Below are 54,788 nucleotides of genomic sequence, written 5' to 3' on the forward strand. Positions count from 1 at the left end.
CGTGGAACGGTGCGAGGTTGGACTGGTCGAGGTTCTGATCCGTCGCGGCGTCGCCGACGAGCCACGGGCCGAAGACGGCGACGAGGAACACGAACACCAGGATCGCCGCCGCGACCGTGGCCATCCGGTCACGCAGGAGCAGTCGCCACAACGGTGCCTTGCTCCGGGAGGGCTTCGGTGCCGGAACGGACTCCTCGACGCGGCCCGCGACGGCAGGCGTCTCGTCGGGGGCCGGGTAGAGGTCGCCGGCTCCGTCCAGGCGGGGTGCGTTGTCTATGGACATCTCGGCGGCCTCCTAGACCTTGGACTTCTCACGGACACGCGCGTCGAGAAGTGCGTAGCCCGCGTCGATCAGGATGTTGAGGACGAAGATGCTGACCGCGGTCAGCAGCACCGCCGCCTGCAGGACGGCGAAATCGCGCTGCAGGATCGCGTCGATCATCAGCTTGCCGATGCCGGGCCATCCGAAGATCGCCTCGACGACGACGGCGCCGTTGACCAGTCCGACGGTGAGGTCGCCGGCCACCGTCAGCGCCGGAGCCGCAGCGTTGCGGAGCGCGTGATGGGTGACGACGCGCAGGTCGCCTGCGCCCTTGCTCCGAGCAAGACGTACGTATGGTGCGGACAGCGCCGACACCATCGCGCCGCGGACCACCTGGGTGAGCACGCCGAGCGGGCGGATGAGCAGCGTGGCGATCGGCAGGATCCACGACAGCGCGCTTCCGGTCCCCGACGTGGGCAGCACCCCCAGCACCACCGCGAAGATCCACACGCCGGTGATGGCGAACCAGAAGTCGGGGATGCTGGCCGCGGTCATCGACAGCAGGCTCGAGATCCGGTCGGCGAGCGAATTCGGCCGGTACGCCGCCCAGCAACCGATCACGATGGCGCCGATGATCGCGAGCAACATCGTGAAGAACGCCAGCTGCAGCGTGGCCGGGAACGCCCGCAACGCCATGGTCGCGGCGGACTCACCGGTGCGCAGCGATTCGCCGAAGTCGAGGTGGACGACCCCGGACAGGTAGTCGACCATCTGGCTCAGCACCGGCTTGTCGAGGCCGTTCTCGGCCGCGAACTCGGCGCGCTGATCCGGTGTCGCGGAGACCGGGAGGTAGAGGTTGGTCGGGTCGCCGGTGAGGCGGGCGAGCAGGAACACACCGAAGAGGACGACGAGGAGGGGTACGAGGCTGGTGTAGACGCGTCGGCGCAGGAAGGCGAACATGACTCACCGCCTTCGGATCGGGTTCGGTTGGGACATCTCAGTTCCTCCGGGGGGCTGGGAAGAGGGGTTAGCCGTTCGCGGATGTGTCCGCGTGGGTCATCTCGCTCAGGCGCATCTCGTCGCCGGTCGCGGAGTTGGGTGCGTACTGCACCGTCGGGGACTTGGCGAGCACCGCGTTCATGTGAGCGATGTACGCGAACTGCCGGATCTCCTTCGGTTCGTTGGCCAGTACCGAGGCAAACGCGTCCTGGCGTTCGTCGCCGACGAGTTGCTCGGCCGCGTCGATCTGCGCGTCGTATCCGGGCGAGCCGAAGTAGCTCTGGTATCCGTCGCTGCGCATGTACTGGTCGACGGTGAACTGCGCGTCACCCGCCTGGTTGCCGTGCTGGATCATCAGCAGAATCGGTCCGGTGCCCTGCGGGAACGGCCGGATCTGGTACTGCATCTGCCCGGCCGTGTCCATCATCTCGATCTTCACGTTCAGGCCGGCCTTGCTCAGCGAGTTCTGGATGACCTCGATGGTCTCGTTGATCTTGGGGAACTGGCCCGTGCGCCCGATCAGGCGGATCTGGTTGTCGACGGGAACGCCGTCGGCCTTGGCCTCCGCCACCAGTTGCGCGGCTCGATCGGAGTCGTAGGGGGTCGGCTGAAGGTCGGGGTCGAACCCGACGATGCTGCTGCCGACGAGTTGCCCGGCCGGCTCGCCGAGACCCTGGAACAGTGCCTTGACGATCCCCGCCCGGTTGACGGAGAGGTCGATGGCCTCGCGGACGCGGTAATCGTCGAGCGGCGGTTCGGTGGCCATCATGCGCAGCGCCGTCGTCTCGTTGTTGGGGTAGGCGACACCGAGGTCGCCAGCGCCGTCCTCCGGACCGAGGTACGTGGCGAGTTCGGCCTCGTCGTTGGTGACCATCGCGGCCCGGACGCTGCCCTCGGTCCGCCACTGGTAGATCGCCCGCGTGTACTCGGGCGCCGGGCCCCAGTACGTGTCGTTGCGGACCAGCGCGAGCCGCTGGCCGTGATCCCAATAGTCGATCTCGTAGGGGCCGGTGCCGATGGGATCGCGCACCTTGTCCTGGGCGTCGGTGGTGGAGGGCACCATCTCCACGAACGAGATCCGCAGCGGAAGGATCGGGTCGGCGACGGGAGTCTGCACCGTCACGGTCGACGCGTCGATGGCGTTCACCTCGAGTTCGTCGTCGCCGAAGACGTACCCGTCGACGTCGCAGCCGATGGTGGAGTTGACGGTGCGGTCGATCGAGAAGGCGGCGTCCTCGGCGTCGAAGACGCTGCCGTCGCTGAACGTGACGCCCGGACGGATCCGGAACGTCCAGACCGTGTCCGACGTCTGCTCCCACGAGTCGGCGAGCTTCGGTTCGAGATCGCCGGTATCGGCGTTGCGTTCCACCAGCGGCTCGGTGATGTTGGAGCGGACGACGACTCCGGTAGAGGTCAGTGACGCGTCGCAGGGTTCGAGTGTGGGCGGCTCCTGCGGGAGCACGATCCGCAACGTGTCGGGGCTGGCGGCGTCGCTGTGGCTCGAATTGGCCACCGAGCAACCTGTGACCAGAGCCGGCACCGTCAGTGCGGCGGTGGCCACGACGACGGCGCGGTAACGGGTTCCCTGCTGCAGCGAACGTGCAGGGCTCATGGTGTCCTCCGTAGGGATGTGTCGCGTACTCGACGCGAGTGAAGAGGGCCCGCCTGTGACGGTAGACACACGCTATGAGCGGCCCGGAGGAGCGTCAACAGGGGGAAACGGCCCGAAACGGCTCGTGAGGGCCGTCACAAGCACAATTGATGGAGACTGCGATCACTCCGGCAGGCCCCTGACCGGCACATACAGAGAGTTTCGGCGTCTGCGCACGTCAACGCGCCGCCAACCAATGCCGTTTGAGTATCGATCCATGTTATTTACGTGTTGGACAGGTATTCCGGGCGCCGCTTAACGTACGGGTAACCGGTGACGCGGAGAGTCGCGTCACCACTCGCCAGGAGGCACGATGGTGACCGCAGAGACGTCCGTGAAAGAAGCTGCTGTACAGACTGTTTCGGGAGGACGTGTCCTGAAGGTCGGGCCGCTGAAGCCGTCCCTCACCGCGACGCTCACCGAGAAGTACGACGCACTCGACCTCCCGCTGGGTGACGACCGCACCAGCTTCCTCGCCGAACACGGCGAGTCCGTCACCGCGGTCGTGACGTCCGGTCGCACCGGAGTCGACGCCGCGCTGATGACGGAACTGCCGAACCTCGGCGCCATCGTGCACTTCGGAGTCGGTTACGACACAACCGATGTCGCGCTCGCCGAGGAACTCGGAATCGGCGTGAGCAACACCCCCGACGTCCTCACCGACTGCGTCGCCGACACGGCAGTCGGATTGCTGATCGACACGCTCCGCGGCTTCTCGGCCGCCGACCGCTTCGTGCGTGACGGCCGCTGGCCCGCCGAGGGCAACTTCCCCCTCACCCGGCAGGTGAGCGGCACGCGGGTCGGCATCGTCGGGCTGGGACGCATCGGCTCCGCCATCGCCACCCGCCTCACCGGCTTCGGCTGCACGATCTCCTACCACAATCGTCGCGAGGTTCCCGGCTCCCCGTTCGCGTACGTCGGCTCGGCCGCCGCACTCGCCGCCGGGGTCGATGTGCTGATCGTCGCCGCAGCGGGCGGCAAGGGCACCGAAAAGCTCGTGGACCGAAAGGTTCTCGAAGCCCTCGGGCCCGACGGCTACCTGATCAACGTGGCGCGCGGAAGCGTCGTCGACGAGGACGCGCTCGTCGAACTGCTCACCGAACGCCAGCTCGCCGGTGCCGGACTGGACGTCTTCGCCCGCGAACCGCACGTGCCCGAAGCGCTGCTCGCCCTCGACACCGTCGTCCTCCTCCCCCACGTCGCGAGCGGCACGACCGAGACCCGGGCCGCGATGGAGGCTCTCACCCTGCAGAACCTCGATGAATACCTCGCCCAGGGCACCCTGACCACCCCCGTACTCGAGCCGAGGTCACGATGAGCGTCATTCTCAGCTACGTTCCGACAGTCGAAGGTCGTGGCGCCCTGGCCTTCGGATTCGCCGAAGCCCGCATGCGCGCAACCGATCTCGTGGTAATCGCGGACGGCGCCAGCGCCTCGGCTCCCGGCTTCGGGGCCGAACTGCACTCCGCGAGGGAGGAAGCGGACGCCGCCGGCGTCGACTATCGCATCGCACGGAACGAACCCGACCGCTCCCACGCCGACAACCTCATCGACGCGTCCTACGACTCCGCCGCCGAACTCCTCGTCCTCGGCATGCGACGACGCTCCCCCGTCGGCAAACTCCTCATGGGTTCCGTCGCCCAGCGTGTGCTCCTCGAGGCGCAGTGCCCGGTCGTCGGGGTCAAGCCTCCCGTCGCAGCAGAGGTCTGAGCCGCCCGGACGGCCTCGGATCCCCGGCCCATCCATAACCCTCACGGCGCCGAATACCTGCCGTGGGACAGCCATGATCGATGGGCCTCAACGCGCCGACGGCGCGGAACTGGGCGGTCGACTCCTGACCTTGGTCGGCGACCGCGACTTCCGGGCGCTCGCACCCGAGATCTCCCAGATCGCGTGCGACCACGGCAGCGACCGGTCGGCGTTCACCGCGGTCGTGTCGTGGATCGTCACCACCATCGCCGACCTCATCGCGGACCCGGCCTCGAGCGTCAACGATGCCGTCGACAGCTCATCAGCGTCGTCCCCGTCGTGCACGACGCAACCGCGCTGAACGAGGAGTTGCCCGCGCCCGCCGAGTGGCTGTTCACCGCCGTCGTGAGACACCTGCAGAGCAGGCACCGGGCGGGATCCGATCCCCCGCCGCCCGTGCCTGCCGACACCGCACTCACGCGCATGCAAGCCCTCGTCGAAGCCTTGCTCTGGCTCGACGCCCTGCTCGAATGCGACCACAGCCTGTAGGCGAACGCACTCCCCGGCCCGGGGGATCGGCGCCCTCACAGTGACGGCCGTCTCGAGTCGGAATAGCCCGGCCCGTGTGCCCGTTCCCCCAGTGGATCCCGATACTGCGCGGCGGCACCGAGAACGGCGCTGCCGAACACGACCTACGGAAAGACCGATAACTGTGAATCTCTTCTCCCCCTTGACACTCGGCGAACTCGAACTGCCCAACCGGGTTGTGATGGCACCCCTGACCCGCGTCCGCTCCGGGCGTGACGGCGTGCCCGGACCGCTGGTGGTCGAGCACTACCGACAGCGGGCCTCTCTCGGTCTGATCGTCAGTGAAGGCACCTACCCCAGCCACGCCGGCCAGGGCTTCCCCGGCCAGCCCGGGCTGGTGACACCCGAGCAGGTTGCGGGTTGGAAGAACGTCGCCGACGCCGTGCACGCGGCCGGTGGACGGATCGTCGCGCAGGTCATGCACGCCGGCCGTGTCACCCACGAGGGAACCACCGGCGGTCACGAGGTCGTCGCTCCGAGCGCCGTCGCGATCGACGGCGAGACCCGCACCTACGAGGGGAAGGAGCCGTACCCGGTGCCCCGCGCGCTGGGTACCGAGGAACTCTCCGCCGTCATCGAGGAGTTCGTCCAGGCATCGCGGAAGGCGGTGGCAGCCGGGATGGACGGCGTCGAAATCCACGCCGCGAACGGCTACCTGCTGCACGAATTCCTCTCCCCGGCATCCAACCTGCGTGAGGACGCGTACGGCGGCTCACCCGCGAACCGGGCACGCTTCGTCGTCGAGGTGTTCGAGGCCGTGGCAGACGCCATCGGCGCCGGCCGGGTGGGTATCCGCATCTCGCCCGAACACAACATCCAGGACGCCCTGGAACTGGACGCCGACGACGTTCAAGCCACCTACGGCGCTCTGGTCGACGCCATTGCTCCGCTGAAGCCCGCCTACCTGAGCATTCTGCACAAGGACCCGTCCGGGCCCTTGGCGCAGGACCTGCGGACGCGCTTCGGCGGCCCAGTGCTGATCAACAGCGGTTTCGGGGCGGTCACCACCCGCGACGAAGCGCTGGCAATCCTCGACGACGGCCACGGCGATGCCGTCGTCGTCGGGCGTCCCGCGATCGCCAATCCGGATCTCGTGCGGCGCTGGCAGGAAGACCTGCCGCTCAACACCCCGGACCCCCAGACCTTCTACTCGGAGGGCGCGAAGGGCTACACCGACTACCCGGTGTTGCAGCACTGAGCTGTCCCCAGGTCGACACGCTGTGGCCCATGACGCCAGGTCATGGGCCACAGTGCTATCCGACGGACGCCCCCGTGTCGCGTATCCGGGTCCGGCACCGTACGGTTAGTCGTAGTTGAGTACACAGCTACCGAGTTCACGGGCCGCCCCGGCGCGTCCGTGTTCCAATCGGGCGTACCAACTGTGCACGCTGTGCCAGGACGCCCACCTCGAAGGTGGCCGACGGTGAGAGCACCATTCCGCACGACGCTCTCGCAGTCGAAGCTCCCGACGAACAGCTTTACTTCTATCTTCTCGTGACCTGTCGGAGGAACTGCATTTTCGGACCACTGAACTCCGGGCCTGCTCTGCCGCGGCGACGCTCACAGAAGTTGAAAGGTGATCGTTCATGCCACTCACCGTGGAGCACACCACTCGTTACGCCGATGCCCTGATGACGCTGGCACTGGCCGCGCACCGCCCGGCCACCGTCGTCAACACCGGCACCGGATATGCCGTCCGGGTCGATTTCGAGCGCGGTATTCACCTGCTCGCCACCAACGCACCGGGGGATCTCAGTTCCGATCCGGACGCGCAGAACCCCTGGGTCGTGAGTTTCTTTCAGAAGCAGCCCGCCGCCGAGGACACCCGGCTCGTGACGGTGACCGGGGAATGGCTCGTCGACGCATTCGACCAGGCCCTCGCGATGATGCCGATTTCGGGGATCGCCGACGACCCGGATGCGCAGCCCACCGAACTGCGCCTCGTCGGCACGGATGTCCACGACCTCGCTAGGTAACACCGCCTGACGGGGCTGCATCCGCTCGTCACCGCCCGGCAGCAGACCGTCTACCCCCACCGGGTAGGCGGTCTGCGAGTCTCCCCAGCCGCTCGACCGCGGGCAGCGCCTGCGCGATCTTCTCCGCGTCACGGGCGATGATCTCGGCGCTCCGGTCGATGCCCTTCGCGCTGACGGCGAGCCCCTCTGCGGTCTCCGCGATCTGCTTGGCCGCGTCGAGCAGTTCGGACAGGTCGTCGAGCGCGGGCCCCAGACGGTCGATCAGCACCCCGATCTGTCGTATTCGGAGCATCACCGTCGTGACGGCGTGTTCCCACTCGCGGATCTCGCTCGAGACGTTCTGCAGGATCTTGATGGGAGGCTCCTTGTCGGTGCTCGGCGGCCGGGCCTGGCGACGCGCATCCAACCTATCTGTTACTCCCAGTTTCCCGTACTCGGCCTAGCCGCTCAGATCGTGGCCGGTGGCCGCGCGCGCGTAGGAGTGGAGGCTGGCGATCACCTCGGCGCGGCTGCGACGTCCGGCCAGCACCTCCATCTGGTAACCGTCCTCCATGGCCACGAAATTCGCTGCGAGCAGGCGCGGCGGGTCGGTGAGCGTGAAGTGCCCCTGAGTCTCACCGATGACGAGAATGCCGTAGTAGACGGCGATTTGGCGTTCGGTCAGCGAACTGTCCAGGGCCGCCACCTTGGCGTCGCGCAGCGATCTCGGCCAGCACTCGAACAGCAGTCGGACCAGTTCGTCGTCCGGCCCGCTCGCGACGCCGTGGTCGATGCAGGCCCGGAGGCGGTCGCGCGCGTCGGGGAACTGGTCGGCGACGCGCTCGCGCTCCTGACTGAACCGCTCGATGGCCCGCTGATACGTCTCGTAGATCAACGCATCCAGGTCGCCGTAGTAGAGCACCGCCGCAGGGGTGACTCCGGCCTGCTCCGCGATGTCACGCAGACGCAGCCCCTCCAGTCCACGCGCGAGCACCGCCCGCTGGACGGCCTCACCGAGTTCGGCCCGGCGGGCCCCCTGATCCTTCTTCCGCGCCACTGCCCTCGCTCCGCCCTTCTGGTTTCTATATGAAGATTTAGACAATACCTGACCAGCTATTGACAGGTAAATCACACTATTCTTAAATTTCTATTTAAAGAATCCAACTCGATCCCAGGAGTCACCGTGTCGACCAATCCCACCGACGCCGAGACGAGTCTCGACCCACCACCAGCACCCACCGGGAAGGGACTGCGGGGCGGCTCCGTGGGTCTGCTCGCCGCAGTCGCGCTCGGCCTGTCCTCGGTCGCGCCGGCCAACAGCATCGCGGTCACGCTCGGTTTCGTGACGATGGTCGTCGGCAACCTCGCCCCCGCCGCCCTGCTCCTCGGTTTCGTGCCGATCCTTTTGACGGCGTTCGCCTTTCGCGAGCTGAACCGGGAGATGCCGGACTGCGGCACCACGTTCGTCTGGACCACCCGCGCGTTCGGTCCACACACGGGATGGCTCTCCGGCGGCTGGGTGGTGCAGATCGCGACCCTCATCGCGATGACGGCACTGGCCCGAGTCGGAGCCGGGTACCTTCTGACCCTGCTCGGCCTGGATTCGCTGGCGTCCGACAACGTCGCGGTAATCGTCACCGCGGTCCTGATCGTCGCCGCGGTCACCACCATCGCCTACCGCGGGCTGCAACTCGCGGCCTCCGTGCAATACGTACTGCTGGGGCTGCAACTGATCGCACTGTTCGGGTTCGGAGCGGCCGCGTTCGCCCGCACCGGCGCCTCCGCACCGAGCCTGTCCTGGCTCAATCCGTTCGCGTTCGGCGGCATCGGTCCCTTCGCGGAGGCGGTGTTGCTGTGCCTGTTCATCTACTGGGGCTGGGACGCGCTGATCACCGTCAACGAGGAAACCCGTGACAGCGACCGCATCCCGGGTCAGGCCGCCGTGATCTCCACCCTCGTCCTGCTGGGCACGTACCTCTTCACCGGATTCGCCGCGATCAGCTTCGCCGGCATCGGCACCGACGGGCTGGGCCTGGGCAATCTCGACAACGCGGGAGACGTACTCGCCACGCTCGGGCCGCCGGTTCTCGGCGCGAGCCTGTCGAAGGTGGTCGAACTCGCCATCTGCGTGTCGGCGATCTCGGCGCTGCTCACCTGTGTCATCGGCAGCTCACGCGCCACCCTCTCCATGGGCGCCCACGGCGCACTGCCCCGCACCTTCACCCGAATCCACCCCACCTACCGCACCCCCGCGTTCGGCACCGTTTTCTTCGGGGCGACCGCCGCGGTCCTGCTCACCGCCCTCACGCTCGTCTCCGGCAACTTCCTCGGTGACGCGATCCTCTCGATCGGCCTGCTCATCGCGTTCTACTACGGCGTCACCGGTCTCGCCTGCGTCTGGTACTTCCGCCACCGCCTGACCCGCTCCCCGCGCGACCTGTTCCTCCGGGGCATCCTGCCCGCACTGGGCGGGACGATCATGCTCGCCGCCTTCGCGCGCAGCGCCCACGACATGCTCGAACCGGACTACGGGGCCACCTCGTTCCACGGCATCGGCGGGGTGTTCCTGCTCGGTGTCGGTTCGATCGCTGTCGGCGCCGTGGCGATGCTGCTCGTCCGCACCCGGTTCCGCCGCTTCTTCCGAGACGGCCGCACCGCCGTCACCGAACTGACCGTCACAGAGGACTGAACCCATGCGCACACTGACCATCGCCGCCATCCAGACCGCCCCGATCCCGTTCGATGTGGAGGCCACCTGGCAGCGGTTCGCCGACCAGGTCCGCGCCGTGCGCGACACCTTCCCGCACGTCGAACTCGTCGTGGTCCCCGAACTCGTGCTGGCCGCGGAGGCACCCCTCCTGCAGGCCCGCGCCGACTGGATGGACCGGGTGGCACAGCCACTCGCCGGCCCCCACATCGACCGGATCTGCGCACTCGCCGAGGAGACCGGCTTGTGGCTGGTGCCGGGAAGCCTCTACGAGCGCGGCGACGACGACAAGATCTACAACACCGCCATCGCCGTGTCGCCCCTCGGCGAGGTCGTGGCCCGCTACCGCAAGGTCTTCCCCTGGCAGCCGTACGAGCAGACCGCGCCCGGCAGCGAGTTCGTCGTCTTCGACATTCCCGGCACCGGCCGGATCGGTCTGGCCATCTGCTACGACGGCTCTTTCCCGGAGACCGCACGCCAACTGGCCTGGCTCGGCGCGGAAGTGATCATCCAACCCACCCTCACCACCACCCGCGACCGCGAGATGGAACTCGTCTGCTCCCGCGCCAACGCGTGGACCAACCAGGTGTACGTCGTCAACGTCAACGGCGCCGACCCGGTCGCAGTCGGTGCCAGCGTCGTCGTCGACCCCGAGGGCATCATCCGCCAGCAGGCAGGGTCGGGCGAAGAAGTGCTCGTCGACACCCTCGACCTCCACTCCGTGACCCGGGTCCGCACCTACGGCACGTTCGGCCTCAACCGCCCCTGGGATCAGATCGCCCGGTACGGCGACGGGATCCGACTCCCGATGTACGGCGGCGGGGGCATCCACACACCGCCGTGGCACGACGACGACGTGCCGGTCCCCGCGTCCACACCCAACTGATCCGCCCTCCCGGGAGGGCGGGGTGCGAGAGCCCGCCCTTTCCGGGACAGGTCCTGGATAATTGCGAGGGTGAGGCCTCACGCTGCTTCGTCCGTCGACACGGTCCTTCAGGACTACCAGCCACGCATCCTGCGCCGCTACCTGTGGATCACGACTGCGCTGCACCTCGCGGGATTCGTCCTTCCTCCCATGGTCGGGTTGCCGATCCGGCCGGAGACCGTCGCCGCTCGCACGGCGGGCATCCTCCTGGGAGTGTTCGCACTCGTCGTGCTGTACCGGGGCGGACGCAGGCCGAGCCGACGGGCCTACCAGGTCAGCACGGCAGCGGCACTGCTCGCCACTCCGATCGTGATGTCCGGTCTCGTCCTCGCCGTCGCCCAACTGCTCTGTGCAATCGCGGCGATGTTCCTGGCGATGTACTTCGTCGTGTTCTACCCGAAACGGCAGTCGCGGCTCCTCGTCGGATGCCTCACCGGGTTGATGGTGGTCGGAGTCGTCGTCGCCCCCACTGCCTTCACGCTGGTGCCGGTCGAGGTGGACACGGTGACCGTGAAGGCCGCCGTTCTCGTCGTGGCCGTCACCTGCGTGGTCGGCGCCGCCGAGATGTTCGGATCCCTCACCCGGACGCTGATCGAATCGGCCAGCACCGACGGACTCACTGCCCTGCTCAACCGCGCCGGTTTCGAGCTCGCGTTCCGGCACGCCCTCGAAAGCGCGGGCACCGGAGAGGTCTCCGTGACGTTGGTCCTCATCGACGTCGACCAGTTCAAGTCCACCAACGATCACTACGGCCACGCCGCGGGCGACGCTGTTCTCGTCGACCTCGCGAACAACCTCGCCGAGCACATGCCCCGCGGCGCCCTTCTCGCCCGGGTCGGCGGCGACGAGTTCGTCACCTGCGTGGTCGGCGAGCACCACGCCGAGCTGCCCGGCGTGATGGCGCAACTCGCCCGCGAAAGCCCTACCCCGTTCAGCTTCGGCGCCGCGTCGTGCACCGGAGAGGCCGACCCACTCACCGCGCTCTATCGAACCGCCGACCGCGAGCTGTACACGGCGAAGCAGCGGCAGCACCCACCCGAACCGCCCGGCGACGAACCCACACTGCGGACGGGGTGAAACGCCCGGGCAGACGCCGCACTCCGAGTCATTCGGCGATTCGCGCGGTCACCGGACGACGGTCCGCCGGCTTCACGTGGGTGACCATCCACACCGCGGCGACGACGAGCGCGCAGCCGGCGAACTGCCCGATGCTGGGCCGCTCGTGCACGATCACGACGGAGAACAGCATCGCCAGGACCGGCTGGAGCAGCAGCAATGTGGCGCCCACCTCGGCGGCGAGCCGCGGCAGGGCGAATCCGATGAGGACCCAGCCGAGTACCTGGCTGCTCAGCGACAGTGCCGCCAGCCATCCCAGCGCGGGCCATCCCGGCGTGAGGTCCACCGTTCCCCACAGTGATCCCACTGCGGTTCCGACGACGCCGGCGGCGATCGTCGACACGAAGACCTGCGACGACGCCCGGTGTGCGGATCCGGCACGGCCGATGACGAAGATGTAGATCCCGTAGGCCACGCCCGCCGCCAGCGACAGCAGAGTTCCGAGGAACAGCTGGTCACCCTCGCCGCTGCCGCCGAGGATTCCACCGGCGAGAGCCACACCGGCGAACAGGAAGGGAACGGCCACGACGAACCGGACCGGCACCCGTGCACGGAAGAAGACCCACGCGAGCAGTGGCACGACGACGACTTGCACGTTGACGACGACGGTGGAGATGCCGGCGCCGATCAGGTGGATCGATCGCGCCCACAACGCGAAGTCGACGCCGAGCATCATCCCGCCGAGTACCTGGGCCGCGATCACCCTGCGCGGGATCCCGCCGTACCGCCGAAATTCTTGCAGCGCAAGAAGTCCGAGGATGGGCAGCGCCAGCACACACCGGAAGAACGTCGACGTGGCCGGCTCCACCCCGGACAATTTGATGAGACTGCCGGTCAGCGACGTCGCCACCGCACCCGCCAGCACCAGCAGTCGCGGATCCACGGACGCGACGCTGAACGAGGGGCTGACGAGGGCACGGGGACGCAAACGGAGGGCGGTAGTCACACCGAAAATTCTCCGAGGCTCCAACCATTACAACAAGTGAATAGTCGTGTCATGAAAGAAGTAGAGTTACTACCATGTTGAGTGTCGATCGCCTCCGCGCGTTGTGCGCTGTCGCCGAACACGGATCGATCGGCGCCGCAGCCCGCGCCCTGCACGTGACGCCGTCCGGGGTGTCGCAGCAACTCGGCAAGTTCGAACGGGAGGTCGGCGTCGAACTTCTGGTACCCGCGGGCCGCGGCGTTCAGCTCACCGATGCGGGCCGGCTCCTGGCCCGTCGCGGACAGGAAGTGATATCGCTTCTGGCGCAGGCCGAATCCGAGGTCGTCTCCCTGGACCGCGATGTGGTGGGAGACCTGCGAATCGGGTCCTTCTCCTCCGCAGGCAGGGTGGTCGTGCCGACTGCCGTGGCGACGCTGCGCAGGCGCCACCCGCAGCTCAGGGTCAGCTTTTTCGCCGGCGAGACCGAGGACCTCATACCCGCGATCGTGCGCCGGGAACTCGACCTCGCCGTCGTCGACAGCTGGGTCACGATGCCGCTGCACCTGCCCGAGGACGCAGTGCACACCCTGGTGCACCGGGATTCGGCCGACGTCGCACTGTCCCGGGACCATCCGCTGGCGTCGCGCGACCACGTCGATCTCGACGAGATCGCGGACATGCCGTGGACGACGTGGAAGAAGGGCGCGGTGTACCACACCTGGCTGGTGCAGACGTTGCGTAACCGCGGCGTCGAACCGGATATCAGGTACGAGGTGCCCGAATTCGCGGCTCAACTCGAGTTCGTCGCGCACGGACTCGCCGCCGCTCTCGTTCCACGCCTTGCCCGCGTCTGGGTGCCGGACAACGTGGCGATCGTCCCGGTGCGTCCCACACTCGAGCGCGAGATCTACGCGCTCCGCCGCGCCGACAACGACCGGCCCACGGTCCGGGCCGGGATCGAGGCACTGACCGAAGCCTTCGCCGGCATCGATGCGTGACAGCTCCCCGTGGCCCGACCTGTCGCGAAGGATCTGACCCGGCAACACCGGCCGCGTGCGAACACCTGTCAGAAGGCCCTACACGTGCAGGCGTTTCGGTTGCACAATGGTGGTGGGCAACCACCCGGAGGTGCGCGATGAGCGATACGTGTGCAGCGCCGATACGCCTGTGGCGTCTGGGTCCATGGAGCCGCAACCCGCTCATGAGGGGGTGCGACCGGCTCCGCTCCGCGATGGTTCTCATCGGGGTGTTCTTCGTGCTCTTGATGGTTCCGCTGGCCGCGGCCGTCGGAACCGAGACGTACTCGCGACTGGACCAGGAGACGCAGGCCGAACTCGCCACCCACCACCCGACACCCGCCACGCTCGTCGAGGATTCCCGCACCGGGAGCACGGGAGAACCCCTGCCGGCCGCTCCCCAGTATCAAGCGCACGCACGGGTGCAGTGGTCGGCGAACGGGCAGACACGCACCGCCGACGTTCCCACCGAATCGGGCACGAAGGCCGGTCAGACCGTCACCGTCTGGCTCGATCCGAACGGCGGTCTCGTCGCGGCGCCGGAGACCGGTTCGCAGAACGCCGCCACGGCGGTGAGCGTCGCGTGCGGTATCTGGGTGACAGCGACCGGCGGTTACTGCCTCCTCTTCCTCGTCGTCCACTGGGTTGCGTCCCGCCGGCAGCAGGCTCAGCTGACCCGTGAATGGAACGAACTCGACAGACCACCCGGGTGGCACGTCAGTTGACGGACGGCGGAACCGAGCCGCGCCGGCTACCGGCCGGGTGCCCCGTTCGGCGGCTGTCCGCCACCCCCACCGGGACCGCTCGGCGCAGACTGCGTGTTCGCCGACTTCTCGGCGACACCGATCGTGATCGAGATCGACATACCGGTGGCCGGTTCGCCCGACACGGTGGCCAACTCGGCATCCCAGCCGTCACCGAACACGTTGTCCGAGTCCAGGGAGACCTTCGACAGGTTGCCGACACTGTTCGCATAGCCGCTGTCGTAGGCGAAGACGGTGGTGCACGCGTCCTGCGGCACCGCGATCTGAGACGTCAACCGGGCGTCCTCGCCCGCCACCGCAGATTCCAATGAGTCGAACACCTCGAAGTGGATGTGCGGCCAGCGGCCCGAGTAACAGGCCGGGAAGATCGACGTGAACGACACCCTGCCCGCGGAATCCGCGACCTGAACGCCACGCAGGTAGTTCTGCTCGGTGGTGCCCTGACCGTAGAGCGAGTACTCGCCGTCCCGGTCGCAGTGCCACAGGTAGACCGCCATTCCTTCGCCGGCCGCGCAGTCCTTCGTCAGGTCTTGCAGGTTCAGTTCGATGGTCGTCGCGACACCCTCCGCCGTCCCTGAGTACGCACCGAAGCTGCTGCGAATGTCCTGACGTACGATCCCCGACTCGACCAGCACGTTCGGACCGTTCGACCCGTCGCCGGGATACGGGCCGGCCGTTTCCTGCGGCGCCGCCGCCACGCACGTGCTGTCGCTCACCGTCTCCGCCGTGGACGCGGCCGCCTCCGTCGAGGACGATGTCGTCGTGGACCCCGCCGTCGAGCACGCGGCGAGCGCGGTCGCACCCGCCGCGCCGAACACGAACAGTGCGCGGCGACGCGACAACATCGATTTCAGGTCGTGGCTGAGTCCGCGGTCGTGCTCGTGCACTTCGTCGGCGTGGTGACGCGGGCTGTTCGTCATGAGGACCTCTCCATGGGCTGTTCGGGTTACATCCCATACAAGCGGTCGCCGGTGCAGGCACCCTCGAGCTCTGCTGTGGAGTCGCTGTGAACGCCTGTCGCCCAGCGGCGGTCGCCTGGGTCTGTCTCAGCGAGACGCGTCGGTCACAGGGATTCTGCACCGGCTGCGCCGGAGACCGACTCGTTGTCGAGGTCGCGCACGAGGGGAATGCCGAGGGCCGCGAGCAGCATCCGGCAGTCTTCGGCATCGATCGAGTGGTGGGCGACGGTCCGCTGAGCCTTACGGACGGACTCTTCGTCGAGCTCGCGTTCGCTCTCGAATATAGAAGCATCCCTGTCGGACATGGCTCCCACCTTTCCTCGGCATCAACTGAATAGCCCGGAGTAGGTCCACCGAAACCGACACGGCACAGCGCGATCGGATGTCGTCCGAAGCGGATTCACATCCGCGTGTACGAGGCCGTGTCGAACCGGGCCTACGGAGGGTCAGCGACGGTAGGTCGCGAACAGCCTGCGGATGCTCTCGTCCCAGTACTGCTGGCGGCGGCGTTCGACGGCGCGGGAGAACATCGCCCACACCGCACCCAGGAGCAGCGCGCTCGCGGCGAGGGTGATGAGCACTGCCGCGACCGCGGCGCTGACGACGTCGGAGGTCGTGATCCTCGGGCCGGCCCAGCTTCCGTCGTCGCCGACGGCGATGGTCTTCGAGGTGCCCGCCGGAGTCCCCGAGGGGACCTCGATGCTGTCGGTGCGGGACTCGGAACCCCAGGCCCACGTCGCCTTCACCATCGGGGTGGTCCGGACGGAGCCGCGGGGCGACAGGGTGATGGGGGCGTCGGCGCTGGTGACGGCCTCGACGAGGGTCGTGGTGGCGCGTTGTTGCGCGGCCCGCGCACTCTCCTGGTGGTATTCCCAGGTGCCGATCACGGCGGCGAGCACGATCGCGACACCCGCGAGGGCGACGATGACGGATTTCAGGGTGGCCGCGAAGCGATCGACCGGTCGCGCGAACGGGTTGGACGGTCGACCCGACACCGAGTACACCACGGCTGCCTTCGAGCGCCCCAACACAATCCACCTCATTGTTTCGTCCACGTTAAATGTCTGCTTCACCAGTGTCGCCACTGATCAGGCAACAGGGAAACCGAAATGGACAAACTTGACGAGTCTCACACTCGGCGCGAAGACCGGAGTCGGCCCCGCTCAGCGCTGTGCGGGGGCCGAGGTGCCGGGTCTCGGGCGCGAGCCGGTAGTCGATGCTGACCATGACATAACCGTGCTCTGCGAAGTGCTGCACCAGATCTGGGCAGGCAGTTTGGTCTTGAAGCCGCCAACCACCTCCGTGAATCCACACGACCGCAGGCAAGGGCTGCTCCGCTTCGGCGGGACGGACAAGATCGAGTAGCAGATCGGGGGCGTACTCGACGGTGGATCGGCGGACGAATCACCCAGCGATCGTCGCGTGCATCTCCCACACGATGATCTCGGCGCCGGCGCCGGTGGTCACCTGCTGGCCGCCGCCACCGCTGAGCCGGACGGCGTCACCCTCGGCGAGGATGCCGACGCCTTCCATCGACGCTTCACCGCGCGCGACGAACACGTGGAGGAACGGTGCGTCGGGCAGGGTGATCGGCGCCTGCCCGGGCTGCAGTCGTGCGACATGCATTGCGGCGTACTTGTTCTTGATCCGGATCGCCGAGTGGTCCGCATAGTCCGGCATGCCCGATGCGACGGGCACCAGTCCCCCGGCGAGCAACTCGTGGTCGATTTCGAGTTGCTCGTAGCCGGGTGTGATGCCGGCTTCGTCGGGCACGACCCACATCTGGATGAAGTGGACCGGATCGGTGTGCTCGTCGGCATGCTCACCGGTGACGCCGTCCAGTCGCCACGAGTCGTTCTTCTCCGAGTGCAGGATTCCGGTTCCCGCGCTCATCCGCTGGGCCAGTCCCGGGTAGATGACGCCGGAGTGGCCCATCGAATCCTGATGCACCAGTGAACCCTGGAGCACCCAGGTGACGATCTCCATGTCCTGGTGGGGGTGGGTGTCGAAGCCCTGACCCGGGACGACGATGTCGTCGTTGTTGACCATCAGCACGCCGTGATGGGTGTTGGCCGGGTCGTAGTGGCGGCTGAACGAGAAAGAATGCTTGGAATCCAGCCAGCCGGCGTTGGTCTTGAACCGGTCGTCGGCTCGGCGGACGTCGAGGCGGGGTGGGGTGATGGCGGCAGTCATCAGCGAATCCTTTCCAGGTTTCTCAGAGCAGGGGTTCCCAGAGTCAGGGTTCTCAGAGAACGTGTGAGCCGTACATTTCGCCGAGCGGGTCGGCGATGAGTTCGAGGCGGGCACCGTCGGGGTCGCGGAAGTACATCGACACCTCACTGTGTTCGACGAGTTCGACGCCGGCGTCGATCAGTTTCGTGCGCAGGTGATCCCAGCGGCCGGGTTCGACGCTGATCGCGATGTGGTGGAGTCCGCCGAGAACTTCCCGGTACGGGCCGACGTCGAGTCCCGGGAAGTCGAAGAACGCCAGCAGGTTGCTGTTGCCGATGTCGAAGAAGAAATGCGAAGACCCGGCGTAGTCCCGGTTCTCGATCAGCTCGGTAAGCGGAAATTCGAGCAGGTCCTGATAGAACCGGACCGTGCGCTCGACGTCACTACTGATCAGCGCGGTGTGATGGAGGCCGCGGGCCGAGGACGCGGGCCTCGACGCCACCGGCTTCAGATGCTCGGCGCGGATCCGGTCGCGTTGCTCCGCGAACCTCTGCGAACGCTCCTGCTCGTCTGTGGTGCTCATTGCCCTGCCCCTCTCCGCGGAGCGCAGTAATTGCGCTTTCAACTAAATTCAGACTACAACAACTCGTTGCGTTGTCAACTACTTGGGCTATGCTGGTGCCGTGGAACCGACCCGATGGCTCAGCGCCGAAGAACAGAACACCTGGCGCGCCTACCTGGACGCCACACGCCTCCTCCTGCAGGCACTCGACCGGCAGCTCACCCGAGACGCCGGCATCTCGTTCACCGACTTCGAACTGCTCGTCGTGCTGTCGGAGGCGCCCCAGCGACAACTGCGGATGCGCGAACTCGCAGACGCGGTGACCACCACCCGCAGCGGCGTGACCAGGGCCATCAGCAGGCTGGTCGACACCGGCTGGGTGCGCCGGGTCGAATGCGAAGACGACAAGCGCGGAACATTGGCCGAGCTGACCGACGCCGGAGCCGAGAAGCTCGCCGCCGCCAGCCCCGGACACGTCGCGGAGGTGCGCCGCAACATGTTCGACCTGCTCAGCCCCCGCGACGTCGGCATCCTCGGTCACGACTTCAGCGAGATGCGCACCCACCTGCTGGAACACCCCTGAGCCCGGAAAGGTCGGCCATGAGCAGCACGGCACCCGTGAACGAGTACGTCCACATCGACAAGCAGAGTCCGGCCGTCTATCAGGCGCAGATCAGCGTCGCCAAGGCAGTCCGTCATGCGACCACCGAGGTCGGGATGGACCGGCGATTCGTCGAGTTGATCAACGTGCGCGTCTCCCAGATCAACCGCTGCGCGTACTGCCTGGACGTTCACGTCGCCGCGGCGCTCGCGGCCGGCGAGACCCCGCAGCGCCTCGCGGTTCTGCCTGCCTGGCGGGAGACGGAACTCTTCTCCGACCGGGAGGTCGCGGCGCTCACCTTGGCCGAATCGATCACCACCCTCCCGGACGCGCATACCCAGGAGACCGACTACGCCTTCGCACGGCGATTCCTCTCCGAGCAGGAGATCTCCACGGTGAGCTGGATCGCCGTCACCATGAACGCCTTCAACCGGATCTCCATCGTCAGCCGCCATCCGGTCCGGCCGAAGCAGTAACACCGCAGTTCACCTGCGTTTCGCAGAATTTAGTTGACATTGCAACGACTTCGGCGTAACGTAGTAGTTGCATATTCAATTACCTCGTCGTCGAGTGACAGTTCGACAGCCCAAGGAGTTTTCATGACCACCGCCACCGCCACCCTGCCCAACCTCACCGCCGGAACCTGGGCCATCGACACCGTCCACTCCACCGTCGGCTTCTCCGTCCGCCACCTCATGGTCAGCAAGGTCCGCGGCACGTTCAACGACTTCACCGGCGCGATCACCGTCGCCGAGGACGGCACCGCCGCCGTCACCGCCGAAATCCAGGTCGCATCCATCGACACCAAGAACACCGACCGCGACGCCCACATCAAGTCCGCCGACTTCTTCGACGCCGAGCAGTACCCCACCGCCACCTTCACCTCCACCGCCGTCCGCGCCAAGGGCGACGACTACGTGGTCGAGGGCGAATTCACCCTCCACGGCGTCACCCGCCCCGTCGAGCTCGCCCTCGAGTTCAACGGCGTCAACCCCGGCATGGGCAACGGACCGGTCGCCGGCTTCGAAGCCACCACCGTCCTCAACCGCAAGGACTTCGGCATCACCATCGACATGCCCCTCGAAGGCGGCGGAGCCGTCGTCGGCGACAAGATCACCATCACCCTCGAGATCGAGGCCGGCCTGCAGGCCTGACCCCACCCGCACCACGCGCCCCGTCATCCACCCGGATGGCGGGGCGTTTCGTCGTTAACACGACGCAACACTTTCGATCGACGTGATCCAGGTCATTGCGGTCTCGAGCGGGCTCGAGTGACCCTGGCCCCTTCGATAACCGCGACCGCGAAACGAAGGTGACCACATGGGTAGCGACTCCGAACTCTCGTTCTCGCTCGACCTCACGCTGGACGAGGCGCGGCGGCGCACCGCTGTTCTCGAGGCGATCGGCGAGGACTGGGATCCTGTCGCCGTGCTCGCGGAGGAGGAGCGGGCGTACGACATGTTGTACTCCGGCCTCGACCCCGAGCAGCAGCGCATCTACGACGAGCTGGTCCAGGCGGGTGTGCTCCCGGATCGGACGGTGGGCCGTGTTACCGATTGATCCGACCGCGGACTTCTCGCGTCGCGCCTGGTTGCCCTGCCCGGCCTGCGACCACGGCTCGGACTGCGGCGACTGCGGGTCGAGCCGCAACTGCGACCGGCATTGGCAGTACCTGCTGAGCAATCGGGGCACCCGCGTCCATCTCCAGTGCCCCGACTGCACCCACCTGTGGAGTATCGACACCCGCCACGGGCGACCTCAGCGGCGACGGAAAGCCGCGTAGGCGCCGGACCGAATCGTGCTCACCCCCGGCTCCGCGGCCTGTCGGCGAGGAGTTGGGTGAGCCGGTGCGCCTGGCGGAGGAGGAGTTCTCCCAGTTCGCGGCGACGCTCCTCGCGGAACCGGCTCTCCACACCGGTGATGCTCAGCGCCCAGGCCGGTGATCCCTGGGCGTCGAAGACGGCGGCGCCCATCCCCCAGCTGCCCTCGACGAGCAGCCCGGGGTTGACGGCGTACCCGTTCAGGCGGGTCTCCGCGATGCGCTCGGCGATCTCGTCCCGCCTGTGCTGCGTTCCCCACTCGCCGGTGACGTCGGCGCGCGACAGGTAGTCGTCGATGTCGCGGTCCGGCAGGTGGGACAGGATGACCAGACCCGCCGACGCCACCCCCAGCGGCAGGCGGATGCCGACGTACAGCACGTGGGAGCGCAGCGGGAAGCTGCCCTCCTCGCTCGCGATGCAGACCGTTTCGTCGCCGCGGCGCGCGGACAGGAAGACACTCTCGCCGGTCTCGCGTGCGAGATCGCGGAGGATGTCGCGGGAGCGGTCCGTGATGTCGTACCGCCCGGCGGCGAGCGAGCCGAGCAGGTACAGCTCGGGTCCCAGCGACCACTTCCCCGACTTCTGGTCGCGGTCGACCAGCCCCTCCTCGGCCAGCGAGACGAGGAGGCGATGCACGGTCGGGCGGGCGAGCCCCGTCTCCCGCGCCAGGGCGGACGTCGAGGAGCCCGACGACTCGAGGGCCGCGATGGCCCGGAAGAGGGATCCCACCCGCCGAATGACCTGCGGCCGCTGCGCGTCGTCCATGACCGCAGTATACGTTCACTCAGTGAACGCTCTCTGGCGCGACGTCCAAAACGCGAGCACTGTCTCCGAAACCCTTGAAATGCATGAAGCAACCCCTTTTAGTGGAGCAAAGCTCGTCGCACGAAGACGTCCACCAGGTGGACGATCTGATGCGGAACACGGTATCGCCGGTACGGCGGCCAGGAGAAAGGATGCACATGGGATCGAGAGTGTTCGACACCCCGGAAGAAGCAGTCGCGGACGTGTCCGACGGCGCGTCGATCGCCGTGGGCGGGTTCGGCCTGTGCGGAATCCCCGACTCGCTGATCCGCGCGCTCGCCGACTCCGGCGTCGGGAACCTCGAGGTCTTCTCCAACAACTGCGGTGTGGACGACCACGGGCTCGGAATTCTGCTGGGTGCGCGCCGGATCCGGCGCGTCACCGCGTCGTACGTCGGCGAGAACAAGGAATTCGCGCGTCAGTACCTTTCCGGTGAGCTCGAGGTGGAGCTGACCCCGCAGGGCACGCTGGCCGAACGCCTCCGGGCGGGCGGCGCGGGCATCCCCGCGTTCTTCACCCCCGCCGGTGTGGGCAGCCCGGTCGCCGACGGCGGACTGCCGTGGCGGTACGCCGCCGACGGTTCCGTCGCGCTCGCGTCGCCCCCGAAGGAAACCCGTGCGTTCGGCGACAAGCGCTACGTACTCGAACTCGGCATCACCGCCGACTTCGCCCTGGTCCACGCACTACGGGGCGATACCGCCGGCAACCTGGTGTTCGACAAGTCGGCCCTGAACTTCAACCCCCTCGCGGCGATGGCCGGAAAGGTGACCATCGCGCAGGTCGAGGAACTCGTCCCCGCAGGCACCATCGACCCCGCCCAGGTGCACCTGCCCGGAGTCTTCGTTCAACGCATCGTCGAGACCGGCCCCCAGAACAAGCGGATCGAGAAGCGGACAGTCAGCAGCACGGAAGGAGCCACTCGATGACCGGCACCAACGGATGGACACGTGAGCAAATGGCCGCCCGCGCGGCCGCGGAGATGGTCGACGGCGAATACGTCAACCTCGGCATCGGACTGCCCACGCTCATTCCCGGATACCTCGGCACCGACGTCACCGTGACCCTGCATTCGGAGAACGGCATCCTCGGCACCGGCCCCTACCCCACCGACGAGAACGTCGACCCCGACCTGATCAACGCCGGCAAGGAAACGGTCACCGTCAACGCCGGTGCCGCGTTCTTCGATTCCGCGTTGTCGTTCGGCATGATCCGCGGCGGCCACATCGACACCGCCGTCCTCGGTGGCATGCAGGTCTCCCGCACCGGCGACCTCGCCAACTGGATGGTCCCCGGGAAGATGGTCAAGGGTATGGGCGGCGCGATGGACCTCGTGCACGGCGCGAGCCGCGTCATCGTCCTCATGGAACACACCGACCGGGACGGCAATCCCAAGATCATCGACGCCTGCACCCTGCCGCTGACCGGCCAGGGCGTCGTCAACCGCATCATCACCAACCTCGCCGTCATCGACGTGGTCGGCGACGGCACCCTCGCTCTCCGTGAGGTCGCCCCCGGCGTCACCGTCGACGAGGTCGTCGCCGCCACCGGAACCCCCCTCGAGATTCGCGAATCCGCGCTCGTCTGAGCGACATTCGTCACGACACCAAGGACTCTCCCATGACTTCTCGCTCCAGGTCCGTCATCGTCGCCGGAGCCCGGACCCCCGTCGGCCGGCTGACGGGTTCGCTCGCGTCACTCTCCGGATCCGATCTCGGTGGCATCGCCATCAAGGGCGCCCTCGACAAGGCCGGGGTGGCACCCGAACTGGTGGAGTACGTGATCATGGGGCAGGTCCTCACTGCCGGCGCCGGTCAGATCCCGGCCCGGCAGGCCGCGGTCAACGCGGGCATCCCGATGTCGGTGCCCGCCTTGACCGTCAACAAGGTGTGCCTGTCGGGTCTCGACGCCATCGCGCTCGCCGACCAGCTGATCCGCGCCGGCGAATTCGATGTCGTCGTCGCCGGTGGGCAGGAATCGATGTCCCAGGCGCCGCACCTTCTCCCGAACTCGCGGAGCGGTTTCAAGTACGGCGACACCACCCTCGTCGATCACCTCGCCTACGACGGCCTCTACGACATCTTCACCGAGCAGGCGATGGGCGCCCTCACCGAGGACCGGAACGCGAACACCGACAAGATCGGTCGCGAAGAGCAGGACGCCTTCGCCGCCGCCTCGCATCAGCGCGCCGCGGCCGCGTGGAAGAACGGACTCTTCGACGACGAGGTCGTACCCGTCACCATCCCGCAGCGCCGGGGTGAGCCGCTCGTCGTCACCGAGGACGAGGGCATCCGCGCCGACACCACGGCCGAGTCGCTGTCGAAGCTGCGGCCCGCCTTCAGCAAGAACGGCACCGTCACCGCGGGTTCCGCATCGCAGATCTCCGACGGCGCGGCCGCCGTCGTGGTGATGAGCAAGGCCAAGGCCGAGGAGCTGGGGCTCGAATGGCTCGCCGAGATCGGCGCCCACGGCGTCGGCGCCGGGCCGGACTCGACGCTCCAGCAGCAGCCCGCCAATGCCATCGACAAGGCGTGCACCCGTGAGGGACTCGACCCCTCGGCGCTCGACCTCGTCGAGATCAACGAAGCCTTCGCCGCCGTCGGCATCGAGTCGACCCGGCAACTCGGAGTCGACCCGTCGAGGGTCAACGTGAACGGCGGCGCCATTGCCATCGGGCACCCGCTCGGCATGTCGGGGGCACGGGTGGTGCTGCACCTCGCGCTCGAGCTGAAACGACGCGGCGGTGGAACCGGCGCCGCCGCTCTCTGCGGCGGCGGCGGACAGGGCGACGCCCTGATTCTCCACGTGCCCGGCGAGTGACCATCACTCTGGCACAGTAGGTTTCGCGTCACCGGATCATGATCGACCCGATGCGAGTGCGGCGACGGCCGGCGCGAACATGGTGGACTTGATCGCGCCGAGCGTGCCGGCGTCCTTCCCCGCGAGCGGCGTGATCAGGTCGACGGCAGCGTCCAGGACCGCGCCTTCGGGCGCGGTCCCGTCGACCAGCCCACTCGTGTGCGCGTCGGCGCCGCCGTAGCGGCGGCCGGTGGTCATGGCGGTGATCGCGGTCTGCGGTGTCAGCTTGGCCTGGATCAGCGCGGCCATCCCCGGGGTGAACGGAATGTGGATGTCGACCTCGGGGAAGCAGTAGTACCCACGGTCGGACCGCATCACCCGGTAGTCGTGGGCGATTCCGAGCATGGCGCCGGCGCCGAACGCGTGCCCGTTGACCGCGGCCACCGTCGGCAGGGGGAGCGTCAGAATCCGGCTGAACAGGGCCTGCACGCGCCCGACATACCAGTCTGCGCGGTCACCGTTGGCCATCAGCCAGTCCAGGTCGAGGCCGTTGGAGTAGAACTTTCCCGTGGCCGTGGTGACCAGGGCCTGCGCGCCGTGTTCGTGGGCGTCGTCGAGGAGTCGGTCGACGTTGTCGAGCCACTCGGGGGAAAAACGATTCTCGTCGTCGCCGAGGTCGAGGACGGCGATCGTGTCCCGGTAGGTCAGGGTGGCGATCATTGGGAACCCTTCGTGTTGCTGTCGTGACGTTTCCCCGGGGACGGGGGGTCCAGTGCGAGGACGGCGCGGACCGCCGCCTCCAGGCGTCGGCGCATGGCGTCGTCCGGTTTTCGCCGGGCGTGCAGCAGCAGTCCGGTGGGGAGCCCGACGACGCACGCTTCGATCACTTCGACCGCGCGACCGTCCTCGCGCCCCCACAACGCCAGCGCCAATCGGACGAACAGTTCGACGAGGACGGAGTCGAGGCGCGACAACTCGGCGGCGACGTCCTCGGGGACGTCGGATCCGAGCAGTTCGTCGCGGCGCACGGTGAGCAGAAGTCGCGACGACTGCGGGAACCGCTCGGCGAAGACGGCCGGGGTGTCGGCGGCCGCGACGACGGCGTCCACGGGACCACGCCCCAGCGCCTCCTGGACCGATTCCTGTTGCAGGTCGAGAAATCGGTGCGCCGCCCGCAACCAGGCGCGCCCGACCAGCCCTCCCCGCGAGCCGAATGCGTGATAGATGGCGCCGTTGGACATCTCCGTGGCCGCGGCGACCGCGCGTAGGGTCACCGCGCTCGGTCCGCCCTCGACGGCCAGCCGTTCGGCGGCATCGAGCGCGGCGTCGAGGTCGTGAACTCGTGGCCTGGGCATACGCCGAACGATAACAGATCGTGCGTTCTATTACTCGCGGGTAGGGAGTAAACATTCGCCTAGGGGATCCGCCCGATGATCGGCTTGCCGTTGTGCCCCGAGTCACAATGAGTTAGCTTTGTTCGGACATAAACACATTACGTGTTCTGTACATAGATCACGTCGAGGAGATGTTCATGGCCAGCGATCTCACCCGAACTACCGCCCCGTCCCTGCCTGCCGACACCCCTGGGCGGCACTCGCACAGACTCGGCATCATCGCCGTCGTCGCCACCTTCGGCGGCCTGCTCTTCGGATACGACACCGGAGTCATCAACGGCGCACTCGAACCGCTGAAGAGAGACCTCCAACTGACCTCGTTCACCGAGGGCCTCGTCGTGAGCATCCTGATCTTCGGTGCCGCGATCGGCGCTCTGATCGGCGGACGGATGTCCGACCGGTTCGGACGCCGGCACAACATCCTGGTGCTCGCGATCATCTTCATGATCGGCACGATCGGCTGTGTGCTGTCCCCGACGTGGGAGGTGCTCGCACTGTTCCGCTTCATCCTCGGCCTCGCCGTCGGCGGCGCCTCCGCGACCGTGCCCGTCTACCTCTCCGAGGTCTCCCCCACCGAACGACGCGGCAGCGTGGTCTCCCGCAACGAAGTCATGATCGTCGTCGGACAGTTCGCCGCCTTCGTGATCAACGCCGTCATCTTCAACATCTGGGGCGAGCACGAGAACGTCTGGCGCTTCATGCTTCTGGTCGCCGTCACACCGGCCATCTTCCTGTTCGCCGGAATGCTGCGGATGCCGGAGAGCCCGCGCTGGCTGATGTCGCAGGACCGGCACGATGAAGCGCTCGCCGTGCTTCTCCAGGTTCGGTCCCCGGAGCGGGCACGTGCCGAGTTGGAGGAAGTCCGGGCGCTCGCCGAGGAAGAGAAGCTCTCCCAGACCGGCGGGGCCGCCGACCTGTCGGTGAAATGGATCCGCCGCCTCATCTTCATCGGCGTCGGCCTCGGAGTGTTCCAGCAGGCCACCGGCATCAACTCGGTGATGTACTACGGCACCCAGCTGCTCGGCGACGCCGGATTCTCCTCCAACGCCGCCATCGTCGCGAACACCCTCAACGGTCTGTTCAGCGTGATCGGCGTCCTCACCGGCGTCGCCCTGATCAACCGGATCGACCGACGGAAGATGCTCCTCGGCGGCTTCACCCTCACCACCACGTTCCACGTGCTCGTCGGCCTGTCCGCGTTCCTGCTGCCCGACGGCACTCTCAAGGCCTACCTGATCCTGACGTTCGTGGTGCTGTTCGTCTTCTCGATGCAGGCCACGATCGGCCCCCTGGTGTGGCTGATGCTGTCGGAGATCTTCCCCCTGAAGATCCGCAGCTTCGCCATCGGTGTCTGCATCTTCGCACTGTGGATCGCCAACGCGGTTGTCGCGCTGCTCTTCCCGCCCGTCGTGGCCGCACTGGGAATCGGTGCGACGTTCTTCATCTTCGCCGGCCTCGGCGTGCTGGCTCTCGTCTTCATCAAAACTCAGGTTCCGGAGACCCGTGGCCGCTCGCTCGAGGAACTCGAAGATCAGTTCCGGCGCGACTACTCGTGACAGTCGCCGCACCGCCTCCCCTGAAAGGTTGATCCCATGACAGTGCTCGTAGCCGTGACCGACTCCTCCGAAGGATCGCACGCCCTCCTGGCCGGCAAGAAGGAAGCCGCGATGCTGGGTGCCGATCTTCTGGTGGTGAACCTCTCCCTCACCGAACCCGAAGACGTGCACACGCTCGCGGACGACGGCGTGACCGTCCTCGACCGGATCGGCCGCAGAGACCGCGATCCCGCGACCGCCGTGCTCGACCTTCTCGACGAACGACCCGACATCGAACGCCTCGTGATCGGCGTCAAACGCCGCAGCGCGGTCGGCAAGGCCCTGCTCGGCAGCGTGAGCCAACGCCTCATCCTGCAATCCCCGATCCCCGTCCTCGCAGTCAAAACCCCTCAGTAGGAGCCGAGTTGAGCAAGCAAGGAAGCCTGCACCTGGTCGCGGGCATGGTCGGCGGCGGACAGGGTGCCGACATCGGCAAGACCCACCGCTACGCGATGCGCCTCGACGACCGGTACGAACTGCACGCGGGGGTCTTCGGGCGAGACGGCGCATCGTCGGTGCGGATCGCCGGGAGCCTCGGTGTGCCGGCGGATCGCACGTATCGCGACTACCGGGAGATGGCGGAACGGGAAGCCGCACGCGAGGACGGCGTCGACGTGGTCGCCGTGACCACGCCGAACGACAGCCACTTCGACATCGCGCGCACGTTCCTGGAGGCGGGCATCTCGGTGGTGTGCGAGAAGCCCCTCACGCCCGACTCGGCGTCGGCCGCGGAACTGGTCGCGATCGCCGAGTCCTCCGGTGCGATTCTCGCCGTCCCGCACTGCTATTCGGCGTACGCGATGGTCCGGCACGCGGCCCGGATGGTGCGCGACGGCGACCTCGGCCGGATCCGATTCGCCGCGGTCGAGCACGCGTTCAGGTTGGGCCGCGGCACCCGTCGAACTCGGCGAGCACCGGCAGGCACGCTGGCGCACCGACCCCGGCGTCGCGGGATTCCCCAGCGTCGTCGGCGATCTCGGCACCCACGCGTTCCACCTCCTGCGGTACGTCACCGGACTCGAAGCCACCAGGGTGTCGGCCGAACTGGACACCCTCGTCCCCGGGCGGCGGGTGTTCGACAACGCCACCGTTCGCCTCACCCTCTCCAACGGGGCGCCCGCGACACTGTGGGCGAGCATGGCCGCCACCGGCAACGAGCACGGCCTGCGCATCCGGGTGTTCGGCGACACCGCGAGCATCGAATGGCGGCACGAGGACCCCCAGCACCTGACGGTGCGCGACCTCGACGGTGGCACGACAATCCTCGCGCAGGGGATGCGCACGCTGTCCGAGGACGCCGGCCGGCTCACCCGACCCGGCCTGGGACACCCCGAAGGCTTCCTCGAGGCATTCGCGAACTTCTACCGCGATCTCGCGGACGAACTCCGCGCCCGCCGCGACGGCGGTCCCACCACCGTCCGCGATCTGTCCTTCCCCACCGGACGCGACGGGCTGATCGGCGTCCAGTTCGTCGAGGCGACGGCCGCCTCGCACGCCGCCGACTCCGCCTGGGTGGTTCCCGCTTTCGCACACGACAAGGTCGGTATCTGACATGCAGCGATTCGCCCTCATCGGAGCCGGATTCATCGGCGGAGTGCACGGCGCCAACCTCGCCGCGCACCCCGACGTCGATCTGGCCCTCGTCTTCGACATCGACCTCGCTCGCGCGACGGACCTCGCCAAGCGGCACGGCAGCCGTGCGACCACCGATCTCGCGGAAGTCTTCGACCCCACGGCAATCGACGCCGTCCTCATCGCGTCCTCCACCGACACCCACGCCGAGCACCTTCGCACCGCGGCCACGGCGGGGATCCCGGCCCTGTGTGAGAAACCGATCGACCTCGATCTCGCGCGCGCCGTCGACGTCGTGCGCTTCGCCGAGACCCGATCACTGCTGGCGATGGTCGATTTCAACCGCCGCTTCGACCGCGACTACGCCGAACTGCAGCGGGTGGTCACGTCCGGTGAGATCGGTTCGGTCGAGCTGATCCAGCTGGCCAGCCGCGGTCCGGCGATGCCGCCGCTCGAGTACGTCGCGGTCTCGGGTGGGCAGATGCGCGACCAGACCGTCCACTTCTTCGACCTGGCCCGGTGGATCTCCGGGCTCGACCCCGAGTCCGTCTTCGCGACCGGTTCCACGCTCGCCGAACCCCGCCTCGCCGACTACGGCGACGTCGACACGTCGGCAGTCACCCTGCGTCTGCCCGGCGGCGCGCTCGTCCAGATCGACTGCACCCGGCGGATCGGCTACGGCTACGACGAACGCATCGAGGTGCTCGGTTCGACCGGCATGGTCGAAGCGCGTCGCCAGCGCGCCGGATCCGTCTCCCGGTACAGCGCCGGCCGCGTGGTCGACGACGGCCTGCACGCGGGATGGTTCGAGCGGATCAGAGGCAGCTACCGCACCGCGCTCGACCACTTCGTCGACGCGCTGGAGAACGGTGCCGCGATCGGCCCGACCCTGGCGGAGGCGTTGAAGGCGCAGGCGATCGCCGAGGCCGCGGCGCGCTCACTCACCAGCGGCCGGATGGAACCGATCGAATACCCGGCCTGAGTTACACGGGGTCACCGAGCACGAGGACGTCGGCGCGGGCACGGCCGGGCTCGACCAACGCGGTGTTGCGTTCGTCGCTGCGACGCACCCACTCTCGCGCATCTTCGGGCGACTTGCCGAACCGGACGTGCCGCTCGACGAGCCGGGCGACGCGCTCCTCCTCGTCCGGGGCGAGGAACCACGCCTCGTCGAGCAGGCCACGCACCCTCGACCACGGCTGCTCGTCGAGCAGCAGGTAGTTGCCCTCGGTGATCACCAGCGGAACGTCCGGCGGGACGGCGATCGACCCGGCGTAGGACTCCTCGACGTCGCGATGGAACTCCGGGGCGTACACCGTCTCGCCGTCGGGTTCACGGAGCCGGCGCAGCAGGGCCAGGTAGCCGGCGGCGTCGAACGTGTCCGGTGCGCCCTTGCGCCCGGACCGCCCGAGGCGGACCAGTTCCGCACCCGCCAGGTGGAATCCGTCCATGGGCACCACCACCGCGGACGATCCCAGCGCCGCCAGCACTGCCGCGGCGACGGTGCTCTTGCCCGAGCCCGGCGACCCGGCAATGCCGAGCAGCCGGCGCTGACCCGAGTCGGCGAGCACGCGGGCGCGCGCGATCAGTCCCGGCAGTCCACCTTCATACCGCACCGGACCGCCAGTCGTTCCCACTGCGTGCTCGTCGTCCATAGGCAGACCGTAGCTCAGCCGACGTGGACCTCGGCGCCCTCCGCCTGTCGCCCGTCGCCCAATGTCACCGCCGGGCAATCAGATTGAACTGTTGTGACATGGGGCGAGCGGCACGGGCCTCACGTCCACGCCAGCCGTCAAGCACTCGCGTTCGGTCACCTCGCTCGGCCAGTGGGGATGGGACCACCTCCCGCACGACGAGGTGGATCTCGAGCACCACGTGCGCCGCGAAGGGTTACCTTCCGGAGGAGCGTGAGTGGTTCGACTCCATCCTGTCGCCGCGCACTCTCGTCGACGTGGTCCGGCAGCACCATCCTGGCGTCGACAGTCCGTACTCGTGGTGGTCGTGGCTGGGCAGTCGTTCGTGAAGGACACCGGGTGGCGCATCGACTACCACCTCGCGACGCCGCGCCTGGCACAGGCCGATGAGTGATCACGCTCCGGTCGTCGTGGACTACGACCTCTGATCGGGGAGATTCCCGGGGTTTCGGGAATCCGGCTAACCGCCCCATCGCGGGTGGTGCGCGTGCAGTCATCCATTCATGCGCTGGTGGTCATGGTGTGGTGGCCGCGTTCTTCCTAGTGTTTCAGATCACAGACGCTCAGCGAGGTGCACGTTCGCTTCCCGCGGAGCCGTGGGAAGAAAGGACGGACACCGTGGCGACACTGCAGACGGTCCAGAAGATCGGGCCGGTGCTGGACCTGTTCACCGCAGCGCAACCGGAATGGGGGGTCTCCGAGGTCGCCGCTGCCATCGACGTCCCCCGATCGAGTGCGCACGCCTTGCTGTCGAGTCTCGTCGACACCGGACTGCTCCAGTGCCGCACGCGTGGTCGCTACCGGATCGGATGGCGGGTGATCGAACTCGGCGAAACCCTGCGGGGCACCGTCGACGTGCGGTCCTGCGCCGCGCCGGTCATCGAGAACCTCGTCGAGCGGTACGGCGAAACCAGTCACCTCGCGGTGATGGAACGGTGGCACGTGCTGTACGTCGACAAGGTGGTCGGTACGCACAACATCACCGTGCAGGGTGCACGCGTCGGCGCCCGTCTCGAAGCACACTGCACAGCGGTGGGCAAGGTCCTCCTGGCGAGCCTCGAGGAGAACGAACTGCGCCGGTACCTGGCCGGTCGCCAGTTGCGCAGGCACACGCCGTCGACGATCACAAATGCCGGGGCGCTGCTCGACGCGTTGTCGGTGGCGCGGTCTGCCGGCCACGCCTATGACCTCGGTGAAGCCGTCTCGGAGGTCCACTGCGTCGCCGCGCCGGTGCGTGACGACATGGGTTCCGTGGTGGCCGCGGTGAGCATGAGCATCCCGGTCAGCCGTTTCGTGCCCCGCCGCGTCGAGTTCACCCGTGCCGTCATGGCGGCAGCCCGCGACGTCTCGCACGCGGTCGCGAACACGAACCACGCCACACCCACCACGACCAGGGACGTTCCCGAATCGGGCCGGCCGGCGCTGGCCTCCTGACGTCCCGTCACCCGAAGTCCGAACCGAATGACACAGAGCAGAGGTGCCATGGATACCGTCGCACGTAAGGCCGCCGACCGGTTGCTGGAGGTGTACCGGACGGGCGAACCGATCGACCCGCTGACCCCGGAGCATCCCGACGCGTCGATCGAACTCGCTTATCGCATTCAGCAAGTGCAGGTCGAGGAGTGGACGCTCGGCGGCGACGTCGTCAAGGGGCACAAGGTGGGCCTCGCGTCGCGGGCCATTCAGCGGCAGATGGGGGTGAACCAACCCGACTTCGGACATCTGACCGCGAGCATGTTCCATCTCGAGCACCAGCCAATACCGGCGGGGCGGTTCCTCCAGCCGCGGATCGAGCCCGAGATCGCGTTCGTGCTGGGCCGGCCTCTGTCCGGACCGGGTGTCACCGTCGCCGAGGCGGTCCGGGCGGTCGACTTCGTCCTTCCCGCACTGGAGATCGTCGACTCGCGGATCCGGGACTGGAAGATCGGCATTTTCGACACCATCGCCGACAACGCGTCGTCGGGCGGCGTCATCCTGGGCAGCCGACCGGTCGCGCTCGACGCGGTGGACCTGCGACTGGCGGGATGCACCCTCCACATCGGCGGTGAACTCGTCGCGACCGGCGCGGGCGGTGCCGTTCTCGGCTCGCCGCTCAACGCGCTCGTGTGGCTGGCGAACACTGTCGGCCCGATGGGCGTGACACTCGAACCGGGCCATGTCGTGCTTCCCGGCTCGATGACCAAGGCATTTCCCATGAATCCGGGCGATTCGATCGTCGCGCAGATCAGCGGGCTCGGCAGTGTGACGGCCGTCCTCGGCACCAAGGAGGAACAGTGATGGGTACCGACGCATGGAGCGCAGCACTCGTGGCGGAGCGACTTTTACAGGCGGAAGATCGTGCCACGGCCCAGACGTCCATCAAAGCTGAGTGGGAGAGCCTCGACCTCGCAACGGCCTACGCCGCGCAGGACATCGCCCTCGGCATCCGGGTGGCGCGCGGTGAGAAGGTCACCGGCGTGAAACTGGGGGTCACCTCGAAGGCCAAGCAACGTCAGGTCGGTGTCGACGCACCGTCGACTGCGTGGCTGACCGACCGGATGATCCTCCCGATCGGGGAGACCGTGCCCCGCGACCGCCTGATCCACGCGCGGGCCGAACCGGAGATCGCGTTCGTCATGGGACGCCGACTCGAAGGTCCGGGCATCAGCGCAGCGACCGCCTTGGCCGCCGTGGATCACGTCGTGGGCGCGATCGAGATCATCGACAGCCGGTTCTCGGGCTACAAGTTCTCGATGATGGACGCGGTGGCCGACAACAACTCGTCCGGACGCTACGTCACCGGGCCGATCAGCCGGCGGCCCGAAGATCTCGACCTTGCGCTCGAGGCGTGCCTGCTCGAGGTCGACGGCGAAATCGTCGATTCCGCGACCGGTGCTGCGGTACACGGACATCCGGCCGAAGCGCTGGCGTTCGCCGCCAACACGCTCGCCGAACGGGGCCACGCCATCGAGGCCGGCTGGGTGGTGCTCACGGGAGGGATGACCGACGCGGTGCCGGTGGAGCCGGGCGCGCGGATTGCGGCGCACTTCACGAATCTGGGCACGATCACCGTGGCGGGAGGTCGCTGATGCCGATCATCGAGGTCACCATCGCCGAGGGCCGCAGCCCCGAGGAACTGCGCCTGCTGATCCACGAGCTCACCCACGCCGCTCACCGGGCGGTGGGGACGCCCGTCGCGAACGTCCGTGTGATCCTGCGCGAGACACCGAAGACGCACTTCGCGGCCGGCGACGTCACGCTCGCCGAGCGGGAGGAAGCGGCGAACATCCGGGTATCCGGAACGGCCGCCGACGTCGGCACCTGAGGAGTCGGGCATTGCGATTCGACGTCGAGGCGAAAACCAGACCCGGGTTACACAGGGAAGGCACGCATGCCGTCCGTCTCAGGAGATCCGATGCCCCCGAACAGTCCCGTCACCCTCGTCGCGGAGGCATCGCCCGCCTCGCCCGCCGTCGCGCGCATGTCCGACGAGTTGTATCACGACCTGTTGTCCCCGAACGAGGTTCGCGACCTTCGTCTGCGGGTGCGCGACTTCGCCACCCGGGCGATCGAGCCCGTTGCGCATCGCATCGCCGGCGGCGACGAGCGGCTCGACGGCTTCCCACGTGACGCGTTCGAATCGATGGCGGCGGAGGGACTGTTCCGGATCCCGTTCCCGTCCGACGTCGGCGGCGAGGGTCTGTCGCATCGCGCCACCGCGACCGCAGTCGCGGTGGAGGAATTGGCGTATTACTCCAACAGCGTCGCGGCCATCTACGACGTGCATTGCATCCTGGCGGGCACCGCGCTCGACCAGGGCACCGACGAGCAGCGACACCGCTGGCTGCGGCCCCTCGTCGAGGGGGAGATCGTGGGTGCCTTCGCGACCAGCGAACCGGGTGCGTCCAGCGACCTGTCCCCCGACGCCGTGTCCACCGAAGCGACCCCGGACGGTGACGGCTGGATCCTCCGCGGCCGGAAACGGTGGATCACCAACTCCGTCGTCGCCTGTGTGGTGGTGGTGCTCGCACGCACCGGTGACGACCTCACGACCTTCATCGTGCCCACCAACGCGTCGGGCGTCACGATCGGAACCCCCGACCGAAAACTGGGGAACCGCGGGCAGATCACCGCCGATGTTGATCTCGACGACGTCCGCCTCGGGCCGGATTCGGTGCTCGGACGGGTCGGGGGTGGACTGCGCATCGCGCTGCAGACCCTCACCTACGGGCGCATCGGGATCGGTGCCGCGGGCGTCGGCATGGCGCAGGCCGCATTCGATCGGACTGTCGCCCATCTGAAGTCGCGGCACGCCTTCGGGGGTTCGCTCGCCTCGAAACAGCACTGGCAGTTCGTGATGGCCGACTACGCCGCGGATCTGGAGTCCGCCCGCAGCCTGTATCTCAAAGCGGCACTGCGGCTCGACTCCGGCGAGCGATTCCCCGAACCCGAGGCGGCGATGGCGAAACTGCGGGGCACGGACCTGGCCGCGCGGATCGCCCGAGATGCCGTGCAGGCCTTCGGCGGACTCGGCTTCGTCCGGTCGCTCGGCGCCGACGACACCGAGGGTCCGGTGGAGGCCATCTACCGCGACAGCAAGATCGGCGAGATCTACGAGGGAGCCAACGAGATCCAACGGTGGGTGCTGGCGCGTCAGATCTTCGGGCGCGACCACACCGGCTAGAGCGAAGAAAACCTAACGGTCCGTACGTGAATCGCCTTTCCCGTTGTGCTGTTCACGGAAATGCGCGGGGCTGACGCCGAACCGCTTGCGGAATGCGCGGCTGAAGTGTGAGACGTCGCGGAAACCGACACGGTCGCTGATCTCGGCGACGGTCGAGTCGGTGTCGAGGAGCTGCCCTCGGGCGCGGTCGAGGCGCAATTGGTACAGCCATGTGCGTGGGGTGGTGCCGGTCAAGCTGAACAGTTTGTGGATGTAGCGCAGGGACATTCCGAGTTCGACACCGATCTCGGCCGTCGAGTGGTCGGGGTCGTGCAGGTACCGCGTCATCGTCTGCTGCACCGTCCGGAGGTCGTCGTGGTGGACCCGTTTCGTCGCGGTCAGGGGGCGCGCCTGCTCTGTGAGGGCAGAGGTGAGCAGATCGACCGCGGACGCGGCCACCGATGCCGAAGACCCCACCGACAACCGGGCGTCGGTCGTTGCTATGTCGACGAGAAAACGGGAGACGAGGCCGCCCATCCCGGTCTGCCCGGAGATCCCCAGCCCGGCGACGCCCTCCATGGCCTCGGCGGAAAGCCGGGAGATCAATAGTTGGCGGGGTGCACGCAGGACGACCTGCTCGAATTCCGTCCGGCCGTCCACGACGAAGGGTGCGGCCGAGTCGAGGATCCCGAATGCTCCCTGCTCGAGGGTCGCACTCCGCGAATGCTGCTGGAGGGTGGCCGTCCCCCGAGTGATCAGACACAGCAGGTAGTCGTCGTTGGGGTCGGACCGGATCATCTCGGGCGTGCGCACGACCGTGTGCGGGTCTGCATGCACCACACTCACGGTCAGGTCCCCGAAGGGCCGCACCGTCAATTCCGCGGCGAACCGGGCGTGTCTGTCGGGCCAGTCGACGTCCATCTCGCAGTAAGTGGAGTCGAGGGTGTCCGCCCAGCGCACTCGCCCTTCGGTCGACTCCAGCTCGCGCGTACTCAGCACCATTGACGCGGCGCTGTCGGTGCAGGCGGAGTCATCCTTCTGTGCACTGTCGGTCATGTTCGATCGCACCTCCGCCTCCTAGTGTTCCAGATCACAGGCACTCCCCGCGCGGACGATCCCCGAAAGGCTTCGGGCCGCGCCCACTTCGAATCTTGCGAACGACTTCAGAGGAGACAGCGCCATGACCACCAGCACCACGTGGATCGAATCGATCACCATGGAGGAACTCGACCGCGATCCGAACCCGATCTACGACCGGCTCCGGCGCGAGGCCCCGGTTGCGTTCGTACCCGCGGTAGGGATGCACGTCGTGTCGTCGCGCGACCTCTGTCTGCAGATCGCGCAGGATTCCGAGACCTGGTCCACGGTGATCGCGCCCTCGGGTGGACGAACCTTCGGGAAAGGTACCGTACTCGCCGCCAACGGTGAACAGCACGAGAAAATTCGCGAATGGATCGATCCCCAATTGCGGCCGAGTGCAGTGGACTCCTATGTAGAAGCGCTGGTCCGGCCGCAGGCGCGCAGCCTCCTGGAAGGGATCGAGGATCTGGGTGCCGCAGACATCCAGGAGGCCTACTTCGCGCCGATCAGTGTGCGTTCGGTTGGGGACCTGATGGGTCTCACCGAAATCCCTTCGGAGACATTGGTGCGCTGGTTCGAGACGCTGGCGCAGTCGTACGGGAACGCGGAAGTCGACGAGAACGGAAACTTCGCCAATCCCGGGCCGTTCGAGGCCGGTGACCGGGTGAAGGCCGAGATCGTCGCCGCTGTCGGCCCGATGCTCGACCACTGGACCGAACATCCCGACCACACCCTGATCTCGCACTGGCTGCACGACGGGACGCCCGACGGCCAGGTCCGCGACCGGTCCGAGATCTACCCGAACATCTACGTGTTCCTGCTCGGCGCCCTTCAGGAGCCCGGGCACGTCATGACGACCACCCTGGCAGGACTATTCCAGCACCCCGACCAGCTCGAACGCGTCATCGACGACCCCACACTCATTCCGCGCGCCGTCAACGAGGGCGCTCGCTGGGTGGCCCCGATCTGGAGTGCCGCGGTGAAGGTCGCGGGACGCGATGTCACCATCGGCGGCATCGACCTGCCGACGGGAACACCGGTCATGCTGGCATACGGTTCGGCCAATCGAGACGAGTCCGTCTGGGAGAACGCGGAGGCCTACGAGATCGACCGGCCCATCATGCCGCATCTGGCGTTCGGAGCGGGAAACCATGCTTGCGCCGGAACGTATCTCGGTACCGCGATCGTGCGGATCGCACTCGAGGAATTGTTCGAGACGATCCCGAACATAGAGCCCGATCCCGCCCGCGCCCCGCAGTTCTGGGGATGGACGTTCCGCGGACCGCAGGGCCTGCACGTCACCTGGGAGGTCTGACCGATGGACCGTATGGTGACGGTGTCGGGGCAGGACGGGGCGTTCCCGGTCGCACCCGGCATGTCGGTCCTGGAAGCCGCATTGCGAGCGAATCGCTGGCTTCCGCACGCCTGTTCACAGGGGACCTGTGGCACGTGCAAGATCCGGGTTCTCTCCGGGGAGGTCGACCACGGCGCCGCCGACGAGACCATCCTCTCCGCCGACGAACGCTCGTCGGGACTCGCGCTGGCCTGCCAGTCGAAACCGCACGGAGACCTGGCCATCGCCCCCGTGAACGACGCCGACCCCGGCCGGCCGATGCACCCCCTCCGCGACTACACAGGCACAGTACGGGAACTGTCCGACATCGCTCGGCAGACCCGCAGGCTCGTCGTCGAACTCGACGAGCCGATGGAGTTCGACGCCGGTCAGTACGCCGAACTGATCGTGCCGGGCTCCGGTGTCGCGCGCCAGTATTCGATGGCGAACCCGCCGTCCGAGCAACGGCTACTCGAGTTCCACGTCCGGAATACGGCGGGCGGCCTCGCCACCGAGGGCTGGATCTTCGACTCACTCGCGGTGGGTGACCGCATCGATCTGCGTGGACCGCTCGGCCAGTTCGCTGTCGTCGAAGCCCGGGAGGAGCCGGCCATCCTGATCGGCGGAGGCACCGGGCTCGCACCGCTCAAATCGATTGTCCGGCACGCACTGGACCACGATCTGCTACCGGCGATTCACCTCTACCACGGTGGTCGCCGGGAAGCCGACCTCTACGACGTCGAGTGCTTCCGCGCGATGGAGGCGACCGATTCCCGATTCCACTATCACCCGGTCCTGAGTGAGGAGAACTGGGACGGGGCAACGGGAATGGTCACCGACGCCGTGCTGGGTGACTTCGCCAGTTGCCGTGGCCACAGCGCATACCTGTGCGGACCGCCCGCGATGGTCGCCGCCGCCGTCAAGGCCTTGAAACGCCGCCGCATGTCGCCGCGGTTGATCTTCAAGGAGGAGTTCACCGTGAACGATCCGCGGCCGGCGGCCGAGGCCGTGTGATCCCACTGTCCCCCAACCCGACCTACGACGCCGAGAACAGGAATTTCATGTACCGAGTGAGCATCATTTACAACCCGCCGACCGACCCGGCGGAATTCGACGAGTACTACGCCACAAAACACCTGCCGCTGGTCCGGCAGGTGCCCGGGGTCGTCCGATTCGCCGCCGGCAAGTGTGAGACCCTCGACGGCACTACTCCCGCGGCATACGCGCTCGCCGAGTTGTTCTTCGACTCCAAGGATGCCGCCGCGCAGGCTCTGTCGTCACCGGCTGGGCAGACGGCCGCCGGAGATCTCGCGAACTTCGCCACCGGTGGTGTCACGATGCTCTTCAGCAACGAGGACACCGTTCTTCCCTGACCGTACTTGTTGGCGCAGCGCATCACGAACCTATGCGCGCGTGCTCCTTCCGGTACAGGCCGGGGCTCGAGCCGAAGGTGCTGCGGAACAACCGGCTGAAATGGGACACGTCGCGGAAGCCGGCGCACTCGCTGACGTCGGCGACGGACAGATCCGTGGTGAGCAGGTACCTTCGCGCAGCCTCGAGGCGGGCCTGGTACAGCCAGGCCCGCGTCGTGGTGCCCTCCGCATTGAACAGCTTGTGCACGGTGCGCAGCGACATACCCGCTGCCGCGGCGATGTCCGACAGCGTGATGTCGGCGTCGTGGAGATTCTGTTCGATCACCCGCTGAACCCGCGTGAGGTCCTCCGTGCGGTGCAAGTCTGCAGCGCTGGTCGCCAACAGGCCCTCGGTCAGGGCCGTGGCAAGCATGTCGACGGCGGAGGATGCGAACGACACGGCAGCACCTTGCGACATCGGCGCGTCCATGTCCGCGATATCGACGAATAACCGACCGACCAGTCCGCCAGCCCCGGTGTCGCCGTGAATCGAGCGCGCCGTGCCGTGTTCGACGATTCGTCCCGGAAGGCGCGACGTGAGCACCTCGCGGGGGGATCGAACCACGACCTGTCGGAACGGGGCGGGTGAGTGGAACACGAAAGGTGCGGCGCAGTCGAGGAGCGCGAAGGAACCCGGCTCCACCACCGTGGCCCGGCCGGACTGCCGGACCTCCACGCTTCCGTCCGTGACGAGGCAGACCAAATACCCCTCCCCCGAATCGGACTGGATCATCGCCGGCGATCGGACGACGGTGTGCGCGTCGGCCCGGATCGTGCTGACATGCAGATCACCGAACGGCCGCCCGCCCCACTCCGCGTCGAAGTGACGCCGAGGCTCCGGCCACGCCACGTCCGTCTCGCAGTAGAGCCGCTCCAGCGTGCTCGCCCACTGCATACGGCCCTCCCCGGTATCGAGCTCCCGTGTTCGCAGCGAGACGATCGCGGGCACGTCGGTGCGCGCGGAGTCATTCGATTGTTCGCGCTCAGCCATGTTCCACCACACCTTCGCCTAATAGTGTTCCAGATCACAGGAACTTGGCGTTCGGGTCAATATACCCCACCCCGTCGAGTACGACACCGACAGCGGTGACCGGGGCGCGCCGACGTCCTCGCCTTCCGAAACAGGTTCCTGCCCAACGAGACCAGGAGTGACTCCATGACCACATCAGCATTCGTCGACGATCGCGTCGGAGTTCCGAACGACGTCCGGCCCATGACGGGCGACGAGTACCTCGAGTCGCTGCGCGACGGTCGCGAGGTCTACTTCCGCGGGGAGCGCGTCGACGACGTCACCACCCATCCGGCTTTCCGTAACTCGGCGCGGTCGGTGGCGCGGATGTATGACGCACTGCACCAGCCGGAGGCGAAGGGCGTGCTGGCGGTGCCCACCGATACCGGAAACGGCGGCTTCACGCACCCCTTCTTCAAGACCGCTCGTAGTGGGGACGACCTGGTGCTCTCCCGTGACGCGATCGTGGCCTGGCAGCGTGAGGTGTACGGCTGGCTGGGCCGGTCACCCGACTACAAGGCCTCGTTCCTCGGCACGCTGGGAGCCAACGCCGACTTCTACGGCCCGTACCGCGACAACGCGCTGCGCTGGTACAAGCACGCGCAGGAGCGGATGCTCTACCTCAACCACGCCATCGTCAATCCGCCGATCGACCGCGACAAGCCGGCCGACGAAACCGCCGACGTGTGCGTGCACGTCGTCGAGGAGACCGATGCGGGTCTGATCGTGTCCGGCGCGAAGGTCGTCGCGACGGGATCGGCGATCACTAACGCGAATTTCATCGCCCACTACGGACTGCCGCTGCGCAAGAAGGAATACGGCCTGATCTTCACGGTGCCGATGGATTCGCCAGGACTGAAGTTGTTCTGCCGCACCTCCTACGAGATGAACGCTGCGGTGATGGGCACGCCGTTCGACTATCCGTTGTCGAGTAGGTTCGACGAGAACGACGCGATCATGGTGTTCGACCGAGTGCTGGTGCCGTGGGAGAACGTCTTCGCCTACGACACCGACACCGCGAACGGCTTCGTCATGAAGTCGGGATTTCTCTCCCGCTTCATGTTCCACGGATGCGCTCGGCTCGCGGTGAAGCTCGACTTCATCGCCGGCTGTGTGATGAAGGGTGTGGAAATGACCGGCTCCGCGGGATTCCGCGGTGTGCAGATGCAGATCGGGGAGATCCTCAACTGGCGCGACATGTTCTGGGGGCTGTCCGACGCGATGGCCAAGTCACCCGAACAGTGGGTGAACGGCGCCGTCCAGCCGAACCTGAACTACGGCCTCGCCTATCGCACCTTTATGGGTGTGGGGTACCCGCGGGTCAAGGAGATCATCCAGCAGGTGCTGGGCAGCGGGCTGATCTACCTGAACTCCCATGCGAGCGACTGGGCGAACCCGGCCATGCGTCCCTACCTCGACCAGTATGTCCGCGGATCGAACGGCGTCGCCGCGATCGACCGCGTCCAGTTGCTCAAGTTGCTGTGGGACGCCGTCGGCACCGAGTTCGGTGGGCGGCACGAACTTTACGAGCGCAATTACGGCGGCGATCACGAGGCCGTCCGCTTCCAGACGTTGTTCGCCTACCAGGCGACCGGACAGGATCTGGCGCTCAAGGGATTCGCCGAACAGTGCATGTCCGAGTACGACGTGGACGGCTGGACCCGGCCCGACCTGATCGGCAACGACGATCTGAGGATCGTCCGGGGCTGAGTGGAACCGACGACGAGGAGCGCAGCCATGACCGAGACAGCGGGCGAACTCGATCCCGAGGTGACGCCGCTACACCTGCGGAAGGCGCTGGGACGGTTCGCCAGCGGTGTCACCATCGTGACCACCGCCGAGTGTGAGGACGAGGACTCGGTGCACGGGATGACCGCCAATGCGTTCACCTCGGTGTCGCTGGACCCACCGCTGGTGCTCGTGTCCATCTCCACACGCGCGAAGATGGACACGAAGATCAGAGAGACCGGGACGTACGGCATTTCGATTCTCGCCGGAGACCAGGAACCTGTGTCGTTGCACTTCGCGGGCGCGGCACACGAACCGGATCGGGTTCGGTTCGTGTGGCGCAGGGGCGTGCCGCTCCTCGAAGGCGCTCTGGTGCATCTCGCGTGCACCGTGGTCGCCTCACACCCCGCGGGCGACCACACGCTGCACGTGGGCCGGGTCGAGCAACTCTGGTACGACGACGGGCACCCGCTCGTCTTCTACACCGGCAGTTTCCGGTCGCTGGAACTCCTCGGGCGCGACGAGCCCTGGGGGTTCTGAACCGAGTGCCGACGTATGGGCGGCCGCGACGAATGTCGCGGCCGCCCATACGTATGTGTGGTGCAGCTCAGGGCACGGCCTGGGCACGAGCCGCGATCTCACCGGCACGAGTCGTGGCGGCCGCGGTCCCCGCGATCGCCCAGTTCGCCGGGTCGACTTCGATGATCTGTCCGCGCACGAGCGCACGCTGCGCACCGAGGATGTCGACGATCAGATCGGTGAACCGCGCCGCAAGTTCCTGACGTTGCGAGGCGGGGCGTCCGGCGAGCACGATCGCCGTGAAATAGGGCGCCGCGGGCGCGCCGTCTGTAACGGTGGTTCCCGCGACGGCGACATCGTCGGGCCGGTATCGCACGATGAACGCCCTTACGCGGTCCATCGGTGAGTCGAGAACCTCGGAGTAGCACCGGCTCGCGGCGGTGAGCAGTTCTCGGTGCTGCTCGGCGGTGTAGGCGCCGTCGACGAGGTGGAAGTGGGCGACAGGCATAGGTGACAATCCTTTCGGGAGTCGGTCAGTGGATTCCGTGGCGGGTTCCGGCATCGACGTTGATTACCGAGCCGTGCAGCACCGCGGCCTCCGGAGCGAGCAGGGTCTCGACGATCCAGCCGATCTCCTGGAGCGTCGGCAGCCGACCGAGGCTGGTCTTGGCGCGGTAGCGGTTCCAGATCTTCTCCGGATCCTGCCCGGTTTCGGCGGATTCGGTTTCGACGAAGGCACGCAGCCTCGGAGTGTCCACCGGTCCGGGAGCGATCGTGTGGGTGGTGACACCCTTCGGCCCGTAGAGGGCACTGAGTTGGCGCATGAGGTTGAAGACCGCCGCGTTCGCCGTGCCGGGAGCAGCGTCGAGCGGACCCGGTTCGAGACCGAGGGAGCCGGCGATGGTGACGAAGCGGGAGCCGTCGACGAGATGGTCGCGGACGGCGTGCAGGAGGCGGACGAGTCCGCCCACCTTGATGTTCGTCGCCACGGCAAGGTCGCCTGGTGGAATCGTGTCGACGGAACCCCGCACCGGGAGGCCGGCGGCGAACAGCGCCATCCGAACGGGCGAGTCGATACACGCAGAGATCGTGTCGATTGCAGTGTCGTCGGCGATGTCGGCCACGCACGGCGTGATCAGGTCGTCGGAGATCGCGAGCTTCTCGAGTTCGTCGCCTCTGCGGGCGACGGCCAGCACTCGCAGCCCGCGGCGGGCCAGTCGCAGGGTGATTTCGGTGCCCATCGCACCGGTCGCACCGACGACGACACAGAGGTCGGGTGTAGTCACAGTACAGTTCTCCTCGGTTCGGGAAGACGATGGCCGGGACGGTGGGTACCGCCCCGGCCACTGGTGGACGAGTTCGATCAGCTCCGCAGGCGGATGGTGACCGCTCGGGGCTCGGTGAAGAATTCGCGGGAGTACTGGCCGCCCTCGCGTCCGAGGCCGCTGCTGCCTTCGCCACCGAACGGCAGTCGGAGGTCGCGCTCGAAGAAGGTGTTGATCCACACCGTGCCGGCCTTCCACTGTGCGGCCATGCGGTGCGCACGGTTGAGGTTGTCGGTGAACAGAATCCCTGCCAACCCGTACGGCGAGTCGTTCGCGATGCGCAGCGCCTCGTCCTCGGTGTCGAACCCGAGGACGGTCTCGACGGGCCCGAAGATCTCCTCACGCGCGGTGCGCGAGTCGTTGGTGAGCCCGGTGATCACCGTAGGCGGGTAGTAGAAGCCTTTCGCCCGCGCGTCGTCGGTGAGCCGCGACCCACCGGTGACGACCTTGCCGCCCTCCTCCTGGGCCAGTTCGACGTAGCCGTGCACCTTCTCGAGGTGTCTTTGCTCGATCAGCGGGCCGAGGAAATTCGACGGGTCTTTCGGGTCGCCGACGGTGAGTTTCTTCGCCTCCTCGGTGAACCGGTCGAGGAATTCGTCCATGATCGAGTTCTGCACCAGCAGGCGGGAGCCGGACAGGCACACCTGCCCGTTGCCGCCGAAGATCGCCCGGATCGCCATCGGAACAGCGACGTCGAGGTCGGCGTCGTCGAAGACGATGTTCGCGGACTTGCCGCCCATCTCCGCCGAGACCGGGGTGTGGTTCACCGCGGCGGCCTGGAGGATCCGCACGCCGGTGGCGCTCGAACCGGTGAACGTGATCCGGTCGACCCTCGGGTCCGCGGTGAGCGGACCGGCGACGGCCTCGCCCCCGAATCCGTGAACCACGTTGAGCACGCCTTCGGGAAGGCCGGCCTCGAGGGCGAGTTGCGCGAACCGGTGCGCGGTGAGCGGCGTCTGCGGTGCGGGTTTGAGAACGGTGGTGTTGCCGAAGGCCAATGCGGGGGCGATCTTCCACGTCGCGAGCATCAGCGGCGCGTTCCACGGGCTGATCGCCGACACCACCCCGGCGGGTGGGTACAAAACGTAGGAGAGCAGGTCGCCGTCCGGGTAGGCCTCGTTGGCGGCCATCGACACATAGTCGGCGAAGAACCGCAGATTGTGTGCCACCCGCGGGATCTCGGCGTGCAGGGACTGGTTGATGCTCTTGCCGCCGTCACGGGTCTCGATCAGCGCGAGTTCCTCACGGTGTTCGTCGACCTTGTCGGCTACTGCGTGCAGGATCTTCGCACGCTCCTTCGGCGACATCCGCGGCCACGGACCGTCATCGAATGCGTTGCGGGCCGCGGTGATCGCGGCCTCGCCGTCGTCGGCGGTTCCGCGGGGGACCGTCCCGAGCAGTGAACCGTCGTGCGGATCACGGGTTTCGAAGGTCGCCCCGTCCGAGGCGGCCACCCAGTCGCCACCGATGAGGTGACGAACCTCGGTCACCCCGGGTACGGATTCCGTCGTGGTCATGGTGCTCCTTGCCTGTCAGACCCCGGCCGGGGCCGGGGTCTCGTAGGTGCGGCCTGCGAGTTCGGAGGCGACGTCGATAATCATGTCTTCCTGACCACCGATGACACCGCGACGACCGAGTTCCATGAGGATGTCGCGGGCGGGCACCCCGAACTTCTTCGCGGCCCGCTTGGTGGGGTGGAAGAACGTGGAGTACACACCGGCGTAGCCGAGGACCAGTGCGGTCTCGTCGACGATCTGCGGTTCCTTCATCAGCGGTGCGACGATGTGTTCGGCGGTGTCGATGAGCGGGAAAAGGTCGACCCCGGTGTCCCAGCCGGCGCGTTCGAACGCGGCGGCGAGGACCTCGGTCTGCGCGTTGCCGGCGCTGGCGCCGAGACCGCGCAGGGACCCGTCGATGAACGTGGCCCCGTTCTCCGCGGCGGTCAGCGCGTTGGCGATCCCGACACCGAGGTTGTTGTGGGCGTGGAACCCGATGTCGGCGGTGATGGCCTGCCGCAGGGCGGCGACCCGTTCACCGGCGTGCCGGGGAACCATGGCACCGGCGGAGTCGACGACGTAGACGACGTCGGCACCGTAGGAGTCGAGTTTGGCGGCCTGCTCGGCCAGCGGCTCGGGCTCGAGTTTGTGGCTCATCATCAGGAACGTCATCACCGTCAGGCCCTGCTCCTTGGCCCACTCGACCGGCTGCTGCCCGCAGTCGGCCTCGGTGCAGTGCACCGCGACGCGGACCGTTTTGATGCCGGCGTCGATGGCCTGCTGCAGTTCGGCGAGGGTCGCGATGCCGGGCACGTAGAGGGCGGCGATGTCGGCGTTCTCGACGGCGTCGACCGCGGCGCGCACGTAGTCGGGGTCGGTGGCGGCGGCGAACCCGTACTGGATCGAGGAGGCGCCGAGTCCGATGCCGTGCGCGACCTCGATGGTCGGCACGCCGGCCTTGTCGAGGCCGCGCGCGATGTCGGCGACGTTCTGCGGGGTGAACCGGTGCGACACGGACGACATGCCGTCCCGCAGGGTGGTGTCGACGATCGTGATCTTCTTACTCACTGTGTTGCTCCCTGGACGAGGTTCTGCTGGGCCATGACGTCGGCCACCTGGACGGCGGCGGCGGTGATGATGTCGAGGTTGCCGGCGTAGGTGGGCAGGAAGTCGCCGGCGCCGACGACCTCGAGCATCACGGTGACCAGGTCGCCGTCGACGTCGACCAGGCGCAGCGAGTAGCCGGGGACGTACCGCTGGACCTTGGCGACCATGTCGACCACGGCGCGTTCGATGGCGGCCGGGTCGGGGTTGCGGACCTTGGCGTAGACGGTGTCGCGCATGTTCATCGGCGGTTCGGCCGGGTTGATCACCGAGATCGCCTTGGCGCGGTCGGCGCCGGCGACCTGGGCGAGGGCGCGGCCGGTCTTCTCGCTGAATTCGCTGAGGTTCTGCCGGGTGCCGGGGCCGGCACTGTGGGAGGCGATGGCGGCGACGATCTCGCCGTAGGAGGCGTCGGCGACCTCGTTGATGGCGTAGAGGATCGGAATGGTGGCCTGGCCGGCGCAGCTGACCATGTTCACGTTGGGTGCGCTCAGGTGCGCGTCGAGGTTGACCGCGGGGACGACGTACGGGCCGACCGAGGCCGGGGTGAGGTCGATGGCGGTGATTCCGGCGTCGGCGTAGCGCGGCGCCGCGGCGGCGTGGATCTTCGCCGACGTCGCCTCGAACACGAAGTCCGGCAGTTCCGGCTGGGCCAGGAGCCAGTCGAGTCCGCCGGCGGAGGCTTCGAGGCCCTCCTGGCGGGCTCGGGCCAATCCCTCGCTGTCGGGGTCGATGCCCACCATGCACACGGGTTCGACGTGCTCGGACCGCAGCAGCTTGTACATCAGATCCGTACCGATGTTCCCGGATCCGACGATCGCGGCTTTCAATCGACTCATCTTCTAGGCCTTCCCTGGGCAGGCGGGGTGATGCGGTCGACGCTAGGAAGAATTCGCAGGTCCGGGCCCGGCGATTCGGCTGTGCCGGACAGCGAGCGCCATCACGCGACCGCTGTTCGGCTATCACGAAAAGCGCTGACCGCCCCGGACCCCTTCCGCCACGCTCGTGACATCGACCACAACCGGTGCAGCAGGCCCGGACGTCGGAAACCAGGAGAAGCCATGAGTGACGCTCGTTTCGACATCGCGCACCTCGCCCGTGCCGAACTGTTCAGCCCCAAGCCGCAGGAGACGCTGGACTTCTTCACGAAGTTCCTCGGGATGTACGTGACCCACAGGGAAGGGCAGTCGGTGTACCTGCGCGGATACGAGGACCCGTATCAGTGGAGCCTGAAGATCACCGAAGCACCCGAGGCCGGGATGGGCCACGCCGCGATGCGGACGAGTTCTCCCGAAGCGCTCGAGCGACGGGCCAAGTCACTGACAGACGGCAACGTCGACGGCACGTGGAGCGAAGACCAGTTCGGGTACGGCAAGACCTTCGAGTACCAGTCACCCGACGGACACAATCTGCAGCTGTTGTGGGAAGCCGAGAAGTACGTCGCTCCCCCGGAACTGCGGAGCAAGATCCTCACCCGGCCGTCCAAGAAGCCGCTGCAGGGTATCCCCGTCAAGCGCATCGACCACCTCAACCTGATGTCGTCCGACGTGACCGCGGTGAAGGACTCCTTCGAACGGCACCTCGGATTCCGGACCACCGAGCGGGTCGTCGACGGCAACGTCGAGATCGGGGCGTGGATGAGCTCGAACCTGCTCGGTCACGAGGTCGCCTGCATGCGCGACATGACCGGCGGGCACGGCAAGCTGCACCACCTCGCGTTCTTCTACGGCACCGGGCAGCACAACATCGACGCCGTGGAGATGTTCCGCGACTACGACATTCAGATCGAAGCCGGCCCCGACAAGCACGGCATCACGCAGAGCCAGTTCCTGTACGTCTTCGAACCGGGCGGCAACCGCATCGAGCTGTTCGGCGAGGCCGGCTACCTGCACTTGGACCCGGACGCCGAGACCAAGACCTGGCAGATGTCCGACATCGACACCGGACTGGCCGTCGGAGGCGCCAAGCTGCCGTGGGAGTCGTATTTCACCTACGGCACCCCGAGCCCGCTGTCCCTGGACCAGCACATCGAAAAGTACGCCCACTTCGGGCCCGGTGCCCCCGATCCCGACGCCCTCGCGGCGGAACTCTCCGTCCCCGACGAGTTGGAGCACTCCCGAGCTGTCGCCGACGCGTCGCTCTGACACACCCTCGGTGAGCGCCAGGGTGGTCGCGGCCTCGTGCCGTGACCACCCTGGCGTCGCGTCGTCTTCGCGATCGAAGACCCACCGGTGTCAGTTCACTCTGCAGCCCTCGGCGATCGGGGTGTCGTTCAACCGGTCGACGATGTAGGACACGGCGCCGTTGGTGTCGTAGCCGTCGATGCGTTCGGGGCCGAAGTGGTTGGGGATGGTGGTGCCCGGTGCGATGGGCGGTAGGTCGTTGGTGCGGGGCGTCGATGAAGGTCCCGGTGACCGCTGTCGGGGAACCGTCCTGCAGCCGCGACGTGTACATCACCCGCTGCCCGGCCAGGTGCCGTCCGTTCCGGGCACCGAGGCGAACAACGGCATCGGTTCGGTGCGGATGATCGACCCCGGAGCCGACGCGAATTCGGCCGGCGGAGTGTGGAAGTCGTCGCCGGGGGCGGCGTGTGCAGGATGAGCGCCGGCAGTGAGCGCGACCACGGCGGCTATGCAGCTGACGACGGTGAGGACGGCGACCCGGACAGCGTGCGGTGTGCGCGAGCGGCGAAGACGAGAAGGGGTGGTGTGCATGGTCAGATCACCGTGCCGACGTCTCGGGCGACCAGGTGGTCCAGGGCGCGTTCGGCGACCGCGGCGATGGTCATCGACGGGTTGCATGCCGCGGTGTTGCCGGGCATCAGGGCACCGTCGAGCACATACAGTCCGCGCTGGCCGAGCACCCGGCCCTCGAGATCGCAGACCGAGCCCATCGATGCCCCGCCGAGCGGATGCCAGGTTGAGGGGAAGAGCGAATTAGTGTCCGTGAGTATGGATCCCGGCCCGGCGATCTTCCGCACCATCGGGTCGATGCGGCCGTTCTGGATGACGGTGTCGCCTTCCCTCGGCCAGTGCAGTACCGCGTCGTCGGTGGCCGAGTCGTACACGAAACTCCCACGGCCTTCACTGACGCCGTAACCGACGAGCATGGTGCTGCGTGCGTCGAGGGACAGTGGTGGCATCGACGCCTGGATGACCGTGACGGCGGTGGCGGGGTCGTCCCAGTTCAAACTGCCGTAGACGACCGGGCCGCCCTGCGGAGCGCCGAATTCTTCTTCGAGGCTCGTCCAGACATAGATTCGGTCGGCGTTGGTTCCCCAACCGGTTCCGAGTTCGTCCGGCAGATCCGGGATGCGGCCCGTCGACGCGGCACGCACCAGCAGCTTTGTGGTGCCCACGCTTCCGGCGGCCATCACGAGGGCATTCGTGGTGAGGATCTTGTTCTCGAGTACGTTGCCGGACGTATCGATCCGGTCGACGTATACCGTCCAGCGGCCGTCGGCGGCTCGCTCGACATCGGTGACCTGGTGCAGGGTTTCCACCGTCACCCGGCCGGTGTCTTCGGCGGCAGCAATGTAGGTGACGTCGACCGAGTGCTTGCCGCCGTTGTTGACACCGAGGGCGCCGTCGCCGTTGGTGTACGAGGGTTTCATCCGGCCGCGGAGTTCGTCGAGCGCGAAGTTCCAGTCGATCGGCATCGGGATCTTCGACACCGGGAGCCCGGCGCGCTGCACGTTCAGCGCGAACACCCTCGCGGCCTGGTAATTCGGGCTGTCGATCAACTCGTCGGGGGCGACAGCGAGCCGCAACATCCGCGCGACCCGCGGGTAGTGAACCCGGTCCATGGTGGCCCAGTCGAGCGCTTCGGGCAGGTGCGTGTTGAAGACGGCCTCGGCCGGTTGCAACGTCATCCCTTGGTAGACGAGGGAACCACCGCCGACGCCGGCGGCACACAGTGCGGTCATGTTGTCGCCGGGCACCGCCTCGAGCAGACCGGTGTACGGCTCCAGCGCCACCGGCTCACCGAACAGTTGCGGACTGGACCGGTACCAGAGGATGCGCTTGTCCGGGGCGGTCGCACGGGGAAAGGTGTCCGCGTCCGGCCCTGTGGGCCAGCGTATTCCACGCTCGAGCACCAGAACAGGCACGCCGGCCTCCGCGAGCCGGAGCGCCGCTACGCCGCCGCCGAACCCCGACCCGACGACGATGACTCGGTGATCTTCGCGGGTGAGCGGCACGGTAGTCCGGCGGCCTCCGGTCCCGGCCTGCGCGATGCGCGGACTCGCCAACGCGACCCCCGCGGCAGCGGCCCCGGCCAGAAAGGCGCGGCGATTGAGTGCAGACACAGATTTCCCCCAGATCACAGACGGACTCGGCGAGATGTCGAAAGATCAGCGTGGAGCATTTCTCTTAGGCGAGCTCAAACTAGACACTCTGAGCGAGATGTGTCAAGAAGTAACTGTGACTGCAGTTACGAGCTGGACGGCATCGCCGGCGCCAGCCAGCGGGTGAGAAACCGGCGAAGGTCGTCGTCGGTGTGAACGGCGTCGTCGTCGAAGAGGACGACCGACAGCGCCAGCCGAAGTGCGATCTCCACGATGTCGTCCAGGCTCGACTCCACGCCGGGATCGCGCTCGACGAGGGGCGCGAGCAGTTCGCGCGCTACGGGTTTCGCGCGGGACATCATGCCCGTGTCGAAGACAGGGTTTCCCCGTTCCGCCTGGAGCAGGGTAGCCAACACCGGATGCGCGCGCACGGCGGCCCGGCCCGCGACGATGAGTTCGACGACGTACCCGCACGTGGTGTCGGTGGCGTTCGATCGGGAGTGGATCCCGCCCAGCACCTCGACGGCGAGACCGGCGATCGCCTGCGACACCAGCTCTTCGCGCGACCCGAAGTTGGAGTACACGGTCTGTCGCGTGACGCCCGCACCCTGCGCCGCCGCCGCGATGGTGACCCCCTCGAAGCCGTCACTCGCGATCAAGTCGAGCGTGGCGTCCAAGATCTTCCTCCGCGACCGCATGCGACCATTATCGATCACGATCCCGTGGACCCGCACCGTCGCTATTCGTGCTGCGGATAGACCCTTTTCAGTTCGGTCTCGTCGGCTCGCCCGCAGCCGAATTGGCCGATGACTTGCCAGAGCCGTTCCGTGAAACGAGTTGGGCACATCCCGAAGTTGACGAGGGTCTCCTCCTCCGGGGGGCCGCCGAATGGTGCCCAGGCCCGGGCGAAGTCGAGGATGTCGTCGATCTCTTTGCCCGGTCTCGGCTGCCGGGCGCGGTGTCGTTCGGCTTCTCGTCGTCGATCGCGCCACCGACGGTAACGCCGGACGTCCACCTCGAACTGATCCGATTTCTGCGCAGGCACGGCTAGGTGGCCTTGCCGGGCTGGATCGGACTGTTGCTCACTTCGTCGGGCGGAACCGACAGTTCGGCGTCCACGTCGGTGGTGCCCAGCTGGGCAAAGAGATCGGGATCGCGTCGCGCGAGCCGCGCACCGAGCACCAGCCCGATCGCCAGGCTTACCGGTGTGACGGCGACGAGGACGGTGTTCACGGCGGGTCCCGCGGCCGTGAGCAAGTCCATCTTGGCCACGATCAACCACGTCGCGTAGCTCAACATGGCGAGGGCTGCTGCCGGCGCTACCCGCACCCTCCACACCGAATGCCCGCGGCGATCCCGCCAGAAGAATGCGAGTACGGCTGCGGCTGCCATGGCCTGGAGTACGACGATGCCGACGACGCCGGGCGAATTCACCCAGAGCAGGAGCTGAAGGTAGGGGTCGGCGCCGGCGAGCGCGAATCCGACGATCACGACCATCGCAAGCAGACTTTGCACGGCGCTCGCCACGTACGGCGACTTGTAGACCGGGTGCAGTCTGCCGAGGACCCGGGGCAGTACGTGCTCGCGCGACAGCGCGAAGGCGTAGCGGGTGATCGCGTTGTGGAAAGCGAGCAGGCTGGCGAGGATGCTCGTGATGATCAGCAGTTCCATGAGCGTGCTCCCCCAGCCGCCGACGTAGTTCTCGATGGCGTCGAAGTACATGGCGGCGGGATCGGAGGCTGCGAGCGCGAGCGCCTGATCCGGGCCGAAGGCCTGGATGATGATCCACACCATGAAGGCGTAGAAGAGGCCGAGGAATGCGACCGCCAGGTAGGTCGCCCGGGGGATCGTCCGGGAGGGATCTTTCGCTTCCTCCCGATACAGGGCGGTCGCTTCGAACCCGATGAACGCGGCGAACGCCAGGGTCAGCACCCCACCCAGGCCGGGGCTGAAGACGTGGGCGGGAGCGAACGACTCGGCGCCGAGCCCCTCGGCGCCGCCCCGGAGAAGGACGGCGGCCGCGAGCAGGACGAGGATCCCCGTCTCAGCGGAGAGCAGCAGGATCAGGAACCGTGCGCCGACATGGACCGACCGCGACCCCAGGAACCAGACGAGCCCGACGCCGATCAGCGACCACAGTCCCCACGGAAGATTCAATCCGACCAGATCCGCCATGGTGGACTGGGTGAAATACCCGAGGGCGCCGAAGATCCCGATCTCGAGGGCGTTGTAGGAGACGAGGGCGAGGACCGCGGCCGCGAGGCCCCAGCGGGGGCCGAGTCCGATCGAGATGTACGAGTAGAACGCTCCCGCGTTGTGGATGTACTTGCTCATCGCGGTGAAGCCGATCGCGAACACGCCCAGCGCGAGTCCGGCCAGGATGTACCCGCCGGGCGCCCCGATTCCCGCGACGTTCAGGGCCAGGGGAGCCACCCCCGCCATCACCAGCAACGGCGCGGCGGCCGCCACGACGAAGAACACGATGCCGGAGGTGCCGAGGGCGCCGCCTTCCAGCTGCGTGCCGGAGGCGGGTCCGGGTGCGGATTTCTTCATGAGGGACTTCTCCAGTCAGGGCAAGGGCGCGGCGGCGGGGAAACCGGGGGCGCGGATACGCGACGAGGTTCTAATCGAATGTGTTTCGATTAGACTAGAGTGTTGTGACCGGCGCCACAAGGGCATAATCGAATGAATTTCGATTGGAGAGGTGGGTGCACCGATGGGCAGACCTCGCGTCGCACGCCTGGACCGCGAACGCATCGCGGAGGCGGCGCTCGAACTGGTCGATCGTGACGGCGACTTCAGAATGCCGGACCTCGCCCGGCACCTGAACGTGCAGGTGTCGTCGATCTATCACCATGCCAAAGGCCGCGCGGCCGTCGTCGAACTGGTTCGCCACCGCGTCGTCCGGGAAATCGACGGATCGGCCTTCGAGCGCCTGCCCTGGGATGAGGCCTTCTCCGAATGGGCCCGGTCGTATCGGGCAGCGTTCAGCAGGCACCCCACCGCCATCCGCCTCCTGGCCACCGAGACGGTGCGCGATCCCGGCTCGCTCTCGGTGTACCACTCGGCGGCGGCCGGACTGCGCGGCGCCGGCTTCCCGGACGACCACATCATGGCCGTCATCACCGCCGCGGAGAATTTTCTCCTCGGGGCCGCCCTGGACGCGGCCGCGCCGGAGGTCATGATCGAAGCGGATTCGACGACGACCGACGACGCCCTGACGCGGGCGCTTGCCGCCGCACCCCGCGGCCCGGAGAGGGCCGAGCAGGCGTTCGAACTCGGCCTGGCGGCCCTGCTGGCGGGCTTTCACCACCTCCTGCAGGAATGCGGCGCGGTGCAGCGGTAGCGCCGAACCTCAGTGAACCTGCGTGCCGCCCAACCAGGTTCGGGTCACGGCAAGCTCACTGAGCGCCTGCGTGGACGACAGGTCGTAGGGGTCGACCGGCAGCTGAATCATGTCGGCCCGCATTCCCGGCCGGAGGCAGCCCCACAGGTTCTCCTCGAATCCCTGATAGGCGACGCCGGCCGAGTATGCGGCGAGGGCCCGTTCGAGGCCGACGCGTTCGCGCGGCAACCATCCTTCGGTCGGTACGCCGGACGGGGTCTGGCGGTGAATCGCGGTGGCAATTCCCTTGATCGGCTCGTAGGCGGTGATGGGCCAGTCACTGCCGAAGGCCACCCGTGCACCTCGCTCGGTGAGGGTTCCGATGCGATACTGCTGCGCGCTTCGTTCGGCCCCGATCCGCGGAATCGTCAATTCCGTCATCAGGGCGTCGAGCTGGGCCCACAGCGGCTGGAAGTTGGCGACCGCCCCGAGGGACGTGAACCGGTCGAGGTCGTCACCGTCGACCAACTGCAGATGCGCGATCGTGGCGCGCCGATCACGCGGACCGTTGCTGCGGTCGACGTGCTCGATCGCATCGAGCGCCATGCGCACCCCGGCGTCGCCGATGGCATGGATGTGGATCTGGAACCCGAGCCGGTCCACTTCGGCCGCAGCCCGAGACAGTTCGTCCGTCGTCCAGTTGCTGATGCCGTGGGAGTGCGGACAGTCCGTGTAGGGCGCGAGAAGCGCTGCCGTACCGGCCTCGATCACCCCGTCGGCGAAGAACTTGACCGTTCCCGCCCTGATCGCGTCGCCGCCCCGTTCCTCGACCTTCCGCCGCGCCAGTACGAACGCCTCCAAGTCGGCCTCCCAGGTCTCCGGGGTGGCACGAAACGCGAGGTTGGCACGGGTCGACAGCCTCCCGCGGTCCGCGGCGGTCAACCAGACCTCGACGTCGTCGAGT

The 54,788-nt window shown here is 67.4% G+C and carries 63 protein-coding genes and 3 pseudogenes (2 of these 66 only partly in view); 38 read left to right on the plus strand and 28 right to left on the minus strand.

All coding sequences use genetic code 11. From position 1 onward, the window contains the following. From GO592_RS29965 to GO592_RS29975, 3 genes are all read right to left on the minus strand, one after another. Positions 1 to 283, minus strand: the 5' portion of a protein-coding gene (locus tag GO592_RS29965) for an ABC transporter permease (protein WP_007296170.1). The gene continues 746 nt to the left of window position 1, outside the view; only the first 283 of its 1,029 coding nucleotides appear in the window; its start codon is at positions 281 to 283; the stop codon falls past the left edge of the window. Between the two features lie 12 nt (positions 284 to 295). After that, positions 296 to 1,222 (minus strand): ABC transporter permease, encoded by a 927-nt coding sequence (locus GO592_RS29970; protein ID WP_005237765.1) that lies wholly within the window; start codon positions 1,220 to 1,222, stop codon positions 296 to 298. 67 nt (positions 1,223 to 1,289) lie between these two features. Further along, complete coding sequence (locus GO592_RS29975; RefSeq protein WP_007296171.1) at positions 1,290 to 2,873, minus strand: ABC transporter substrate-binding protein; 1,584 nt, start codon at positions 2,871 to 2,873, stop codon at positions 1,290 to 1,292. Positions 2,874 to 3,225: 352 nt separating this feature from the next. Here GO592_RS29975 and GO592_RS29980 point away from each other — a divergent pair, with 352 nt between their 5' ends. From GO592_RS29980 to GO592_RS30000, 6 genes are all read left to right on the plus strand, one after another. After that, positions 3,226 to 4,230, plus strand: coding sequence for a 2-hydroxyacid dehydrogenase (locus tag GO592_RS29980; protein WP_007296172.1), 1,005 nt, complete (start codon positions 3,226 to 3,228; stop codon positions 4,228 to 4,230). After that, on the plus strand, positions 4,227 to 4,622 hold the full coding sequence (locus GO592_RS29985; protein ID WP_007296173.1) for a universal stress protein: 396 nt from the start codon (positions 4,227 to 4,229) through the stop codon (positions 4,620 to 4,622). The genes GO592_RS29980 and GO592_RS29985 overlap by 4 nt, the downstream gene beginning before the upstream one ends. A 73-nt stretch (positions 4,623 to 4,695) precedes the next feature. Beyond that, positions 4,696 to 4,962: a hypothetical protein gene (locus GO592_RS44765; protein ID WP_237720366.1), complete on the plus strand. Its 267-nt coding sequence runs from the start codon at positions 4,696 to 4,698 to the stop codon at positions 4,960 to 4,962. After that, on the plus strand, positions 4,941 to 5,150 hold the full coding sequence (locus tag GO592_RS44770) for a hypothetical protein (RefSeq protein ID WP_237720367.1): 210 nt from the start codon (positions 4,941 to 4,943) through the stop codon (positions 5,148 to 5,150). Before GO592_RS44765 ends, GO592_RS44770 begins: the two co-directional genes overlap by 22 nt. A 163-nt stretch (positions 5,151 to 5,313) precedes the next feature. Further along, a complete protein-coding gene (locus tag GO592_RS29995; RefSeq protein ID WP_007296174.1) occupies positions 5,314 to 6,387 on the plus strand; it encodes an alkene reductase in 1,074 nt (357 codons plus the stop codon). A 388-nt stretch (positions 6,388 to 6,775) separates the two neighbouring features. Then, on the plus strand, positions 6,776 to 7,165 hold the full coding sequence (locus GO592_RS30000) for a hypothetical protein (protein ID WP_007296175.1): 390 nt from the start codon (positions 6,776 to 6,778) through the stop codon (positions 7,163 to 7,165). A gap of 28 nt (positions 7,166 to 7,193) precedes the next feature. Here GO592_RS30000 and GO592_RS30005 read toward each other — a convergent pair whose 3' ends face one another. Both GO592_RS30005 and GO592_RS30010 read right to left on the minus strand, forming a co-directional pair. After that, positions 7,194 to 7,571 carry a hypothetical protein gene (locus GO592_RS30005; RefSeq protein WP_005569226.1) on the minus strand — a complete coding sequence of 126 codons (378 nt, stop codon included), beginning with the start codon at positions 7,569 to 7,571 and terminating at the stop codon, positions 7,194 to 7,196. A gap of 33 nt (positions 7,572 to 7,604) precedes the next feature. Then, complete coding sequence (locus GO592_RS30010; protein WP_005256488.1) at positions 7,605 to 8,201, minus strand: TetR/AcrR family transcriptional regulator; 597 nt, start codon at positions 8,199 to 8,201, stop codon at positions 7,605 to 7,607. 126 nt (positions 8,202 to 8,327) lie between these two features. Here GO592_RS30010 and GO592_RS30015 point away from each other — a divergent pair, with 126 nt between their 5' ends. The 3 genes from GO592_RS30015 to GO592_RS30025 all read left to right on the plus strand — a co-directional run bounded on the left by GO592_RS30015 (position 8,328) and on the right by GO592_RS30025 (position 11,853). Continuing rightward, complete coding sequence (locus tag GO592_RS30015) at positions 8,328 to 9,833, plus strand: APC family permease (RefSeq protein ID WP_007296176.1); 1,506 nt, start codon at positions 8,328 to 8,330, stop codon at positions 9,831 to 9,833. A gap of 4 nt (positions 9,834 to 9,837) precedes the next feature. Then, on the plus strand, positions 9,838 to 10,737 hold the full coding sequence (locus GO592_RS30020; protein ID WP_007296177.1) for a carbon-nitrogen hydrolase family protein: 900 nt from the start codon (positions 9,838 to 9,840) through the stop codon (positions 10,735 to 10,737). Between the two features lie 69 nt (positions 10,738 to 10,806). Continuing rightward, positions 10,807 to 11,853, plus strand: a complete 1,047-nt coding sequence (locus GO592_RS30025; protein WP_007296178.1) for a GGDEF domain-containing protein — start codon at positions 10,807 to 10,809, stop codon at positions 11,851 to 11,853. Between the two features lie 28 nt (positions 11,854 to 11,881). On the opposite strand, the gene GO592_RS30030 is transcribed toward GO592_RS30025, so the two are convergent. Continuing rightward, on the minus strand, positions 11,882 to 12,838 hold the full coding sequence (locus GO592_RS30030) for a DMT family transporter (RefSeq protein ID WP_007296179.1): 957 nt from the start codon (positions 12,836 to 12,838) through the stop codon (positions 11,882 to 11,884). Positions 12,839 to 12,912: 74 nt separating this feature from the next. Here GO592_RS30030 and GO592_RS30035 point away from each other — a divergent pair, with 74 nt between their 5' ends. Together GO592_RS30035 and GO592_RS30040 are read left to right on the plus strand one after the other, a co-directional pair. Then, positions 12,913 to 13,815: a LysR family transcriptional regulator gene (locus GO592_RS30035; RefSeq protein WP_005256479.1), complete on the plus strand. Its 903-nt coding sequence runs from the start codon at positions 12,913 to 12,915 to the stop codon at positions 13,813 to 13,815. 137 nt (positions 13,816 to 13,952) lie between these two features. Beyond that, a complete protein-coding gene (locus GO592_RS30040; protein WP_186301218.1) occupies positions 13,953 to 14,558 on the plus strand; it encodes an Rv1733c family protein in 606 nt (201 codons plus the stop codon). A 26-nt stretch (positions 14,559 to 14,584) separates the two neighbouring features. Here the strand turns inward: GO592_RS30040 and GO592_RS30045 are convergent, their stop codons facing one another. The 6 genes from GO592_RS30045 to GO592_RS30070 all read right to left on the minus strand — a co-directional run bounded on the left by GO592_RS30045 (position 14,585) and on the right by GO592_RS30070 (position 18,311). Then, a complete protein-coding gene (locus tag GO592_RS30045) occupies positions 14,585 to 15,517 on the minus strand; it encodes a hypothetical protein (protein WP_007296181.1) in 933 nt (310 codons plus the stop codon). A 143-nt stretch (positions 15,518 to 15,660) separates the two neighbouring features. Continuing rightward, positions 15,661 to 15,861 (minus strand): hypothetical protein, encoded by a 201-nt coding sequence (locus tag GO592_RS30050; protein WP_005256474.1) that lies wholly within the window; start codon positions 15,859 to 15,861, stop codon positions 15,661 to 15,663. Positions 15,862 to 16,002: 141 nt separating this feature from the next. Continuing rightward, a complete protein-coding gene (locus GO592_RS30055) occupies positions 16,003 to 16,587 on the minus strand; it encodes an Rv1733c family protein (RefSeq protein WP_007296182.1) in 585 nt (194 codons plus the stop codon). 25 nt (positions 16,588 to 16,612) lie between these two features. Beyond that, positions 16,613 to 16,870: an alpha/beta hydrolase gene (locus GO592_RS44775; protein ID WP_237720368.1), complete on the minus strand. Its 258-nt coding sequence runs from the start codon at positions 16,868 to 16,870 to the stop codon at positions 16,613 to 16,615. Positions 16,871 to 16,960: 90 nt separating this feature from the next. Next, positions 16,961 to 17,749, minus strand: a complete 789-nt coding sequence (locus GO592_RS30065; RefSeq protein ID WP_007296184.1) for a pirin family protein — start codon at positions 17,747 to 17,749, stop codon at positions 16,961 to 16,963. A 52-nt stretch (positions 17,750 to 17,801) separates the two neighbouring features. After that, positions 17,802 to 18,311, minus strand: coding sequence for a VOC family protein (locus GO592_RS30070; RefSeq protein WP_007296185.1), 510 nt, complete (start codon positions 18,309 to 18,311; stop codon positions 17,802 to 17,804). Between the two features lie 100 nt (positions 18,312 to 18,411). On the opposite strand from GO592_RS30070, the gene GO592_RS30075 reads away from it, so the two are divergent. The 4 genes from GO592_RS30075 to GO592_RS30090 all read left to right on the plus strand — a co-directional run bounded on the left by GO592_RS30075 (position 18,412) and on the right by GO592_RS30090 (position 20,451). After that, positions 18,412 to 18,873, plus strand: coding sequence for a MarR family winged helix-turn-helix transcriptional regulator (locus tag GO592_RS30075; protein ID WP_005256464.1), 462 nt, complete (start codon positions 18,412 to 18,414; stop codon positions 18,871 to 18,873). 17 nt (positions 18,874 to 18,890) lie between these two features. Next, positions 18,891 to 19,367 carry a carboxymuconolactone decarboxylase family protein gene (locus GO592_RS30080; protein ID WP_007296186.1) on the plus strand — a complete coding sequence of 159 codons (477 nt, stop codon included), beginning with the start codon at positions 18,891 to 18,893 and terminating at the stop codon, positions 19,365 to 19,367. Between the two features lie 123 nt (positions 19,368 to 19,490). Next, complete coding sequence (locus GO592_RS30085; RefSeq protein WP_009476977.1) at positions 19,491 to 20,045, plus strand: YceI family protein; 555 nt, start codon at positions 19,491 to 19,493, stop codon at positions 20,043 to 20,045. A 166-nt stretch (positions 20,046 to 20,211) separates the two neighbouring features. Then, positions 20,212 to 20,451 (plus strand): DUF6400 family protein, encoded by a 240-nt coding sequence (locus GO592_RS30090; RefSeq protein WP_007296188.1) that lies wholly within the window; start codon positions 20,212 to 20,214, stop codon positions 20,449 to 20,451. Between the two features lie 242 nt (positions 20,452 to 20,693). Here GO592_RS30090 and GO592_RS30095 read toward each other — a convergent pair whose 3' ends face one another. Next, a complete protein-coding gene (locus tag GO592_RS30095) occupies positions 20,694 to 21,476 on the minus strand; it encodes an IclR family transcriptional regulator (RefSeq protein ID WP_007296189.1) in 783 nt (260 codons plus the stop codon). A 197-nt stretch (positions 21,477 to 21,673) separates the two neighbouring features. Here GO592_RS30095 and GO592_RS30100 point away from each other — a divergent pair, with 197 nt between their 5' ends. Genes GO592_RS30100 through GO592_RS30110 form a run of 3 tightly spaced genes read left to right on the plus strand, consistent with a single transcriptional unit; the run spans position 21,674 to position 24,332 of the window. Further along, on the plus strand, positions 21,674 to 22,441 hold the full coding sequence (locus tag GO592_RS30100) for a CoA transferase subunit A (RefSeq protein ID WP_005260717.1): 768 nt from the start codon (positions 21,674 to 21,676) through the stop codon (positions 22,439 to 22,441). Then, positions 22,438 to 23,100 carry a 3-oxoacid CoA-transferase subunit B gene (locus GO592_RS30105; RefSeq protein WP_005260718.1) on the plus strand — a complete coding sequence of 221 codons (663 nt, stop codon included), beginning with the start codon at positions 22,438 to 22,440 and terminating at the stop codon, positions 23,098 to 23,100. The genes GO592_RS30100 and GO592_RS30105 overlap by 4 nt, the downstream gene beginning before the upstream one ends. Positions 23,101 to 23,132: 32 nt before the next feature. Continuing rightward, entirely contained in the window at positions 23,133 to 24,332 is a 1,200-nt protein-coding gene (locus tag GO592_RS30110) for an acetyl-CoA C-acetyltransferase (protein WP_007296190.1), read from the plus strand. Between the two features lie 36 nt (positions 24,333 to 24,368). Here the strand turns inward: GO592_RS30110 and GO592_RS30115 are convergent, their stop codons facing one another. Further along, entirely contained in the window at positions 24,369 to 25,031 is a 663-nt protein-coding gene (locus tag GO592_RS30115) for an enoyl-CoA hydratase-related protein (RefSeq protein ID WP_007296191.1), read from the minus strand. Beyond that, positions 25,028 to 25,666, minus strand: a complete 639-nt coding sequence (locus GO592_RS30120) for a TetR/AcrR family transcriptional regulator (RefSeq protein ID WP_007296192.1) — start codon at positions 25,664 to 25,666, stop codon at positions 25,028 to 25,030. The genes GO592_RS30115 and GO592_RS30120 overlap by 4 nt, the downstream gene beginning before the upstream one ends. 176 nt (positions 25,667 to 25,842) lie before the next feature. On the opposite strand from GO592_RS30120, the gene GO592_RS30125 reads away from it, so the two are divergent. From GO592_RS30125 to GO592_RS30140, 5 genes and pseudogenes are all read left to right on the plus strand, one after another. Continuing rightward, a complete protein-coding gene (locus GO592_RS30125) occupies positions 25,843 to 27,261 on the plus strand; it encodes a sugar porter family MFS transporter (RefSeq protein WP_007296193.1) in 1,419 nt (472 codons plus the stop codon). Positions 27,262 to 27,297: 36 nt separating this feature from the next. Beyond that, positions 27,298 to 27,657 carry a universal stress protein gene (locus GO592_RS30130; protein ID WP_007296194.1) on the plus strand — a complete coding sequence of 120 codons (360 nt, stop codon included), beginning with the start codon at positions 27,298 to 27,300 and terminating at the stop codon, positions 27,655 to 27,657. A 95-nt stretch (positions 27,658 to 27,752) separates the two neighbouring features. After that, a pseudogene (locus GO592_RS46630) lies at positions 27,753 to 28,019 on the plus strand (Gfo/Idh/MocA family oxidoreductase); the annotation flags it as partial. 40 nt (positions 28,020 to 28,059) lie between these two features. Further along, positions 28,060 to 28,851 (plus strand): Gfo/Idh/MocA family oxidoreductase, encoded by a 792-nt coding sequence (locus GO592_RS30135; protein WP_007296196.1) that lies wholly within the window; start codon positions 28,060 to 28,062, stop codon positions 28,849 to 28,851. A gap of 1 nt (position 28,852) precedes the next feature. Beyond that, positions 28,853 to 29,854 (plus strand): Gfo/Idh/MocA family protein, encoded by a 1,002-nt coding sequence (locus tag GO592_RS30140; protein WP_007296197.1) that lies wholly within the window; start codon positions 28,853 to 28,855, stop codon positions 29,852 to 29,854. A gap of 1 nt (position 29,855) precedes the next feature. On the opposite strand, the gene GO592_RS30145 is transcribed toward GO592_RS30140, so the two are convergent. Then, positions 29,856 to 30,527: a nucleoside/nucleotide kinase family protein gene (locus tag GO592_RS30145; RefSeq protein WP_007296198.1), complete on the minus strand. Its 672-nt coding sequence runs from the start codon at positions 30,525 to 30,527 to the stop codon at positions 29,856 to 29,858. Between the two features lie 148 nt (positions 30,528 to 30,675). On the opposite strand from GO592_RS30145, the pseudogene GO592_RS46635 reads away from it, so the two are divergent. The 7 genes and pseudogenes from GO592_RS46635 to GO592_RS30175 form a co-directional block, all read left to right on the plus strand. Then, positions 30,676 to 30,777, plus strand: a pseudogene (locus GO592_RS46635) (wax ester/triacylglycerol synthase domain-containing protein); the annotation flags it as partial. After that, positions 30,755 to 30,994 (plus strand): annotated as a pseudogene (locus tag GO592_RS30150) (exodeoxyribonuclease III); the annotation flags it as partial. The pseudogenes GO592_RS46635 and GO592_RS30150, both read left to right, overlap by 23 nt. Positions 30,995 to 31,184: 190 nt before the next feature. Further along, complete coding sequence (locus tag GO592_RS30155) at positions 31,185 to 32,000, plus strand: IclR family transcriptional regulator (protein ID WP_007296200.1); 816 nt, start codon at positions 31,185 to 31,187, stop codon at positions 31,998 to 32,000. 48 nt (positions 32,001 to 32,048) lie between these two features. Next, positions 32,049 to 32,843, plus strand: coding sequence for a 2-keto-4-pentenoate hydratase (locus tag GO592_RS30160; protein ID WP_007296201.1), 795 nt, complete (start codon positions 32,049 to 32,051; stop codon positions 32,841 to 32,843). Beyond that, a complete protein-coding gene (locus GO592_RS30165) occupies positions 32,843 to 33,634 on the plus strand; it encodes a 2-keto-4-pentenoate hydratase (protein WP_005572659.1) in 792 nt (263 codons plus the stop codon). The genes GO592_RS30160 and GO592_RS30165 overlap by 1 nt, the downstream gene beginning before the upstream one ends. Continuing rightward, positions 33,634 to 33,870, plus strand: coding sequence for a tautomerase family protein (locus tag GO592_RS30170; RefSeq protein ID WP_005572660.1), 237 nt, complete (start codon positions 33,634 to 33,636; stop codon positions 33,868 to 33,870). Before GO592_RS30165 ends, GO592_RS30170 begins: the two co-directional genes overlap by 1 nt. A 90-nt stretch (positions 33,871 to 33,960) precedes the next feature. After that, on the plus strand, positions 33,961 to 35,229 hold the full coding sequence (locus tag GO592_RS30175; protein ID WP_007296202.1) for an acyl-CoA dehydrogenase family protein: 1,269 nt from the start codon (positions 33,961 to 33,963) through the stop codon (positions 35,227 to 35,229). Between the two features lie 12 nt (positions 35,230 to 35,241). Here the strand turns inward: GO592_RS30175 and GO592_RS30180 are convergent, their stop codons facing one another. Further along, complete coding sequence (locus tag GO592_RS30180; protein ID WP_007296203.1) at positions 35,242 to 36,264, minus strand: AraC family transcriptional regulator; 1,023 nt, start codon at positions 36,262 to 36,264, stop codon at positions 35,242 to 35,244. Between the two features lie 124 nt (positions 36,265 to 36,388). On the opposite strand from GO592_RS30180, the gene GO592_RS30185 reads away from it, so the two are divergent. The 3 genes from GO592_RS30185 to GO592_RS30195 are packed head-to-tail and all read left to right on the plus strand — an operon-like array spanning position 36,389 to position 38,994. After that, positions 36,389 to 37,603 (plus strand): cytochrome P450, encoded by a 1,215-nt coding sequence (locus tag GO592_RS30185; protein ID WP_007296204.1) that lies wholly within the window; start codon positions 36,389 to 36,391, stop codon positions 37,601 to 37,603. Between the two features lie 3 nt (positions 37,604 to 37,606). Next, entirely contained in the window at positions 37,607 to 38,635 is a 1,029-nt protein-coding gene (locus GO592_RS30190; protein ID WP_007296205.1) for an NADH:ubiquinone reductase (Na(+)-transporting) subunit F, read from the plus strand. After that, the gene (locus GO592_RS30195; protein ID WP_005260736.1) at positions 38,632 to 38,994 is read left to right on the plus strand and encodes an EthD family reductase; all 363 of its coding nucleotides are present in this window, start codon (positions 38,632 to 38,634) and stop codon (positions 38,992 to 38,994) included. Before GO592_RS30190 ends, GO592_RS30195 begins: the two co-directional genes overlap by 4 nt. Positions 38,995 to 39,016: 22 nt before the next feature. Here the strand turns inward: GO592_RS30195 and GO592_RS30200 are convergent, their stop codons facing one another. After that, positions 39,017 to 40,024 (minus strand): AraC family transcriptional regulator, encoded by a 1,008-nt coding sequence (locus GO592_RS30200; protein WP_007296206.1) that lies wholly within the window; start codon positions 40,022 to 40,024, stop codon positions 39,017 to 39,019. A gap of 165 nt (positions 40,025 to 40,189) precedes the next feature. Here GO592_RS30200 and GO592_RS30205 point away from each other — a divergent pair, with 165 nt between their 5' ends. After that, on the plus strand, positions 40,190 to 41,752 hold the full coding sequence (locus tag GO592_RS30205) for a 4-hydroxyphenylacetate 3-hydroxylase family protein (RefSeq protein WP_007296207.1): 1,563 nt from the start codon (positions 40,190 to 40,192) through the stop codon (positions 41,750 to 41,752). Positions 41,753 to 41,779: 27 nt separating this feature from the next. After that, the gene (gene nphA / locus GO592_RS30210) at positions 41,780 to 42,310 is read left to right on the plus strand and encodes an NADH-dependent flavin reductase (protein ID WP_007296208.1); all 531 of its coding nucleotides are present in this window, start codon (positions 41,780 to 41,782) and stop codon (positions 42,308 to 42,310) included. A 67-nt stretch (positions 42,311 to 42,377) separates the two neighbouring features. On the opposite strand, the gene GO592_RS30215 is transcribed toward nphA, so the two are convergent. The 5 genes from GO592_RS30215 to GO592_RS30235 all read right to left on the minus strand — a co-directional run bounded on the left by GO592_RS30215 (position 42,378) and on the right by GO592_RS30235 (position 47,053). Beyond that, a complete protein-coding gene (locus tag GO592_RS30215) occupies positions 42,378 to 42,797 on the minus strand; it encodes a tautomerase family protein (RefSeq protein WP_007296209.1) in 420 nt (139 codons plus the stop codon). Between the two features lie 25 nt (positions 42,798 to 42,822). Beyond that, on the minus strand, positions 42,823 to 43,575 hold the full coding sequence (locus GO592_RS30220) for an SDR family NAD(P)-dependent oxidoreductase (protein ID WP_007296210.1): 753 nt from the start codon (positions 43,573 to 43,575) through the stop codon (positions 42,823 to 42,825). Positions 43,576 to 43,652: 77 nt separating this feature from the next. Further along, positions 43,653 to 45,131 (minus strand): aldehyde dehydrogenase, encoded by a 1,479-nt coding sequence (locus GO592_RS30225; RefSeq protein WP_007296211.1) that lies wholly within the window; start codon positions 45,129 to 45,131, stop codon positions 43,653 to 43,655. 15 nt (positions 45,132 to 45,146) lie between these two features. Next, entirely contained in the window at positions 45,147 to 46,178 is a 1,032-nt protein-coding gene (gene dmpG, locus GO592_RS30230) for a 4-hydroxy-2-oxovalerate aldolase (RefSeq protein WP_007296212.1), read from the minus strand. Further along, on the minus strand, positions 46,175 to 47,053 hold the full coding sequence (locus GO592_RS30235; protein ID WP_039950633.1) for an acetaldehyde dehydrogenase (acetylating): 879 nt from the start codon (positions 47,051 to 47,053) through the stop codon (positions 46,175 to 46,177). Before GO592_RS30235 ends, dmpG begins: the two co-directional genes overlap by 4 nt. A gap of 222 nt (positions 47,054 to 47,275) precedes the next feature. Between GO592_RS30235 and GO592_RS30240 the strand changes: the two genes are divergently transcribed. Next, positions 47,276 to 48,358 carry a VOC family protein gene (locus tag GO592_RS30240; RefSeq protein ID WP_005571545.1) on the plus strand — a complete coding sequence of 361 codons (1,083 nt, stop codon included), beginning with the start codon at positions 47,276 to 47,278 and terminating at the stop codon, positions 48,356 to 48,358. A 309-nt stretch (positions 48,359 to 48,667) separates the two neighbouring features. Here the strand turns inward: GO592_RS30240 and GO592_RS30245 are convergent, their stop codons facing one another. The 3 genes from GO592_RS30245 to GO592_RS30255 form a co-directional block, all read right to left on the minus strand. Further along, the gene (locus tag GO592_RS30245) at positions 48,668 to 48,928 is read right to left on the minus strand and encodes a hypothetical protein (RefSeq protein WP_007296214.1); all 261 of its coding nucleotides are present in this window, start codon (positions 48,926 to 48,928) and stop codon (positions 48,668 to 48,670) included. Between the two features lie 2 nt (positions 48,929 to 48,930). Further along, positions 48,931 to 50,520: a GMC oxidoreductase gene (locus tag GO592_RS30250; RefSeq protein ID WP_007296215.1), complete on the minus strand. Its 1,590-nt coding sequence runs from the start codon at positions 50,518 to 50,520 to the stop codon at positions 48,931 to 48,933. Between the two features lie 125 nt (positions 50,521 to 50,645). Beyond that, a complete protein-coding gene (locus GO592_RS30255; RefSeq protein ID WP_039950637.1) occupies positions 50,646 to 51,197 on the minus strand; it encodes a TetR/AcrR family transcriptional regulator in 552 nt (183 codons plus the stop codon). A gap of 47 nt (positions 51,198 to 51,244) precedes the next feature. Here GO592_RS30255 and GO592_RS30260 point away from each other — a divergent pair, with 47 nt between their 5' ends. Beyond that, the gene (locus GO592_RS30260) at positions 51,245 to 51,550 is read left to right on the plus strand and encodes a hypothetical protein (protein ID WP_172649609.1); all 306 of its coding nucleotides are present in this window, start codon (positions 51,245 to 51,247) and stop codon (positions 51,548 to 51,550) included. On the opposite strand, the gene GO592_RS30265 is transcribed toward GO592_RS30260, so the two are convergent. Next, entirely contained in the window at positions 51,547 to 53,052 is a 1,506-nt protein-coding gene (locus GO592_RS30265; RefSeq protein ID WP_007296218.1) for an APC family permease, read from the minus strand. The two genes, GO592_RS30260 and GO592_RS30265, sit on opposite strands and share 4 nt — an antisense overlap. Before the next feature lie 163 nt (positions 53,053 to 53,215). Here GO592_RS30265 and GO592_RS30270 point away from each other — a divergent pair, with 163 nt between their 5' ends. After that, on the plus strand, positions 53,216 to 53,845 hold the full coding sequence (locus GO592_RS30270; protein ID WP_007296219.1) for a TetR/AcrR family transcriptional regulator: 630 nt from the start codon (positions 53,216 to 53,218) through the stop codon (positions 53,843 to 53,845). A 9-nt stretch (positions 53,846 to 53,854) separates the two neighbouring features. Here GO592_RS30270 and GO592_RS30275 read toward each other — a convergent pair whose 3' ends face one another. Further along, positions 53,855 to 54,788, minus strand: the 3' portion of a protein-coding gene (locus GO592_RS30275; protein ID WP_007296220.1) for an amidohydrolase. The gene runs 680 nt beyond the window's last position; the window shows 934 of its 1,614 coding nt (coding positions 681-1,614); the start codon falls outside the window, past its right edge — the gene reads right to left on this strand; the stop codon is at positions 53,855 to 53,857.

Origin of the sequence: Rhodococcus sp. 21391, assembly GCF_016772255.1 — a bacterium.
Lineage (GTDB): Bacteria > Actinomycetota > Actinomycetes > Mycobacteriales > Mycobacteriaceae > Rhodococcus_F > Rhodococcus_F opacus.

Coding starts and splice junctions, on each gene's coding strand:
- GO592_RS29970 (WP_005237765.1), bottom strand. CDS start 1,222: ATGTTCGCCTTCCTGCGCCGACGCGTCTACACCAGCCTCGTACCCCTC.
- GO592_RS29975 (WP_007296171.1), bottom strand. CDS start 2,873: ATGAGCCCTGCACGTTCGCTGCAGCAGGGAACCCGTTACCGCGCCGTC.
- GO592_RS29980 (WP_007296172.1), top strand. CDS start 3,226: ATGGTGACCGCAGAGACGTCCGTGAAAGAAGCTGCTGTACAGACTGTT.
- GO592_RS29985 (WP_007296173.1), top strand. CDS start 4,227: ATGAGCGTCATTCTCAGCTACGTTCCGACAGTCGAAGGTCGTGGCGCC.
- GO592_RS44765 (WP_237720366.1), top strand. CDS start 4,696: ATGATCGATGGGCCTCAACGCGCCGACGGCGCGGAACTGGGCGGTCGA.
- GO592_RS30000 (WP_007296175.1), top strand. CDS start 6,776: ATGCCACTCACCGTGGAGCACACCACTCGTTACGCCGATGCCCTGATG.
- GO592_RS30020 (WP_007296177.1), top strand. CDS start 9,838: ATGCGCACACTGACCATCGCCGCCATCCAGACCGCCCCGATCCCGTTC.
- GO592_RS30035 (WP_005256479.1), top strand. CDS start 12,913: ATGTTGAGTGTCGATCGCCTCCGCGCGTTGTGCGCTGTCGCCGAACAC.
- GO592_RS30040 (WP_186301218.1), top strand. CDS start 13,953: ATGAGCGATACGTGTGCAGCGCCGATACGCCTGTGGCGTCTGGGTCCA.
- GO592_RS30045 (WP_007296181.1), bottom strand. CDS start 15,517: ATGACGAACAGCCCGCGTCACCACGCCGACGAAGTGCACGAGCACGAC.
- GO592_RS30050 (WP_005256474.1), bottom strand. CDS start 15,861: ATGTCCGACAGGGATGCTTCTATATTCGAGAGCGAACGCGAGCTCGAC.
- GO592_RS30065 (WP_007296184.1), bottom strand. CDS start 17,749: ATGACTGCCGCCATCACCCCACCCCGCCTCGACGTCCGCCGAGCCGAC.
- GO592_RS30070 (WP_007296185.1), bottom strand. CDS start 18,311: ATGAGCACCACAGACGAGCAGGAGCGTTCGCAGAGGTTCGCGGAGCAA.
- GO592_RS30080 (WP_007296186.1), top strand. CDS start 18,891: ATGAGCAGCACGGCACCCGTGAACGAGTACGTCCACATCGACAAGCAG.
- GO592_RS30085 (WP_009476977.1), top strand. CDS start 19,491: ATGACCACCGCCACCGCCACCCTGCCCAACCTCACCGCCGGAACCTGG.
- GO592_RS30090 (WP_007296188.1), top strand. CDS start 20,212: ATGGGTAGCGACTCCGAACTCTCGTTCTCGCTCGACCTCACGCTGGAC.
- GO592_RS30095 (WP_007296189.1), bottom strand. CDS start 21,476: ATGGACGACGCGCAGCGGCCGCAGGTCATTCGGCGGGTGGGATCCCTC.
- GO592_RS30100 (WP_005260717.1), top strand. CDS start 21,674: ATGGGATCGAGAGTGTTCGACACCCCGGAAGAAGCAGTCGCGGACGTG.
- GO592_RS30105 (WP_005260718.1), top strand. CDS start 22,438: ATGACCGGCACCAACGGATGGACACGTGAGCAAATGGCCGCCCGCGCG.
- GO592_RS30110 (WP_007296190.1), top strand. CDS start 23,133: ATGACTTCTCGCTCCAGGTCCGTCATCGTCGCCGGAGCCCGGACCCCC.
- GO592_RS30115 (WP_007296191.1), bottom strand. CDS start 25,031: ATGATCGCCACCCTGACCTACCGGGACACGATCGCCGTCCTCGACCTC.
- GO592_RS30120 (WP_007296192.1), bottom strand. CDS start 25,666: ATGCCCAGGCCACGAGTTCACGACCTCGACGCCGCGCTCGATGCCGCC.
- GO592_RS30125 (WP_007296193.1), top strand. CDS start 25,843: ATGGCCAGCGATCTCACCCGAACTACCGCCCCGTCCCTGCCTGCCGAC.
- GO592_RS30130 (WP_007296194.1), top strand. CDS start 27,298: ATGACAGTGCTCGTAGCCGTGACCGACTCCTCCGAAGGATCGCACGCC.
- GO592_RS30140 (WP_007296197.1), top strand. CDS start 28,853: ATGCAGCGATTCGCCCTCATCGGAGCCGGATTCATCGGCGGAGTGCAC.
- GO592_RS30145 (WP_007296198.1), bottom strand. CDS start 30,527: ATGGACGACGAGCACGCAGTGGGAACGACTGGCGGTCCGGTGCGGTAT.
- GO592_RS30160 (WP_007296201.1), top strand. CDS start 32,049: ATGGATACCGTCGCACGTAAGGCCGCCGACCGGTTGCTGGAGGTGTAC.
- GO592_RS30165 (WP_005572659.1), top strand. CDS start 32,843: ATGGGTACCGACGCATGGAGCGCAGCACTCGTGGCGGAGCGACTTTTA.
- GO592_RS30170 (WP_005572660.1), top strand. CDS start 33,634: ATGCCGATCATCGAGGTCACCATCGCCGAGGGCCGCAGCCCCGAGGAA.
- GO592_RS30175 (WP_007296202.1), top strand. CDS start 33,961: ATGCCCCCGAACAGTCCCGTCACCCTCGTCGCGGAGGCATCGCCCGCC.
- GO592_RS30180 (WP_007296203.1), bottom strand. CDS start 36,264: ATGACCGACAGTGCACAGAAGGATGACTCCGCCTGCACCGACAGCGCC.
- GO592_RS30185 (WP_007296204.1), top strand. CDS start 36,389: ATGACCACCAGCACCACGTGGATCGAATCGATCACCATGGAGGAACTC.
- GO592_RS30190 (WP_007296205.1), top strand. CDS start 37,607: ATGGACCGTATGGTGACGGTGTCGGGGCAGGACGGGGCGTTCCCGGTC.
- GO592_RS30200 (WP_007296206.1), bottom strand. CDS start 40,024: ATGGCTGAGCGCGAACAATCGAATGACTCCGCGCGCACCGACGTGCCC.
- GO592_RS30205 (WP_007296207.1), top strand. CDS start 40,190: ATGACCACATCAGCATTCGTCGACGATCGCGTCGGAGTTCCGAACGAC.
- nphA (WP_007296208.1), top strand. CDS start 41,780: ATGACCGAGACAGCGGGCGAACTCGATCCCGAGGTGACGCCGCTACAC.
- GO592_RS30215 (WP_007296209.1), bottom strand. CDS start 42,797: ATGCCTGTCGCCCACTTCCACCTCGTCGACGGCGCCTACACCGCCGAG.
- GO592_RS30225 (WP_007296211.1), bottom strand. CDS start 45,131: ATGACCACGACGGAATCCGTACCCGGGGTGACCGAGGTTCGTCACCTC.
- GO592_RS30235 (WP_039950633.1), bottom strand. CDS start 47,053: ATGAGTCGATTGAAAGCCGCGATCGTCGGATCCGGGAACATCGGTACG.
- GO592_RS30240 (WP_005571545.1), top strand. CDS start 47,276: ATGAGTGACGCTCGTTTCGACATCGCGCACCTCGCCCGTGCCGAACTG.
- GO592_RS30245 (WP_007296214.1), bottom strand. CDS start 48,928: ATGCACACCACCCCTTCTCGTCTTCGCCGCTCGCGCACACCGCACGCT.
- GO592_RS30255 (WP_039950637.1), bottom strand. CDS start 51,197: ATGCGGTCGCGGAGGAAGATCTTGGACGCCACGCTCGACTTGATCGCG.
- GO592_RS30265 (WP_007296218.1), bottom strand. CDS start 53,052: ATGAAGAAATCCGCACCCGGACCCGCCTCCGGCACGCAGCTGGAAGGC.
- GO592_RS30270 (WP_007296219.1), top strand. CDS start 53,216: ATGGGCAGACCTCGCGTCGCACGCCTGGACCGCGAACGCATCGCGGAG.